This is a genomic window from Paenochrobactrum sp. BZR 201-1, assembly GCF_044987585.2.
Lineage (GTDB): Bacteria > Pseudomonadota > Alphaproteobacteria > Rhizobiales > Rhizobiaceae > Paenochrobactrum > Paenochrobactrum pullorum.
Window position 1 is genome coordinate 1 of the sequence record NZ_JBJDRZ020000015.1, and the last position, 48,999, is coordinate 48,999.

General features: G+C 48.8%; 39 protein-coding genes and 3 pseudogenes. 15 read left to right on the plus strand and 27 right to left on the minus strand.

The annotated features are described in order from the left end of the window. Positions 1 to 1,173 precede the first annotated feature (1,173 nt). Both ACI0FR_RS10185 and ACI0FR_RS10190 read left to right on the plus strand, forming a co-directional pair. Positions 1,174 to 1,391, plus strand: a pseudogene (locus ACI0FR_RS10185) (IS6 family transposase); the annotation flags it as partial. A gap of 169 nt (positions 1,392 to 1,560) precedes the next feature. Continuing rightward, positions 1,561 to 2,616, plus strand: coding sequence for a P1 family peptidase (locus ACI0FR_RS10190; RefSeq protein ID WP_374832171.1), 1,056 nt, complete (start codon positions 1,561 to 1,563; stop codon positions 2,614 to 2,616). 68 nt (positions 2,617 to 2,684) lie between these two features. On the opposite strand, the gene lptE is transcribed toward ACI0FR_RS10190, so the two are convergent. Further along, positions 2,685 to 3,260 carry an LPS assembly lipoprotein LptE gene (lptE, locus tag ACI0FR_RS10195; protein WP_404908123.1) on the minus strand — a complete coding sequence of 192 codons (576 nt, stop codon included), beginning with the start codon at positions 3,258 to 3,260 and terminating at the stop codon, positions 2,685 to 2,687. After that, a complete protein-coding gene (gene leuS / locus ACI0FR_RS10200; RefSeq protein WP_404908126.1) occupies positions 3,247 to 5,874 on the minus strand; it encodes a leucine--tRNA ligase in 2,628 nt (875 codons plus the stop codon). The genes lptE and leuS overlap by 14 nt, the downstream gene beginning before the upstream one ends. Before the next feature lie 152 nt (positions 5,875 to 6,026). Between leuS and ACI0FR_RS10205 the strand changes: the two genes are divergently transcribed. Further along, complete coding sequence (locus ACI0FR_RS10205) at positions 6,027 to 6,719, plus strand: YggS family pyridoxal phosphate-dependent enzyme (RefSeq protein ID WP_404908129.1); 693 nt, start codon at positions 6,027 to 6,029, stop codon at positions 6,717 to 6,719. A gap of 211 nt (positions 6,720 to 6,930) precedes the next feature. After that, complete coding sequence (gene acs, locus ACI0FR_RS10210; protein ID WP_404908132.1) at positions 6,931 to 8,886, plus strand: acetate--CoA ligase; 1,956 nt, start codon at positions 6,931 to 6,933, stop codon at positions 8,884 to 8,886. 29 nt (positions 8,887 to 8,915) lie between these two features. On the opposite strand, the gene ACI0FR_RS10215 is transcribed toward acs, so the two are convergent. After that, entirely contained in the window at positions 8,916 to 9,290 is a 375-nt protein-coding gene (locus ACI0FR_RS10215; protein WP_374832083.1) for an ASCH domain-containing protein, read from the minus strand. A gap of 23 nt (positions 9,291 to 9,313) precedes the next feature. After that, positions 9,314 to 9,535, minus strand: a complete 222-nt coding sequence (locus ACI0FR_RS10220) for a DUF1674 domain-containing protein (RefSeq protein ID WP_404908135.1) — start codon at positions 9,533 to 9,535, stop codon at positions 9,314 to 9,316. A gap of 247 nt (positions 9,536 to 9,782) precedes the next feature. On the opposite strand from ACI0FR_RS10220, the gene htpX reads away from it, so the two are divergent. The 4 genes from htpX (at position 9,783) to purH (ending at position 15,790) form a co-directional block, all read left to right on the plus strand. Further along, complete coding sequence (gene htpX, locus ACI0FR_RS10225) at positions 9,783 to 10,739, plus strand: zinc metalloprotease HtpX (RefSeq protein ID WP_374832087.1); 957 nt, start codon at positions 9,783 to 9,785, stop codon at positions 10,737 to 10,739. Positions 10,740 to 10,795: 56 nt separating this feature from the next. Then, positions 10,796 to 12,130, plus strand: coding sequence for an RsmB/NOP family class I SAM-dependent RNA methyltransferase (locus ACI0FR_RS10230; protein WP_404908179.1), 1,335 nt, complete (start codon positions 10,796 to 10,798; stop codon positions 12,128 to 12,130). Between the two features lie 187 nt (positions 12,131 to 12,317). Continuing rightward, a complete protein-coding gene (locus tag ACI0FR_RS10235; protein ID WP_374832089.1) occupies positions 12,318 to 14,033 on the plus strand; it encodes a heparinase II/III family protein in 1,716 nt (571 codons plus the stop codon). 140 nt (positions 14,034 to 14,173) lie between these two features. Continuing rightward, on the plus strand, positions 14,174 to 15,790 hold the full coding sequence (gene purH / locus ACI0FR_RS10240; RefSeq protein WP_374832091.1) for a bifunctional phosphoribosylaminoimidazolecarboxamide formyltransferase/IMP cyclohydrolase: 1,617 nt from the start codon (positions 14,174 to 14,176) through the stop codon (positions 15,788 to 15,790). Positions 15,791 to 15,856: 66 nt separating this feature from the next. On the opposite strand, the gene ACI0FR_RS10245 is transcribed toward purH, so the two are convergent. The 7 genes from ACI0FR_RS10245 to ffh form a co-directional block, all read right to left on the minus strand. After that, a complete protein-coding gene (locus ACI0FR_RS10245; RefSeq protein ID WP_404908182.1) occupies positions 15,857 to 17,173 on the minus strand; it encodes an MFS transporter in 1,317 nt (438 codons plus the stop codon). Between the two features lie 120 nt (positions 17,174 to 17,293). Further along, positions 17,294 to 17,941 carry a TPM domain-containing protein gene (locus ACI0FR_RS10250; protein ID WP_404908139.1) on the minus strand — a complete coding sequence of 216 codons (648 nt, stop codon included), beginning with the start codon at positions 17,939 to 17,941 and terminating at the stop codon, positions 17,294 to 17,296. Positions 17,942 to 17,954: 13 nt separating this feature from the next. Then, positions 17,955 to 18,827, minus strand: a complete 873-nt coding sequence (locus tag ACI0FR_RS10255; RefSeq protein ID WP_404908142.1) for a TPM domain-containing protein — start codon at positions 18,825 to 18,827, stop codon at positions 17,955 to 17,957. 17 nt (positions 18,828 to 18,844) lie between these two features. Further along, positions 18,845 to 19,465 (minus strand): LemA family protein, encoded by a 621-nt coding sequence (locus ACI0FR_RS10260; protein WP_374832097.1) that lies wholly within the window; start codon positions 19,463 to 19,465, stop codon positions 18,845 to 18,847. A 211-nt stretch (positions 19,466 to 19,676) separates the two neighbouring features. After that, positions 19,677 to 20,081, minus strand: coding sequence for a 30S ribosomal protein S16 (gene rpsP / locus ACI0FR_RS10265; RefSeq protein WP_374832099.1), 405 nt, complete (start codon positions 20,079 to 20,081; stop codon positions 19,677 to 19,679). A gap of 61 nt (positions 20,082 to 20,142) precedes the next feature. Further along, positions 20,143 to 20,469 (minus strand): chorismate mutase, encoded by a 327-nt coding sequence (locus tag ACI0FR_RS10270; protein ID WP_374832101.1) that lies wholly within the window; start codon positions 20,467 to 20,469, stop codon positions 20,143 to 20,145. Positions 20,470 to 20,471: 2 nt separating this feature from the next. Further along, positions 20,472 to 22,031, minus strand: a complete 1,560-nt coding sequence (ffh, locus tag ACI0FR_RS10275; protein WP_404908144.1) for a signal recognition particle protein — start codon at positions 22,029 to 22,031, stop codon at positions 20,472 to 20,474. A 492-nt stretch (positions 22,032 to 22,523) separates the two neighbouring features. Here ffh and ACI0FR_RS10280 point away from each other — a divergent pair, with 492 nt between their 5' ends. Further along, positions 22,524 to 23,351, plus strand: coding sequence for a lytic murein transglycosylase (locus ACI0FR_RS10280; RefSeq protein WP_374832105.1), 828 nt, complete (start codon positions 22,524 to 22,526; stop codon positions 23,349 to 23,351). Positions 23,352 to 23,424: 73 nt separating this feature from the next. Here the strand turns inward: ACI0FR_RS10280 and ACI0FR_RS10285 are convergent, their stop codons facing one another. The 4 genes from ACI0FR_RS10285 to ACI0FR_RS10300 form a co-directional block, all read right to left on the minus strand. Beyond that, positions 23,425 to 24,114, minus strand: coding sequence for a carbonic anhydrase (locus ACI0FR_RS10285; RefSeq protein WP_404908148.1), 690 nt, complete (start codon positions 24,112 to 24,114; stop codon positions 23,425 to 23,427). An 85-nt stretch (positions 24,115 to 24,199) separates the two neighbouring features. Then, positions 24,200 to 25,084, minus strand: a complete 885-nt coding sequence (gene pdxY / locus ACI0FR_RS10290; protein ID WP_404908151.1) for a pyridoxal kinase PdxY — start codon at positions 25,082 to 25,084, stop codon at positions 24,200 to 24,202. A gap of 13 nt (positions 25,085 to 25,097) precedes the next feature. Further along, complete coding sequence (locus ACI0FR_RS10295; RefSeq protein WP_404908154.1) at positions 25,098 to 25,397, minus strand: hypothetical protein; 300 nt, start codon at positions 25,395 to 25,397, stop codon at positions 25,098 to 25,100. A 187-nt stretch (positions 25,398 to 25,584) separates the two neighbouring features. Beyond that, complete coding sequence (locus tag ACI0FR_RS10300) at positions 25,585 to 27,081, minus strand: CoA-acylating methylmalonate-semialdehyde dehydrogenase (protein ID WP_374832113.1); 1,497 nt, start codon at positions 27,079 to 27,081, stop codon at positions 25,585 to 25,587. Positions 27,082 to 27,229: 148 nt separating this feature from the next. On the opposite strand from ACI0FR_RS10300, the gene ACI0FR_RS10305 reads away from it, so the two are divergent. Beyond that, positions 27,230 to 28,111 carry a LysR family transcriptional regulator gene (locus ACI0FR_RS10305; protein WP_374832115.1) on the plus strand — a complete coding sequence of 294 codons (882 nt, stop codon included), beginning with the start codon at positions 27,230 to 27,232 and terminating at the stop codon, positions 28,109 to 28,111. On the opposite strand, the gene ACI0FR_RS10310 is transcribed toward ACI0FR_RS10305, so the two are convergent. Then, the gene (locus ACI0FR_RS10310) at positions 28,108 to 28,761 is read right to left on the minus strand and encodes a YoaK family protein (RefSeq protein ID WP_374832117.1); all 654 of its coding nucleotides are present in this window, start codon (positions 28,759 to 28,761) and stop codon (positions 28,108 to 28,110) included. The two genes, ACI0FR_RS10305 and ACI0FR_RS10310, sit on opposite strands and share 4 nt — an antisense overlap. 236 nt (positions 28,762 to 28,997) lie before the next feature. On the opposite strand from ACI0FR_RS10310, the gene ACI0FR_RS10315 reads away from it, so the two are divergent. Both ACI0FR_RS10315 and pbpC read left to right on the plus strand, forming a co-directional pair. Next, positions 28,998 to 34,472 (plus strand): alpha-2-macroglobulin family protein, encoded by a 5,475-nt coding sequence (locus ACI0FR_RS10315; RefSeq protein WP_404908157.1) that lies wholly within the window; start codon positions 28,998 to 29,000, stop codon positions 34,470 to 34,472. Between the two features lies 1 nt (position 34,473). Next, positions 34,474 to 36,561: a penicillin-binding protein 1C gene (pbpC, locus tag ACI0FR_RS10320; protein ID WP_374832121.1), complete on the plus strand. Its 2,088-nt coding sequence runs from the start codon at positions 34,474 to 34,476 to the stop codon at positions 36,559 to 36,561. Here pbpC and ACI0FR_RS10325 read toward each other — a convergent pair whose 3' ends face one another. The 7 genes and pseudogenes from ACI0FR_RS10325 to ACI0FR_RS10355 form a co-directional block, all read right to left on the minus strand. Continuing rightward, complete coding sequence (locus ACI0FR_RS10325; protein WP_374832123.1) at positions 36,562 to 36,816, minus strand: GlsB/YeaQ/YmgE family stress response membrane protein; 255 nt, start codon at positions 36,814 to 36,816, stop codon at positions 36,562 to 36,564. 99 nt (positions 36,817 to 36,915) lie between these two features. Further along, positions 36,916 to 37,440 carry an RNA pyrophosphohydrolase gene (locus ACI0FR_RS10330; protein ID WP_374832125.1) on the minus strand — a complete coding sequence of 175 codons (525 nt, stop codon included), beginning with the start codon at positions 37,438 to 37,440 and terminating at the stop codon, positions 36,916 to 36,918. Between the two features lie 124 nt (positions 37,441 to 37,564). Then, positions 37,565 to 38,899 (minus strand): S41 family peptidase, encoded by a 1,335-nt coding sequence (locus ACI0FR_RS10335; protein WP_374832127.1) that lies wholly within the window; start codon positions 38,897 to 38,899, stop codon positions 37,565 to 37,567. Next, positions 38,889 to 40,218, minus strand: a pseudogene (locus ACI0FR_RS10340) (murein hydrolase activator EnvC family protein). Before ACI0FR_RS10340 ends, ACI0FR_RS10335 begins: the two are co-directional and overlap by 11 nt. 177 nt (positions 40,219 to 40,395) lie before the next feature. After that, positions 40,396 to 40,878: a 23S rRNA (pseudouridine(1915)-N(3))-methyltransferase RlmH gene (gene rlmH, locus ACI0FR_RS10345; protein ID WP_404908162.1), complete on the minus strand. Its 483-nt coding sequence runs from the start codon at positions 40,876 to 40,878 to the stop codon at positions 40,396 to 40,398. Between the two features lie 53 nt (positions 40,879 to 40,931). After that, positions 40,932 to 41,303, minus strand: coding sequence for a ribosome silencing factor (gene rsfS / locus ACI0FR_RS10350; RefSeq protein ID WP_374832177.1), 372 nt, complete (start codon positions 41,301 to 41,303; stop codon positions 40,932 to 40,934). Positions 41,304 to 41,525: 222 nt separating this feature from the next. Then, a complete protein-coding gene (locus tag ACI0FR_RS10355) occupies positions 41,526 to 42,452 on the minus strand; it encodes a DMT family transporter (protein ID WP_404908165.1) in 927 nt (308 codons plus the stop codon). Between the two features lie 357 nt (positions 42,453 to 42,809). Between ACI0FR_RS10355 and ACI0FR_RS10360 the strand changes: the two genes are divergently transcribed. Together ACI0FR_RS10360 and ACI0FR_RS10365 are read left to right on the plus strand one after the other, a co-directional pair. Then, positions 42,810 to 43,610, plus strand: coding sequence for an ABC transporter permease (locus ACI0FR_RS10360; RefSeq protein ID WP_374832133.1), 801 nt, complete (start codon positions 42,810 to 42,812; stop codon positions 43,608 to 43,610). 10 nt (positions 43,611 to 43,620) lie between these two features. Continuing rightward, the gene (locus tag ACI0FR_RS10365; protein ID WP_374832135.1) at positions 43,621 to 44,364 is read left to right on the plus strand and encodes an ABC transporter ATP-binding protein; all 744 of its coding nucleotides are present in this window, start codon (positions 43,621 to 43,623) and stop codon (positions 44,362 to 44,364) included. A gap of 663 nt (positions 44,365 to 45,027) precedes the next feature. On the opposite strand, the gene ACI0FR_RS10370 is transcribed toward ACI0FR_RS10365, so the two are convergent. From ACI0FR_RS10370 to ACI0FR_RS10380, 3 genes are read right to left on the minus strand one after another with little or no spacing between them, the layout of a single operon-like run. Further along, on the minus strand, positions 45,028 to 45,672 hold the full coding sequence (locus tag ACI0FR_RS10370) for a response regulator transcription factor (protein WP_374832179.1): 645 nt from the start codon (positions 45,670 to 45,672) through the stop codon (positions 45,028 to 45,030). A gap of 1 nt (position 45,673) precedes the next feature. After that, positions 45,674 to 47,056, minus strand: a complete 1,383-nt coding sequence (locus ACI0FR_RS10375; RefSeq protein WP_404908171.1) for a sensor histidine kinase — start codon at positions 47,054 to 47,056, stop codon at positions 45,674 to 45,676. Beyond that, positions 47,053 to 47,586: a putative pterin-binding protein gene (locus ACI0FR_RS10380; RefSeq protein WP_404908173.1), complete on the minus strand. Its 534-nt coding sequence runs from the start codon at positions 47,584 to 47,586 to the stop codon at positions 47,053 to 47,055. The genes ACI0FR_RS10375 and ACI0FR_RS10380 overlap by 4 nt, the downstream gene beginning before the upstream one ends. A 171-nt stretch (positions 47,587 to 47,757) precedes the next feature. On the opposite strand from ACI0FR_RS10380, the pseudogene ACI0FR_RS10385 reads away from it, so the two are divergent. Further along, a pseudogene (locus ACI0FR_RS10385) lies at positions 47,758 to 48,579 on the plus strand (ABC transporter ATP-binding protein); the annotation flags it as partial. Positions 48,580 to 48,661: 82 nt separating this feature from the next. Here ACI0FR_RS10385 and ACI0FR_RS10390 read toward each other — a convergent pair. Further along, a partial coding sequence (locus tag ACI0FR_RS10390) for a DDE-type integrase/transposase/recombinase (protein WP_404908175.1) occupies positions 48,662 to 48,999 on the minus strand: 338 nt, incomplete at its 5' end.

Here is a 48,999-nt window from a genome sequence, read left to right on the forward strand (position 1 = left end):
CGAGTAAATTGAACGCAACAATGTTCAAACAAGTATTGTCGCTTGGATAGTAGGGCGGCAACCACTCCATCTATTCAGACGGGCTATCCTGATGATATTGTTGTTGTTATCATACCACGGCACATAACCACAGAAATTGCAAACGACTCCTTTGCACAAGAACAACGAGAAGAATTTCTATTCACTAAAATTGATGCAGGTACCTCGCTCTGCGGAACTTATCCGACCAATGAACCAACATCGAAGGAATATACTGAATGCCATCGCACACGGTCCTCGCCAGTAGAAGAAGGTTCAAAATGACGCCGGTGCAAAAAGCCGAGAACCTCATTCGTCACTACTTTGCAATGTGCAATGCTGCTGAAATATGCGATCGCAATGGACCATTGAGAAAATTTTGGTCGCTGAAAATGGCCGCGAGGCAGCCATTGAATGAACACATTGGAAAACCACAATAGGCAAAGTCTTACGTGGGGATGAGTGGTATATTTTCAATGATGATATAATAAAAATCTGCTAAATTCGTGCTGATTATGCGTCCCCAGTCAAAAAACGGAAGCAAAAATAAATTGCATGATTTTGATTATGATGGTCGGGGATACGCTCTTGTTTCTCCCTTTCAGCATGATTGAAAAAGAGATGATAATGCAATTTACCATTATAACCCCCGATGATCTCACTGAAGGCACGCTGAAACGCAGGCTTGCCGCGCGGGAAGTACAATGCCGCAAATTCATGCCATGAAAACCGCCGGCACAATTATTGACGAAGGCGCTCTCCTCAATGATGAAATTTAATATCGGCAAACATTTGGAAGGTCATTGAAATCCTACCATTCCGACGAGTGCAATGTAGCACAAGCATGTAAAATAAATGAGGCCCGATGGCATAAATTTGCATTGCTCATTCATCTTTATAAACATGCCTTATAATCGTGCAATGCTAAAATAAACTTTATAATATTAGGTAAAGAGGAATATGACGATTCTGTCACATGGCACGCCCCAGGAAAACCCTACAAATCACTCAAATATATTAGAAAAATAAATTATCAAATACCGATCTCAAACACAGACATAAACCGAGTATAACAGTATAACTTCACTTAAAATAAAAACTTGAAAGATGAATATTGATTAATCAACGAGTGGAGCTATAGTCTTCTGAACTGTCGAAATCATTGAAATTGGACAGTTCAAGTATCTCAATAATATCCTTGAGCAAGACCGCCACTTATCAAACGGACCACCAAAACAATGTTGGGCTGCAGGGCAATCCATTCCGCCTCAACCATCATCATAGGGATCGAAGTAGGCCACATGATCCACAAGAACCAATTCGCCAACAATAGCCCCTCATCATTTCAGATATTTGCAGAAAATGCAGCATAAACGTGACTAAAGATAAAAACATTTCTACACGTTTATAAACTTTGCGACATTAGCTAACATCACATCACACAAATAAGATGATGATGATCAAACCGGAGGAAAATCATTGGATCGGAGAAATTTCACCAAGTCGCTTATCGGCCTTGGCGCTGCAGGTGTGGGCACGGTTATGTCTGCGGGCATGTCACATGCTGCCCAAACGAAGGAAACTGCAATGGAATTGACACCACTTTTGGGCGGCTCGATTATTGACGTACCGGGTATCAAGCTTGGACACCATACATTATCCACCCGTCCGACCGGCTGCAGTGTCCTTCTTTGTGAGGAAGGTGCCACTGCTGGTGTTGATGTACGCGGTTCTGCCCCCGGAACCCGCGAAACCGATCTGCTCGACCCAATCAACATGGTTGATAAGGTTCATGCGGTCATGCTCTCTGGCGGTAGTGCCTATGGCCTTGATGCCGCCAGCGGCGTGATGCGTTATTTGGAAGAAAACAAAATCGGCTTTAAAATCGGCAATGGCGTGGTGCCGATTGTTCCTGCTGCCATTTTGATGGATTTAGGCGTGGGTGACTTCTCAATTCGCCCTGATGCAGAAGCGGGCTATCAGGCATGTCTTGCTGCTACTACGTCTGAGAGTGCTGAAGGTAATATCGGTGCGGGCGCCGGTGCAACGGTTGGTAAGATGTTCGGCCCTGACTTCTCGATGAAAGGCGGCCTTGGAACTGCCAGCTATAAAGTGCCGGGCACTGACGTGGTTGTTGGCGCGATTGTCGCGGTCAATGCGGTGGGTGACGTTTATGATCCGCGCACCAACCAGATCATCGCTGGCGCACGCAATGAAGATGGCAACGGCTTCCGTGACACAGTCGGTGCGATCATGAATGGCCGCAATGTTGTCAAAGCAATTGGTGCCAACACGACCATTGGTGCGATTGCTACCAACGTACCATTCAACAAGGCACAGTTGAAAAAAGTCGCAGAGATGGCACATGACGGTTTTGCCCGCAGCATCAACCCGATCCACACCATGTCGGATGGCGATACAATTTTTGCGCTTTCCACCGGCAAGCTGGAAGGCGTTGAAGGCAATGTCACATCAATCGGCACGATTGCAGCTTTTGTCATGGCACAAGCGGTCGCCCGCGCCATTATGGCTGCCGAAAGCTTAACCGAATATAATCTGCCAGCATGGCGTGATTATACTGCAAATGTTGCCAACTAATCAGCAAATTGCAAAAAGCACCGCCCTGAAATTTCAAGGCGGTGCTTTTTTGTGACAAGCTTACAAATCTACAGTTTGGACAAATCCTGTGCCAATGACAGGAAGACCTGCTCGGCTAATTCGTCAGCTGCACGTTTTTGCGCATCCCGTTCAGCACGCAGATTTGCAAATTCCTGACGTGGACGATCAAAGGACGCCAAGACCGTGCGTTTGCCGCTGGCCACAGGTTTACCTTGATTATCCAGCAACACATAATTGGATGTTGCACGAACCGAACCTGCTGACGGACGACCGGTACGGTCGGTTTTTTCACCCACATCCACAGTTACCGCCGAAACAGTAGCTGTGGTCAAACCCATGCGCAGTTTGTAAACCGGATATTGTGGCTCGCCTGCCCCGCCACCCAGTAAGAAAATCAATCGGTTGCGAACGGTCTGCTGGAAAATGTCATTGGCTGGCTCGATTGACACCGATGCCAGTTTGGAACGCATATTCGGCGTCACACCCGCACCAATCTCACCACTACCGCCACCGGAATAAAGCGGCTGTACAGTACATCCAGCGACAGCCACAGCCATTGCCGCAATGGCAATGAGACTGCGAACCGGTGAAGTGACTTTCTTAATGCAGTCAGGCAACGACATTGACGATCCTTTGTGGCACTACAATGATCTTTTTAGGTGCGTTGCCCTGAAGGGCATGTTTCACGAAATCGAGTTCGAGCACCGCTTGCTGAATAGCAGATTGATCTGCATCGCGTGCGATTGTCAAATCCCCTTTTCGTTTGCCGTTGATTTGAACAGGTAAAACCACATCATTTTCAACAATCAATGCCGGATTGAACTGAGGCCATGCAGCGTCTGAGACCAATGTCGCTTGACCATTGATAGTGCCGCCCAGTGTTTTGGCGCATTCTTCCGCCAAGTGAGGCATCATCGGGGCAATCATCACCAGCAAGAATTCCAAAGCTTCACGTACTGCACCTTTCGATGCATCATCCGCTTCGCCATTTTTCACCTGCTGTAAACCGCCCGACAAAGCATTGACCAGCTCATAAAGACGAGCAACGGCACGGTTAAATGCCAGCTTTTCCAAATCTTCGCCAACAGCCTGCAACACTTTATGCGCTGCCTTGGAAACCTCCGCGGCATCACCTTCCATTGCCGGCTTTGGCGCTACATCTTTCAATGCATCAGCTGCTTCGCTTACCACACGCCAAACGCGCTGTACAAAACGATGCGCCCCTTCGGCACCCGCTTCGGTCCAGATCACGTCACGTTCCGGCGGGCTGTCAGAAAGCATGAACCAGCGCGCGGTATCGGCACCATAAGACGAAATAATATCATCCGGATCGACAACGTTTTTCTTCGACTTCGACATTTTTTCAATCGAGCCGATATCAACTTTTGCGCCTGTATCCAGCATCACGGCAGTGCGCGCACCATCATGATCTTCGATACGAATCTCAGCTGGCGAAACCCACTGACCATCGCATTTATAGGTTTCATGCACGACCATACCCTGCGTAAACAAGCCCTTGAACGGCTCTTCCACATTCAGGTGGCCGGTTGCTTTCATTGCACGGGTAAAGAAGCGCGAATAAAGCAGATGCAAAATCGCATGCTCAATACCGCCAATATACTGATCAACCGGCAGCCAGCCATCAACGGCTTTCAGATTGGTTGGTTCATTTTCAAATGGTGCAGTAAAGCGTGCAAAATACCATGATGAATCAACGAATGTATCCATCGTATCGGTTTCACGGCGGGCATCACCACCACAGCTCGGGCATTTCACATGACGCCAGCTCTCATGACGATCAAGCGGATTGCCCGGACGATCAAATGTCACATCATCAGGCAGTTTCACCGGCAGATCTACACGTTTAACCGGCTGCACACCACATGTTTCGCAATGGATCATCGGGATCGGGCAGCCCCAATAACGCTGACGAGAAATGCCCCAATCGCGCAGACGGAACTGCACCTTACGCTTGCCTTGCGGCTGGCCATCAAGCTGCTTTGTTTCCAGTTTTTCTGCAACTTTCTGGAAAGCTTCCTGCGGTGTCAAACCATCCAGAAACTGCGAATTGAACATGATGCCATCATCAGAATAAGCATCTTTTCCAACGCTGAATGTTGCTGCATCTGCGCCCTTTGGCAGCACTACAGGGCGCACCGGCAAGGAATATTTGTTGGCAAAATCCAAGTCGCGCTGATCATGGGCAGGACAGCCGAAAACAGCGCCTGTTCCATAGTCCATCAACACGAAATTGGCGACATAGACCGGCAAGGTCCAATTGTCATCAAACGGATGCTTAACGCGAAGACCAGTATCAAAGCCCTGCTTTTCAATGGTTTCGAGTGTCGCGACTGATGTGCCGTGATGATGGCATTCGGCAATGAAATCAGTCAGCGCAGCATTAGTGGGAGCCAGTTTTTTCGCCAGCGGATGATCTGCTGCGATCGCGATAAAAGACGCACCAAACAAAGTGTCGGGACGGGTTGTATAAACCTCAATATCGCCTGTTTCACCGCTCTTTGCATCCAGTTCAAAGCGCAGTTGCAGACCTTCGGATTTTCCAATCCAGTTTTTCTGCATCAGGCGAACTTTTTCAGGCCACTGGTCAAGACTGTCGAGTGCGGCCAACAGTTCTTCATTATAATCGGTGATTTTAAAGAACCACTGGGTCAGTTCGCGCTGCTCAACCAGAGCGCCCGAACGCCAGCCACGACCATCCACCACCTGCTCATTGGCAAGCACTGTATTATCGACCGGATCCCAGTTGACCTTTGAGGTTTTACGGGTCACCAGACCTTTTTCAAACATATCCAAAAACAGCATCTGCTGGCGATGGTAATAATCCACATCACAGGTCGCAAATTCGCGTGACCAATCCAGCGACAAGCCCATCGATTTCAGCTGACGCTTCATCGTGGCGATGTTCTGATAAGTCCATTCTTTTGGGTGCACTTTATTCTGCATCGCGGCATTTTCTGCCGGCATCCCAAAAGCATCCCAGCCCATTGGATGCAGCACATTAAAGCCACGCGCGCGTTTGTAACGTGCGACCACGTCACCCATAGCATAGTTGCGCACATGTCCCATATGAATACGACCCGACGGATATGGAAACATTTCCAGCACGTAATATTTTTCGCGCGGATCATCATTATCCGTTTCGAAGGTTTTTGCCTCGTCCCAAACCTTCTGCCAATGGGCTTCAGCGGTGCGGGGATTATAACGTTCGGTTGCCATGGCCGTATTTACTCGTACAAAGGGGATGAATAAAGAGTCTCAAACTTAGTTGCCGGAGCTTCATCACGTATTGAGATATGCGTCAAGTTTTTGGCGCGATTAACACGCATTTCTATTGAAAAAATCCGGTTTTATGACCTGAAAGGTGCAAAATGTCCTCACACGCCTCCCAAATCACGCAAGCACTCAATTCTGTTCGTCATGCGCTTGATTTAGCCACACGCGAAGCAAAACGTGAAGCCAATTCAGTTTCATTGATTGCCGTTTCCAAATTTTTTGATGCCGACAGCATCCGCCCTGCCCTTGAAAACGGCCAGTGTATTTTTGGCGAAAACCGCGTTCAGGAAGCACAAGGCAAATGGCCAAATTTGCGTGAAGAATATCAAGGTATAGAACTGCATTTGATAGGCCCGCTGCAATCAAACAAAGCGGCAGAGGCTGTTGCTCTTTTTGATGTCATCCAGACCATTGATCGCGAAAAAATCGCCTCCGCCATTGCACAAGAGATTAAAAAACAAGGCCGTAGCCCTAAACTCTACGTACAGGTCAACACTGGTTTAGAGCCGCAAAAAGCCGGCATTTCACCTCTGGAAACAGTGGCTTTCATCAAACATTGCCAAAGCGAGCACGATTTGCAGATTGAGGGCTTGATGTGCATTCCGCCGATCGATGAAAATCCGGGTCCGCATTTTGCTTTGTTGCAAAAGTTGGCGCGCGAAGCAGGCGTTGAAAAACTGTCGATGGGCATGTCATCCGACTACGAAACGGCAATCGCCTTTGGCGCAACATCGGTGCGCGTGGGTTCTGCAATTTTTGGTGATCGCCCACAAAACGCCAGCCAATAGGCCAGTTTTAAACGACTACAATAAACCGGTTTTCGTGCAATCTGTGCCTATTGTAAAGTTCTCTGCGGCATTTTGCATGCACTAAAGCCCTTTGTCTAACTTTACGTAAGACCTTTGCCGTTTATAAATAGAAAAAGCAGTGGTGATGTTTTAAAGGAATCGCCATGCATTCCGGCTTAGGGAGATTGGCCGGTCATTCACGGAGGAACTCATGTCAGATAAGCTGTATCCTGTCTTGCCGGGAGCAAAAGCCAATACACAAATGGATGAAGCGACCTATCAAGCGTGGTATCAGGAAAGTATCACTGATCCGGAGGCGTTTTGGGGCAAACACGGTAAGCGCATTGACTGGTTCAAGCCTTACACAAAAGTGAAAAACACCTCCTTTGAAGGTGATATTTCAATCAAATGGTTTGAAGATGGTGTAACCAACATTGCTTACAACTGTATCGACCGTCATTTGGAAAAGCGCGGCGATCAGGTTGCAATCATTTGGGAAGGTGATAATCCTTATATCGACAAGAAAATCACCTATCGCGAATTGCATGATAATGTTTGTCGTTTAGCCAATGTGCTGAAAGACAATGGCGTTCAAAAAGGTGATCGTGTCACCATTTACCTGCCAATGATCCCTGAGGCCGCTTATGCGATGCTCGCCTGTGCCCGTATCGGCGCAGTGCATTCCATCGTATTTGCCGGTTTTTCGCCGGAAGCACTTGCGGGACGTATAGTTGATTGTCAATCAACTTTTGTCATCACCTCGGATGAAGGCTTGCGCGGCGGCAAACCAATTGCCCTGAAAGAAAACACCGATAAAGCCATCGACATTGCAGCAAAGCAATATGTGATGGTCAACAAGGTGCTGGTTGTACGCCGCACCGGCGGTAAAATCAGCTGGGGTCCGGGACGCGATATCTGGTATCATCAGGAAATTGCCAAAGCTTCTCCTGTTTGCGAACCGGAACCAATGAATGCGGAAGACCCGCTTTTCATTCTTTACACCTCCGGCTCAACCGGCAAACCAAAAGGTGTTTTGCATACCACCGGCGGTTATCTTGTCTATGCATCAATAACTCATCAATATGTCTTCGATTATAAGGATGGTGATGTTTACTGGTGTACGGCGGATGTTGGCTGGGTTACCGGTCATTCCTATCTGGTCTATGGCCCGCTGGCCAATGGTGCTACCACATTGATGTTTGAAGGCGTACCGAATTTCCCTGATTATGGACGTTTCTGGGAAGTTGTGGACAAACATCACGTCAATATTTTCTATACCGCTCCAACCGCCATTCGCGCACTGATGGGTGCGGGTGATGAATTTGTAACCCATTCCTCCCGCTCATCATTGCGCCTGCTTGGCTCGGTTGGTGAACCGATCAATCCGGAAGCATGGGAATGGTATTATAATGTGGTTGGTGATCAGCGCTGCCCGATTGTCGATACATGGTGGCAGACTGAAACAGGCGGCATTTTGATTAGCCCGCTGCCGGGTGCAACGGCATTAAAACCGGGCTCGGCCACCCGTCCATTCTTCGGCATCAAACCACAGATTGTCGACAATGAAGGCCAAGTGCTGGAGGGTGTGACCGACGGCAATCTCTGCATCATTGATTCATGGCCATCACAGGCAAGGACGCTTTATGGCGACCATGCCCGCTTTAAAGAGGCGTATTTCTCCACCTATCCGGGCAAATATTTCTCCGGGGACGGTGTGCGCCGCGACGAAGACGACTATTACTGGATCACAGGCCGCGTTGATGACGTTCTGAATATTTCAGGTCACCGTATGGGAACGGCTGAAATTGAATCGGCACTGGTTTCGCATCATGATGTGTCGGAAGCAGCGGTTGTCGGCTATCCGCATGCCATCAAAGGACAGGGCATCTATTGCTATGTCACACTGATGTCAGACGCTGAAGCCAAAGATCAGGACGAATTGCGCAAAGAGCTGATTGCACATGTGCGCTCCGAGATCGGGCCAATTGCAACACCTGATAAAATCCAGTTTGCACCGGGCTTGCCAAAGACACGCTCCGGCAAAATCATGCGCCGTATTTTGCGTAAAATTGCCGAAGATGATTTCGGCACCTTGGGCGACACTTCCACTCTTGCCGATCCGGCGGTGGTGGATGATCTGATTGACCAGCGCCAGAACAAAAAATAATAATCAAAAAGGCCGGATTTATCCGGCCTTCATTTTATTTGCAGGTTTTCTTCGTCCACTTCCAACAAATATATTTTACGTTTAGCTATCGCTCTGAACGGCCGCATCAAAGGACGAATATTATTAATTTCCCAAGCAAGCCAGCCATCCTCATAATAGGATGAACAGGTTGCTTTCATATCATCGTGTCTGAAGTTACGTATTCCAGCAATTTGGATTAAAGCGATAGCATATCCATCTGGATCCGTCTCTTTTGTCGGTGATAAATAATGCTGGTTCTCAACAACCAACAAATCCTCATTCTCACTCAAGTCGGGTCGCCAACGCCTGACTTCAAGTGTTTTCTCGCCGCGCACAATCATACTTCCACTGGGTGCGACAATAGAAATGGCCTTTATTTTCATAAAATCTCACAGGCCATTAGTGATTAAAAATCAATGCTGCGGCCTTTGATTTCCCAATCACCAAAACGTGCAGGGTCTTTGCCGCCGCGCCCGCCAATTTCTCGTGGGGGGGCTGTCTGTTCATCAATTTTCCGGCGCTCTTCTGCTTCTTTTAGCGCACGTTGTGCAGCCGGAGGCAAATCGTTAAAGTCACGCGCCTTCGCAGCCATATCCTGTACCTGATCTGCCACATCATTCTTGGTCATAACCACTATCCCACACTATTATCGACAATAAGTTCGAAAGCTAATTATTGAAGCTTGGCGTTCTGATCCCCATGATATAGGCAAGATCAATTACTGTGCAAAGCATTTTCAGCGCATCCTGAAAAGTGTGAAGCAGTTTTCAGAAAAAGATGCGCGTAAAACAAAGGACAAGAGCATTTTCAGTGATTCAATTTAAACTGAGAATGCTCTAATTTGATAATTTGCACATCGTTTCAGGAGATAGCCAATGAACATGACAAGAACAGCCATGCTGATTGCCTTGATGACAGTCATGTTTATGAGTGTCGGTTATCTGTTGGGCGGCAGCGGCGGCATGCTGATTGCACTGCTGATTGCTATTGCCATGAATGCGATCGGCTATTGGAATTCAGACAAAATGGTGTTGCGTATGTATAATGCGCAAGAAGCCGACGAGCGTACAGCGCCTGAATATTTCCGTATTGTCCGCGGTCTTGCTGCCAATGCCGGTTTGCCGACACCTAAAATCTATATCATCAATGAGGATCAGGCCAATGCTTTTGCCACCGGACGCAATCCGGAAAACGCAGCTGTTGCCGCAACAACCGGCCTGTTACAGCGTTTGACACCGGAAGAAATTGCCGGTGTGATGGCACATGAACTGGCCCATGTACAAAACCGTGATACATTGACAATGACGATCACCGCCACCTTGGCCGGTGCAATTTCAATGCTCGGCAATTTTGCACTTTTCTTCAGCGGCAACCGTGAAAACGGCAATAATATTTTAAGCATTATCGGCACGATCATTGCGATGATTGTCGCCCCTTTTGCAGCCATGATCGTGCAAATGGCAGTAAGCCGAACCCGCGAATATGCTGCCGACCGCAGAGGCGCTGAAATTTGCGGCAATCCGCTTTGGCTTGCCTCGGCTTTGAATAAAATTGCCCGTAGTGCCAAAACGACGGTTAATGAAGAAGCCGAGCATAATCCGGCAACGGCACATATGTTTATTATCAACCCGCTTTCAGGACGCGGTGCAGATAATTTGTTTTCAACCCATCCGGATACTGATAATCGCATTGCAGCTTTGCAGCAAATGGCGGCAGAGATGGGCATGTCTTATTCAACCCCTTCATCATCAGCAGTACGTGGCCCTTGGGGCAGCGCTGCAGAAAATAATGATGATCAGGGCTCAACCGGCTTTAAAGGACCGTGGTCGTGAACCAAACAAAAAATAACAATGCCGGAAAAAAACGGATTTTCAAACAGCATAATGACATGTTCGACCGTCCGGGTCTGGCAGCACGCCTTTGTGCGCAGCGCCTGCTTGGCGCAGTCATTGAAAAAAACAGCTCCCTTGACGGTTTGACCGATAATAATACCGGCAATGCGCAATATCTGGCGCTCGAGCCACGTGACCGCTCTCTTGTGCGCGCGATCCTTGGCACATCTTTGCGCAATCGCGGCACGATTGAACAGACAATCAGCCGTTTGCTTGATCGTCCGCTGCCGGAAAATGCCCATTCTCTGAAACATCTTTTGCATGTGGCAACCGCCCAAATCCTTTATCTTTCGGTGCCGGATCACTCGGCCGTCGATCTGGCTGTCACGGCTGCCGACAGTGATCCGCGCAACCGCAAATATGCCGGTCTTGTGAACGCAATTTTACGTCGTATTGTGCGCTCAAAAGAAAAGGTGCTGGCACATGCTGCCAAAACCGACCAAGCCGCCAACAATGTGCCTGCATGGTTCAATGATATGTTGATTGCCGCTTATGGCGAGGAAAAATCTGCCAGGATTTTGCAAATGCAAACCTATGAGCCGCCCATTGACCTCACTGTCAAAGGCGACCCGAAACATTGGGCGGAGGTGCTAAACGGCACTATTTTGCCAAATGGTTCTGTGCGTTTGGGCTCGTTTGAAGGCTCGCTCACCGATTTGCAAGGTTTTGAAGAAGGCGAATGGTGGGTGCAGGATATGGCTGCAAGCCTGCCCGCCCGCCTGATGGGTGACTTGAAGGGCAAAAAAGTGGCCGATCTTTGCGCGGCTCCAGGTGGGAAAACCGCCCAACTCGCGCTTGCCGGTGCCGATGTGACCGCTCTTGATCTCTCCGCCAATCGCTTGAAACGCCTGCAAGGTAATTTTGACCGTCTGAAACTGCCGGTTAAAACACACCAAACCAACCTTATGGACTATGAACCGGAAGAGCTTTTTGACGCTGTCCTTCTGGATGCGCCTTGCTCATCCACCGGCACTGTGCGCCGCCATCCGGATGTGCCTTGGACAAAAACACCCGACGATCTGGCAAAGCTTGCAACCGTGCAGGCCAATCTGCTGGCGCGTTCAGTCGACTTCGTCAAGCCGGGTGGAATTATTGTTTTTTCCAATTGCTCGCTGGATCCGCTTGAGGGCGAAGACGTGGCAAGGGCAGCGCTCAAAAATCCGACATTGGAAGCCTATCCGATTACTGCACAAGATTGTGAAGGGATCGAAAACCTCATCACCGTTGAAGGTTTTTTACGCTCGACTCCTGCAGATATGCCGCATGAAGATCCGCAACTTGCAGGGATGGACGGATTTTTTGCCGCCCGTTTTCGTAAAAAAATGTCATAGTCCGGTTTTAAATAACTGATACCCCAATGAATTGTGAGTTTTAACCTATACAGTAGATTACTGTTATGGTTAACACTCGATTCACCATTCTTGTAGCATTATACACTTAGAAGAGAAGGCCTGTGATTTGGCCTTTTGCTGACCAATGACATATGATTCCGTAAATTCAGGCAAGGAGACCGGCCGCGTGACTGTCGCCCTCAGCGAAACCCCGCATTTATGGGGACTGGCTGCCGCACAAACATGGCGGCGCTTCAGTCGTCGTTTGCGCATGGGGCCGCTATATCGCTGGCGCTTTACCGGGTTCACTCCAGAACGCATTCTTATTGCGCCGCCTGATTTGCGCGTCGCTGACCCGCAACTTGCACAAGAATTTTACCACGGGCGTTTTGCACTCGCCGGACGCATGGTGGAAACCGGTGGTTTTTCACCTTTCGCCGTTGAACCGCCAACCCATGCTTGGGAAGCAGCATTGCACGGTTTTGGCTGGCTGCGTCATATGCGCAGTGCCGAAACAGACCTTGCCAAAGCCAACACACGTGCACTCGTTGACGACTGGATCAAGCTGCATAGCAAACGCATCAATGGCATGGCATGGGAGCCGGAAGTCACCGCACAGCGCATAATTGCTTGGCTTCAGCATTCCAATTTGATTTTGGAAGGGGCAGAACTGCCGGCATATCGTAAATTTATGCGCTCGCTTGCCATGCAAGTGCGTTATTTGCGCACTGTTGCTGCGGTGATGGATGATGGTGAAGAAAAACTTCGTGCCCGCATTGCGCTTGCATTTGCCTCTCTTGCATTGCCGATGTCGCCATCAACAGTGCGCGCTGCCAAGCGCAATCTGGAATATGAGCTGAACCGCCAGATTTTACCCGATGGCGGCCATATTTCGCGCAATCCCGTCACCGTACTGGAATTACTGGCCGATCTTTTGCCATTGCGACAAACCTATGCCAATGGCACCGAAACACCGCCTAAAGCACTGATTGAAGCAGTCGAGCGCATGCTGCCGGCTTTGCGTTTTTTCCGCCATCAAGACGGAAGTCTGGCACTTTTTAACGGTGTGGGGCCAACGCTGCCAGAGCGCATTATCTCTGTTTTGCGTCATGATGAAACCGCAGGCGCGCCGCTCACCCATGCGCCTTATTCCGGCTATGAACGCTTATCGATGGGGTCGACTACGATTATTGCCGATACTGGCCTGCCGCCGCCGGTGACTGCATCGCGCGATGCCCATGCCGGTTGTCTATCATTTGAAATGTCATCCGGTCGCCAGCGCTATATCGTCAATTCGGGTATCGACCGTTACGGCCCTGCCGAGTTCCGCCCACTCGGGCGTTCAACAGCGGCGCACACAACAGCCACCATCAACGATACATCATCCTGCCGTTTCAGCCTCACTTCAGGCCTGTCCAAAATGCTGGGCACGCCGATCATTGCAGGCCCCATCAAAGTGCATCGTGAGCATATCGAAGATATCGGCACGCAAGGTTTTCTGGCAAGTCATGACGGCTATGCACGTCTTTTCGGCATTCATCATGAGCGCCGTGTTTGTCTTTCCCATAGCGGCAGTATCATTCAAGGCTCAGACCGCTTTTATCGTGAAGACGGCAAGCCGATGGGCGGCAAAACCCGCGATATAATTGCCGTGCGCTTCCACGTTCACCCATCCGTTCATGTGGAATTTAACGAAGACGGTTTGCTGGTGCTTTCTGCCGAGCGCGATGACACATGGGCTTTTTCCTGCTTTGAAATAGCGCCGCAACTGGAAGACTCAATCTTCTTTGCCGGTTTCCGCGGGCCTGTGCGCAGCAAACAAATTGTGCTGCATTTTTCCGGTTCCGAGCTGGAACAGGTCAATTGGCAGCTGACACGCATCGCCCTTGGCAATTATGTTTGAGACAAAAGAACTCAAAAAGTCTTCAAATGAAGGATTTTGACATTAAAAGTTACAAAGACCGGCTTTTAAGATAGGATTCATCCGCCCCTTGTGCTAACCCGCAGCCATCCCCTCACGTTTCATCAACGAAGAGAATTTCCATGGCTGTTAGTTCCAAACATATCCCCGCCCCTGATCTGTGTCAGGTGCGGCGCGCGCTGTTGTCTGTATCGGATAAAACCGGTCTTATCGAATTTGCTCAAGCTCTGCATGATCAGGGTGTTGAACTGCTGTCCACCGGTGGCACGGCAAAAGCAATAGCCGCTGCTGGTATTCCGGTGCGCGATGTGTCCGAAATTACCGGTTTTCCGGAAATCATGGATGGTCGTGTCAAGACATTGCACCCATCGGTGCATGGTGCTCTGCTTGCTGTCCGCAATGATCCGGAACATGTCAGTGCCATGGAAGAACATAATATTCACGGCATTGATCTGGCTGTCATCAATCTCTACCCGTTTGAAGAAGTGCGCTACCAAGGCGGCGACTACGATACAACGGTTGAGAATATCGACATTGGTGGCCCTGCAATGATCCGTGCATCGGCCAAAAACCATGCTTATGTGACAACTGTTGTTGACCCGCAAGATTATGCGCTGGTTGTTGCAGAGCTGAAACAAAACAGTGGTTCATTGCCATACGCCTTCCGCCAACAGATGGCTGCAAAGGCGTTTTCACGCACTGCCGCTTATGATGCAGCCATTTCCGGCTGGTTTGCTGAAAGCCTTAGCCAAGAAGCACCAAAATGGCGCTCGCTTGCAGGCACTTTGCATTCGGTCATGCGTTATGGTGAAAACCCGCATCAGAAAGCTGGCTTTTATCTCACCGGTGAAAACCGCGCCGGTGTTGCAACAGCCACCCAGCTTCAGGGCAAGCAGCTTTCTTACAACAATATCAATGATACTGATGCAGCTTTTGAGCTGGTTGCCGAATTTGACCCTGCCCGAACCAGTGCAGTAGCAATCATCAAGCACGCCAATCCATGCGGCGTGGCTGAAGGTAACAGCATTAAAGATGCTTACCTTAAAGCTTTGGCTTGCGATCCGGTTTCAGCCTTTGGCGGTATTGTAGCTCTCAACAAAACCCTGGATGCAGAGGCTGCCGAAGAAATCGTCAAAATCTTCACCGAAGTGATCATTGCGCCTGATGCAACTGAGGAAGCACAAGCAATCGTTGCAGCCAAGAAAAACTTGCGCCTGCTTACCACTGGTGGTTTGCCCGATCCACGTAGCCAAGGCATTTCAGCCAAAACCGTTGCTGGCGGCTTGCTGATCCAGTCACGCGACAATGGCAATATTGATGACCTCGATCTGAAAGTTGTCACCAAACGCACACCTACTGACGCTGAAATGAACGACCTCAAATTCGCGTTCCGCGTTGCCAAGCACGTTAAATCCAACGCAATCGTCTATGTTAAAGACGGTGCAACTGTCGGTGTTGGTGCAGGCCAGATGAGCCGCGTGGATTCTGCCCGTATTGCAGCGCGAAAAGCAGAAGATGCGGCAGAAACCGCTAATCTGGATGCGCCACTCACAAAGGGTTCAGTTGTTGCATCCGATGCGTTCTTCCCGTTCGCTGACGGTTTGCTGTCTGCTATTGAAGCTGGTGCCACGGCAGTTATCCAGCCGGGCGGCTCCATGCGTGATGATGAAGTGATCGCTGCTGCTGATGAACATGGCATTGCTATGGTGATGACCGGCATGCGCCACTTCCGTCACTAAGCATTACCGATTGTTTAAACAAATACACCGCCGGATGATTTCGGCGGTGTTTTTTGTATTTCAATTTTAGACTTTTGCTGCCGGATAAGGCGTTCTTGCAATCAGCAATAACCCGCCAATAAAAAATGCCAGCAGCACAGCCATACCGAGACGCGGCGAACCAAGCGCCATTGTCACTGTCGCCACTAAAAACGGCGCCACAAAGCTGGTCGCACGACCAGCCAATGCGTAAATGCCAAAATAACGCCCTGCTTCTTCCGGTTTGACGCTACATGCAAACCATGAGCGCGATGAAGCCTGCACCGGGCCAAAAGCAAATCCGATCAGCAAACCATAAACCAGATAGGCTCGCTCAGCACCGGTGGCAAACAGCCCTTCTCCATCAAGGCCAAATGTCAAAAGCCCGAATAAAGTATAGTCGGTTCCGGTTGAAATAATCCCCACCGTTGCAATCAGCAACAAGATGAGAGAGGCAATCACAATCGGCTTGGAGCCAAAAACGGCGTCACAACGGCTGGCAATCAGACAGCCGAAAATCGCCACTATATTGAGAATAATGCCAAAAATCCCGACTTCCGTGATTGTCCAGCCGAACATGGCGGCAGCAAAACCGCCCCCCAGCGCCAGCAAGGCATTAACACCATCCTGATAAATCATCCGTGCGATTAAAAACCGCACGATGCCGGAGCGCTGGCGCACTTCATTTAATGTTGCTTTCAGCTCGCTCAAGCCCGACCGGATGGCAGGCATCAAGCGCGACGCTTTAGGAGAATCGGGCGTGAATAAAAACATCGGCAGAATGAAGATAAAATACCATACGGCACTTAAAGGTCCTGTGATACGCGCATCTTCGCCCATCACCGGATCAAGTCCCCATAAAGGCTTGATACCGATCAGCGTGGTGCCGGTTTCGGGCGATGCCGCCAGACATGTCACCACAAAAATCAGCATAATCATGCCGCCTAAATAACCAAGTCCCCAAGCAATATTGGAAATACGGCCGATATCTTCGCGCGCAACCAAGCGCGGCATCATCGAGTCATTAAAAACAATCGAAAATTCTGCCGCGACTGACGCCAGTGCAAAAAAGATCAACACCACCACAAGCGACGAGCCGGGTGCCGCGAACCATAGCATTGTTAGGCAGATGATTTTAATGGCTGCGAAAAAGCCGATCCAAGGCTTACGTGCCCCTGTTTTATCGGCAACTGCACCCAAAACAGGGGACAGTATAGCAATCACAAATCCGGCGATAGCTACACCATAGCCCCATGCGGCTTGTCCTTGCGCCGGATCTTCCGCCATACGCGCAATAAAATAAGGCCCGAAAATAAAAGTGGTCACAACGGTGAAAAATGGTTGTGCTGCCCAGTCAAACAGCATCCAGCCCCAAATGCCGCGTTTGGGTGTTGCTAAAACGCGTGGCGCACCCCGTTCCAACTCAACCAAAAAATATTCCTAACCTGTTTTCGGCTGAGCCGGTCAATCTTGCCAAATCAAGTCTTATAGTTCGACCAGTTTGTCTTCCAGCTCGTTTATACTGTTTCCATCATCCGGAAAGTGTTTTTTCAATAATTGTCCCGAAAGTGTAATGGCCTCAACAAAACCATCAGTCAGTGCACCTTTTTTAGCATGGTTCATCAACATAGCAACAATAGCATTCCACTCTTCTTGTTCCACTTTCGCATGGATACCAGCATCCGCAACCACTTCAGCGTAATGTTCAGCCAATGAAACAAACAGCAAAATGCCGGTACGTTGCGAAGTCAGATGCACATTACGCGCTAAAAACTGCTGCACCGCATTGAGATGTGCGCGCTTATAAAGAATGCGTCGCGGCACCAACAAAACCCGTAAATTAGGCAAAACCCACAACAACAACATCGCACAGACAAATGCGCCCAAAATTGCCAGACCAAAACGCGGCAAAGCGATATCAAACCAATAATAATGCGCCAGAAAAGCCATCACCACAGCACTTAATAAAATTCCGCAGGTAAACACAAAACCGGCAGCGAAGAAATAATCGTCACTGCGGCGTGCCAGCACGGCATAAATTTCGCCATTCGTGCCTTTTTCCGCTTCGGCAATTGCCGTGCTAATCAGCTTATGGCCAACTTCGTCAACATGCTGATGTGTTTGATTGCTCATGAAAACTGATCCATTACCAACTGCCCGAGGCGCCGCCGCCGCCGGATGACCCGCCACCGCCGGAGAAACCACCACCGCTACTGCCACCGCCGAAACCACCACCAAAACCACCGCCGCGACCTGAACCGCCACCCGATCCGCCTTGTGAGCGCATGTCGAAGGTCATGCCCAACCATACATAACGACCAGGTGCGATTTTTTGCCCAAAAATCGGTACCATAACAGCCATGCCGAAGCCGCCAAAAAAGATACTGATCCAGAAAATCAGGAAGATGACTTCAATCCAGTCGACATCGCTCGAAGCACTATTGGCATTGCGTTTGGCACGTGCTTGCAACTCTGCTCCATCGCCGGAAAGAACGGCTATAATGCCGTCCACACCTTTGGAAATGCCCCCCGAATAATCACCGTCACGAAAAGCCGGCAAGATAATGCTTTGAATAATGACACTTGAAAGTGCATCGGTCATAACACCTTCAAGCCCATAACCCACTTCAAGACGAACTTTGCGGTCATTGGGTGCTACAACCAGCAAGAGGCCGTTATTTTCTTGTTTCTGCCCAAGCGCCCAAGCCCGAAACAACTGATTGGAATAGGTTTCGATATCCGAGCCCTTCAGGCTCGGCACTGTAACCACCACCACCTGATCGGATGATGTTTTTTCAAAATCGGCAAGTTTTGCAACAAGCTGGGCGCGCGTTTGCGGGTCAATCACATTGGCCGCATCAACAACCCGCCCGGTAAGGGTGAGTTCGGCCGCTGGCTTATCCTGTGCAACTCCTGCTCCCGAATAAAGGCAGAAAATTGCAAAGACAAAAACTACCAACACATCCCGTAAATTCTGCAATTTACGGGATTGTTGTTTGAGAATGATACCCTTGCCCATCTTCAAAGCACCAAAGATCAGAAATTGACCTTAGGCGCCTGCTGGCTGGCTGCGTCAATGCTGAAAGTCGGCATTGGCTCGCTATCGCGGAACCAGAACATCTTCCACAGCATGGTGGGCATGGTTTTTAAGCCAGTATTATAAACGCGAACCGCTTCAATATAATCGCGACGTGCAACCGCTATACGGTTTTCAGTACCTTCAAGCTGTGATTGCAGCGCCAAGAAATTCTGGTTGGCTTTCAGATCAGGATATTTTTCCACCACTACCATCAAGCGTGACAATGCACTGCTCAGATTGGCTTGATTATCCTGAAATTGTTTAAACAATTCTGGATTGTTGAGCATTTCAGGCGTTAATTGCACCGAAGTTGCTTTTGAGCGCGCTTCAACAACTGCAGTCAGTGTTTCCTGCTCATGGGCGGCATACCCCTTGACTGTTTCCACCAGATTCGGGATCAGGTCAGTGCGGCGCTGATACTGGTTAAGCACCTCGCTCCACGCAGCTTTGGCCTTCTCTTCATTGGTTGGTATGGTGTTAAATCCGCAGGCGGATAATAAAGGCATCAAGATCGCAAGACCAAGAAATAAAGCCAAACGGGAAAATCGGGAACGGGACGCAGTCATCGCAGTGGACATATATATCTCCTGATATAAAGCGCTTGTCTTATCAACTCATTATAAAATCAATCTGCTCGGTTCACTCAAGCTATATGTCATTGAGTTTAACCTGAAAAGCATAAAAGAAAAGCGGCAGAAAATCCGCCGCTTTCATATTCTTAATATAAACTTGCAAGAAAGATCAGGTTTCAATGCACTCACTGCATAAAAACCAATCTTTTCAGGATGATTATTCGCTTGCAGCTTCTTCAGCTGGTGCAGCGGCAGCAGCAGCGGCTTCAGCAGCCTTTGCAGCAGCTTCTTCTTCTGCCTGCTTAGCCATTGCCAAACGTTCCTGAGCTTTTTTACCTGGCACACCCTTGGTTGGGTTGCTGCGGGTTTCGCGCTTGGAAACACCAGCCTGATCGAGGAAGCGCAATACGCGGTCGGTTGCCTGTGCACCGTGACCGAGCCAATGAGCGGCGCGTTCGCCGTCAACTTTTACGCGTTCTGCGTCTTTGGCAAGCATCGGATTCCATGAACCGATGATTTCCAAGAAACGACCGTCGCGCGGGCTGCGGGCATCCGCAACAACGATGTGGTAGTAAGGACGCTTTTTAGAACCGGCACGTGCCAGACGAATTTTAAGGGCCATAGTTTTTTTCCTTAGAGTAAATTAAGAGATCTGACCGTCAGGGCAGAACAATGTTATGCAGCTAGCTAGCAGCAGTTTCGTTTTCACCGTGTTTAGCGGCGGTATGTTCATGATGCCGAATAACTTCTTTCACGATGAAGTTGAGAAATTTTTCAGCAAAATCCGGATCAAGATTTGAATCTTGTGCAAGCGCACGAAGACGCGCCACCTGACGTTTTTCACGTTCTGGGTCGGCAGCGGCCAAGCCCTGTTCTGCTTTCAAAATACCGACAGCTTTGGTGCAGCGAAAACGCTCTGCCAGCATGTGAATGAGTGCAGCATCAATATTATCAATCGAGCTACGCAGCGCGAGTAACTCAGCAGGCGTTGAATTTGCTTCGCTCATCATACTCACTTCTTCTTTGGCAAGCCCGGAAGGCCGCCACCAAGACCAGGTAATTTAGGGCCGCCGAGACCAGGTAAACCACCGCCTAAGCCCGGCAATCCACCTTTGGTCAGACCTGCAGCCTCAGCTTGTTTTTGCAAGGCTTCGAGTTGCTTCGGATCCATTTTAGACAGATCAGGCATACCGCCCATACCGCCGCCTAAGCCACCCAGCCCCATCTTGCCGGCAAGGCCGCCCATCATCTGTTTCATCATGCCGCCTCTGCCGCCCTTGCCCATGGCTTTCATCATATCAGCCATCTGACGATGCATTTTCAAAAGCTTGTTGATGTCGGCAGCATTGGTGCCCGAACCTTTAGCAATACGTTGTTTGCGGCTATGCTTTAGCAAATCGGGATTTGCACGCTCTGCTTTAGTCATTGAGCTGATGATTGCCAATTGGCGGTCAAAAAGCTTGTCATCCAGACCGGCGGCAGCCATCTGATCTTTTGCTTTGCCCATGCCCGGCATCATACCCATGATACCGCCCATGCCGCCAAGCTTTTTCATCTGGCCAAGCTGATCAGCAAGATCGTTGAGATCAAACTTACCGGACTGCATTTTCTTGGCCATTGCCGATGCTTTTTCAGCATCAATGGTTTCAGCAGCTTTTTCAACAAGGCTGACAATGTCGCCCATGCCAAGGATACGGTCGGCGATACGCTTTGGATGGAACTCTTCCAGAGCATCCATCTTTTCGCCGGTGGCAATCGCTTTGATCGGCTTGCCGGTAATAGCGCGCATCGAGAGAGCCGCACCACCACGGCCGTCACCGTCCATACGGGTGAGAACTATACCGGTAATACCAACGCGCTCATCAAAGTTACGCGCCAGATTAACGGCGTCCTGACCAGTGAGGCTATCGGCAACAAGAAGAATTTCATGCGGGTTGGAAACGGCACGAATCTCGTCCATTTCCACCATCAGCGGCTCGTCAATATGGGTACGACCCGCAGTATCGAGGATCACCACATCATGGCCGCCAAGCTTTGCAGCTTGTACAGCGCGCGCAGCAATATCAACCGGCGACTGACCGGCAATAATCGGCAATGTATCAACGCTGACCTGTTCACCCAGCTGGCGCAGCTGTTCTTGTGCAGCAGGACGGCGGGTGTCAAGCGATGCCATCAGTACTTTTTTGCGCTGACGTTCGCTTAAGCGTTTGGCAAGTTTACCGGTCGTGGTGGTTTTACCCGAGCCTTGCAAACCGACCATCATAATGACAACCGGAGCCGGTGCATTCAGATCAATCGAAACACCTTCGGTGCCGAGCATTTCAACCAGTTCGTCATGAACGATCTTGACGACCATCTGACCCGGTTTGATGCTTTTAAGAATTTCTGCGCCGACAGCTTTTTCGCGAACTTTATCGGTAAAAGAACGAACAACTTCCAGCGACACATCCGCTTCAATCAGCGCGCGTCGCACTTCACGCAGGGCTGCCGCTACGTCGCTTTCAGAAAGAGCGCCACGTCCGGTCAGTCCATTGAGAATAGAGCCTAAGCGCTCCTGAAGTGATTCAAACATTCTTTTTCCTTACAGTTCCGGCAAGCATTATGAAAAACACCCGCAGAATGGTTGTTATGCGCCCGAAAGACAAATGAAAAAACAGCCAAAACGAAACGACACCCGAGGGCGCATCGCGCTGTCGGATGTGTACCTCCGGGATCGTTTTATACCAATGCGGGTCCCGGTCGGCGGCTCAAACAAAATAATCAGGTTTGCAGAACAGCTTTCTTAAATCGTAAAAAAGCCTTTGAGTCAAGAATTCCTTAAAAAGCCGCTCTCAACAATTATGCAACAGTTGTGCCAAATTATAACTTCTGACACCGCATTTACCATTAAGACCGCCCAAAAATGCCATGATCAAGCCATAACTGGTGATTTCTCACACATATTCGCCCCCGACAACCCATGACAAAGAAAGTATTAGCATAAATTGATCTAGTATTGATTATGACATTTGTTCATGTGGTATCAATTTCAAAATTAACTCGAATCATTATTCAGGAGATTCTAATGGCACTGTCTGCCACAGGTAAATTCTCAATAGCTGCGGCTGGCCTGCTGCTTGCCGGCATCATTGGAACCGGTGCCGCCAATGCTGCCCAATGCGGCAATAATGCTGCCGGCTATAATACATGGTTAAAGCAAACCATTGCTGAAGCCCCGGCACGCGGTATCGGCAAGGCCGGCATCAATGCATTGGCCAACACCAAATATGCAACCGCAACCATCAACGCAGACCGCAATCAGAAAAGCTTCAAGCTATCTTTGAAAGAATTCATGCAAAAGCGTGGTTCGGATACGATTATCAAGCGCGGTAAAGCCCATAAGCAGGCTAATGCTGCGCTGTTTGCCAATATTGAAAAGCGTTACGGCGTTCCGGCCGGTCCGCTTCTGGCGATCTGGGGTATGGAAACCGGTTTCGGCAGCTATCTTGGCAAGCAGCACACACTTTCAGCCGTTGCAACACTCGCCTATGATTGCCGCCGTTCGGCTTTCTTCACTGAACAGCTTTATGCAGCGCTTACATTGATCGATCGTCAGGATCTCAATCCAAACGCAATCGGCGCAATGCATGGTGAAATCGGCCAGACCCAGTTCCTGCCTGCCAATGTTTTGAAATACGGCGTGGACGGTGACGGCAGCGGTCATATCGATATGATCAACTCTAAAGCCGATGCTCTGGCTTCCACTGCAAACTTCCTCGTCGGTCACGGCTGGAAACGCGGTGCCGGTTATCAGCAGGGTGAACCAAACTACGCAGCCATTCAGGGCTGGAATGCGGCTACAGTTTACCAGCAGTCTATCGCCATTATGGGCAAAGCAATCGACGGTAAATAATCGTCAAAATACAAACATTAAAAAGCCCGCCGGAAAGATAATCCGGCGGGCTTTTTTATAGATTTATTCGATCTTAAGAGGCTGATTTTTCGGCAGCAGGCGCCGGCATCACAAATGGATCATCGATATCAGGACGTTTGAAATCACCGGTTTCTTTATCCATTACCCACAATTCACCGGTTGAAATATCAAACCATGCGCCATGCAGGCTGATACGCCCCTTCTTCTCCAAAATGTCGACGCACGGGAAAGTACGCAAATTCTGGATCGAATAGCGGATCGAAATACGCTCCAATGCCGTGTGGCGTTCGCTGTCTGTCATCAGCGTATTGGCGATAACACTTTCCGCGGCAGGTGCGAGAATGCTCATCCATTTGCCGATAAAATCACCCGGCGACAATGGTGCGTGATCCGGCGACAATGCCGCTTTGATACCACCGCAGCGGCCATGCCCAAGCACAACAATATGTTTAACCTTGAGGCTTTGAACCGCAAATTCAAGCGCCGCAGAGGCTGCATGATATTCGCCATCCGGTGTATAAGGCGGCATCAGGTTTGCGACATTGCGCAAAACGAAAATTTCACCCGGAGCGGTATCAAAAATAATTTCAGGTGCCGCGCGCGAGTCGCAACACGCAATCACTAATGTCTGAGGTGTCTGACCAATGTCAGCAAGCTCACGATAACGGGCTGTTTCATGAGCAAAATGATTGTTCATGAAATTACGATAGCCACTGAGGAGTGTGTCTGGAAGATCTGCCATGCCTCTCAAATATCCCTATCGATATTTAAGATCAATAAAATAACACAAGCTGCGTTATTTTTTTGAAGGAAGTAAAAACATAATCCTATGCGCGCAAGTTTTTACCCGGATGCATGAGACGGCGCATCTGCACCATTGCCATCGGTGTTGAAAGACTGGCCGCATCGGCTTCCAGCATCAGTTCATCTGCGCCACGTTTTGCAGCGCGCACCATAATTTCAAACACAGAAGCCGTTGTGGATTGCAGCGCTTTCTCATCTGACATGCCGTCGAGAATACGGGCAAGGAAAAGTGCTGCCGTCAAATCCCCCATGCCATTTGTCGGGCCTTCTACATGACGGTGCTCTGCTAAATAAGCATGACCATCCGTCACCAGAAGATTACCTGTCGAGCCATTCAACATACCGAAAGAAGATGTCACCAACATACGCGCAGGGCCTAAATCCAGCGCTGCTTCCATCAGTTTTTCATTGTTTTCCAGCTGCACACCACTCAGCCATGCTAATTCAAACCGGTTTGGCGTTGCGATATCGGCCAAAGGCAGTAATTCATCGCGGATCGCTGCAGCCGTTGCCTCCGGCACATAAAGCCCTTCACGATCACCAATCACCGGATCACATAAATAAAGGGCTTTGGGATTGCGCTTTTTAAGTGCCCTGATCAATTGCGCAGCCGCTTTCGCCTGTTCTGCATTGCCCAGATAACCGGTCAGTACCGCCCCCACTTCGCCAAGCCATGGCGCGCGTTCCATATCTTCCATCAGCTGCTTGAACTGCTGCACTTCCGGCACAATGCGTCCGGCAGGACCGTGACCTGTGTGCCACGGCAAAATGACCGTAGGCACAGCCCAGACCGGATGCGCCAGCGTTTCCAATGCAAAAACCGCGGCACGATTGCCAACTGAGCCACGCACCACATGACTTGAGATTACAATAACGGCGGTATTATCAGCGGCAGTTGTATTTGGCATTTTGCTATCCGGTTTAGACTTGCAATAAATAAAGAACCAGCCACACCATCATGGCTAGCATAATTATCAGACCCAATATCCGCCCGAAGCGCGTTGCCCAGACTTCAACCCGATCTTGCGCATCAAGATCACTTGCTTTCAAGTGCTCCCGACCGCGGTTAAAGCTTCGCGCGATGACACCTGTCGCACCAGAGCCGGTTTCTAATTTTATGCGAGCCAGTATGTCTTCCGATTCAGCCTTGCGTGTATCATCATATCTTTTTGATGAAAAAGCATTTTCTTTTTCATCTGAGTCATCTGCTTTTTGCTGCATAACACCATCCGGTAGATTTTTTTAGCGACCAGATCAGATCAATAGTGCAGCAGTGTTAGCGCTAAGCTCAAATCCTGCAAGTGAAAAAACACGCATAAGAAAAAAACCCCGCCATAACTGACGGGGTTTCTTTATTATGTGCCGCATATCACAACCGTAAAGGTCAAGGACATGCAAAGCAGATAAATTAGTTCATAGTTGGGATAACAAATTCCGCACCATCTTTAACACCTGACGGCCAACGTGACGTCACGGTTTTGGTCTTGGTATAGAAACGGAATGCATCGGTACCGTGTTGGTTCAAATCGCCGAAGCCTGAACCTTTCCAGCCGCCGAAAGTGTAATAAGCGATTGGAACAGGAATTGGTACGTTAACACCAACCATGCCAACCTGAACACGCGAAGCAAAGTCACGTGCCGCATCACCGTCACGGGTGAAGATTGCAACACCATTACCATATTCATGTTCATTCGGCAGAGCGAGCGCTTCTTCATAAGTTTTTGCACGAACAACTGCCAATACAGGACCGAAAATTTCTTCCTTGTAAATAGACATATCCGGCGTGACATGATCGAACAAGCAACCGCCGAGATAGAAGCCGTTTTCATAGCCCTGCATCTTGAAGTTACGGCCATCAACAACGAGCTTGGCACCTTCTTTAACGCCTGCATCCACATAACCGCGGACGCGATCAACAGCTGCTTGTGTTACCAATGGACCATAATCAGCGCCACCATCAGTTGACGGGCCGACACGCAGAGCTTCAACACGCGGGATCAATTTTTCCATCAGGCGTTCTGCAGTGTCTTCACCAACAGGAACAGCAACCGAGATCGCCATGCAACGCTCACCAGCGGAACCGTAACCGGCACCAATCAAAGCATCAACAGTCTGATCCATATCTGCATCAGGCATAATCAGCATGTGGTTTTTCGCGCCGCCGAAGCACTGGACGCGCTTGCCGTTAGCACAACCACGGGAGTAAATGTAATGGGCAATTGGTGTGGAACCAACAAAGCCGATTGCTTTTACATCCGGATCATCGAGCAGCGCATCAACGGATTCTTTGTCGCCATTGACGACATTGAAGATACCAGCCGGAAGACCAGCTTCCATGAACAGTTCTGCCAAACGCATCGGTACGCCCGGATCACGTTCCGAAGGCTTCAGGATAAATGCGTTACCGCAAGCAATAGCAGGGCCGGCTTTCCAGAGCGGAATCATTGCAGGGAAATTGAACGGAGTGATACCTGCAACAACACCCAAAGCCTGACGCATTGAATATGTATCAATACCTGTACCGGCTGAATCAGAGAACTCACCTTTCATCAGATGCGGTGCACCAAGGCAAAATTCGATCACTTCAAGACCGCGCTGGATGTCGCCCTTGGCATCAGGAATGGTTTTGCCGTGTTCACGGGCAAGCAATTCTGCAAGGCTGTCATATTCAGCTTCAACCAGCTCAAGAAACTTGCGCAACACGCGGGCACGGCGCTGCGGGTTGGTAGCTGCCCATGCCGGTTGTGCCGCTTTTGCATTTTCTACAGCTGCACGTACTTCGTCTTTGGTTGCCAGAGCAACTGTGCCGCGCACAGTGCCGTCAAGCGGCTGGAACACCTCAGTGGTGCGTCCGCTTTTACCTTCAACGTTCTTACCGTTGATAAAATGGCCGTATTTCAACATCGAAGACCTCCCTGAAAAATCTCAAGTCCGGCTACCGATCATCATGAATTCGATAAACCGCCTGAAAACATAATTGCTCTGCAAAATAACAATTGCAACTGCTCAAAAAGAGTATCCGTTGTGCAAAAACTATAGTAATAGTCATTTCATGAATTGGGATGATATTCGCATATTTTTAGCTGTCGCCCGCTCCGGCCAGATTTTGGGCGCAGCGCGCAGACTTGGTATTAACCACACAACGGTGGCACGCCGCCTCACCGCTTTGGAATCAGCTTTGTCAACCACATTGCTTTCCAGACGCACCAACGGTTCCAGCCTGACACAGGCAGGCGAAGAGTTTTTGCTCGCGGCGGAACGGATGGAAGCGGAAATGCTGGCCGCACGTGCTCATGTCGGCAATGCCGATATTGCGGTTGCCGGAACAGTGCGCATCGGTGCGCCCGATGGTTTCGGCGTCACTTTTTTGGCGCCACGGCTTGCCAAACTTACCGCACAATATCCTGATCTGACCGTGCAGCTGGTACCAGTCCCACGCTCTTTCTCGCTCTCGCGTCGTGAAGCCGATATTGCCATTACGGTGGAGCGCCCCGATCAAGGACGGCTGGTTGCCAGAAAGCTCGTTGATTATACACTCGGTCTTTATGCCCATAAAGATTATTTGGACGAGCACGGCATTCCGCAAACGGTCGACCAATTATCAAACCATCGCTTGATCGGCTATGTGGAAGATTTAGTGATCAATCCATCCCTTGCCTATGCACCTGAAATCAGCCGCGATTGGCGGCCGGATTTTGAAGTTTCCAGTGCACTTGGCCAGATGGAAGCGGTGAAAGCCGGTGCCGGTATTGGTATTTTACATGCCTTCATCGCGCGTGAGCATCCTTATTTGATTCCGATCTTGCCGGAGCGTTTTATCAAGCGCTCGTATTGGCTGGCCTATCATGAATCAGCAAGGACATTGCGTCGTGTTACCGCCATTTCAGCGCTGATATCGCAGCTGGTAGAGCATGAAAAACGGCTTTTCCTTTAATCTTTGAAGAGTTTCAACAATCGGAAAATCAGCACTGCCGAGATAATCAAAAACGGAATGCTGAGCGCCATCAGTCCCAACCAGAAATCGGCAAAGCCACCGCTGATTGCTCCGAGCATCAGCGCGAGCCAAACATAAAAATGCTCAAGCCAGCGTCCTTTCGGCACTTCTCCGGTGATGGCGCGGGCCAGATCGGCAGCACAACTGAATAAAGTTCCGGTTACATAAGTAGCGCCCAGCTTTGCCGTACCGCGCTGTTGTAATGACGCGTTTTGCATACCCATTGCGGCTGCAAGCAATAAAGTCGGCTGCAAATAAACCATATCGGCCTGTTTCAATGCAATCACCACGCCGATAAGGATCAGCACCCCCATGAGCACAAAAATGTTCCCATTATGGACAAAAACGCTCATCATCAGCGTGCCTAAAAATGCGCCGGTGAAAAACAAAATGATAAGCGCTGCCGGAAACCAGACCATCACCTGACCGGTTGAGTTGGGATGCCCCATCAGGCCAATCCCTAACTGAGTCGTATTACCGCTCATGAAGGAGGCGAAAAAACCACCCAGCTGCAAAAAGGCAATTACATCCACAAAACCAGCCGAAGCTGTCAACAAAAGCCCAGCAATTGTTCTGCTGTTAAAAGACAAGTTTTACACCACCCCTTACACTTTCAGGCTTCTTACATGCCATTTCTCAACATAGGCTGCAAATTCTATCGTTAAAATCAATGGTGTATATTTTTGTGGATCATAATCATAATGCATCTTTTGTTTTATATTGTGCTCATATCTTTCAGGTAATATAAAAATGAGCTTATATAGGCTTGCGCTTTGACCACAGCTTATTGCCATCAAAGCTTGATTATAAATTCAAGGAACCTTGCATGTCGTTCAGCCTCAAGCGCTTATCATTTGCCCTGATCGCATCATTTTTTATGATGCAGCCGGTTTTAGCGGCTGAAACACGGCAAATTCAAACCATTGAGAATGGTGACTATTTCGGCTTTGATCTGCGTACCGAGAAAAACCTCTCGCTGGACCAATGCAAATCCACTTGCCTCGGCGACAATAATTGCCGCGCTTTTACCTATAATCAAAAAGCGCAGTGGTGTTTCCTGAAAAGCGACTATAATCAGCTCAATGCTGCAGCAGGAGCTATTGCCGGTAAAGTTGTTAATCCCGATAGTGCGCCCGATATCGGCGCACCGCCTCATTTAACTTATGTGGGCGACAATATTTTTGAAGAAACCCGCCGCCTGAAAACCTATCTGGAACAAGCAGACCATGGCGACACGGGGCTTTCCGACTGGCTCAAAATTGCCCAAGACGCATTGAAAAACGGTGATCCGCGCAATGCAACCGAAGCGCTTAAGCATGCGGCAGGAATTAGTTCCGATGACAGCCGCGTCTGGAACGCACTCGCACAGGCTATTCTTAATACCGAAACAGACAATAGTGAAGAGCGTGCAAAATATCGCCGTGATGCAAGTTCGTCTGCTCTTAATGCCTATTTGACCTCGCGCAGCACCAACAACCGTGCCGATGCGCTGGCCTCGCTTGCAACCGCCTTGGAGCGTCGCGATTATGACCGTCCGGCATTGCAAGCCTATGATGCCAGCCTGAACCTGGCCAATTCCGCTTCTGTGCGTGCCCTTTATGAAGATTTGCGCGCCCGCAAAGGCTTCCGCATTGTCGATCACAGTGTTGATAATGACAGTGCATCACCGCGTATCTGCGCCCAGTTTTCTGAAGATCTCGTCAAAAACGGCGTCGATTATTCGTCATTCATTAAAGTGGACAATCAAGCGCCGAAGGCCGTCGAAGCGAAAGAACGCCAGATTTGCGTTGAGGGTTTGAGCCACGGCCAGAATTATCAGCTTTCTTTCCGAGCTGGCCTGCCATCTAGTGTGGGCGAAACATTAAGCTCCACTGTTGTTTTGAACGTCTATGTGCAGGATCGCGCCGCATCGGTGCGCTTCACCGGTGACAGTTTTGTCCTGCCATCCACTGCACGCCGCGGCATTCCACTGGTCAGCGTCAATATGAGCACCGCCAAAATCAAGCTTTACCGTGTGGGTGACCGCTCACTGGCGCAGCTTTTATCCGGCTATCAATTCCTGCGCCAATTGGATGGCTATGATGTCGGTTCCGTTGTCGATCAAATGGGCGAGCCTGTCTGGCAAGGCGAAATTGAAGTTGCTGATAATCAGCTGAATAAAGAAGCCACCACCAGCTTCCCAATCGATGAAGCACTGCCGGAGCGTAAACCCGGCGTTTACATCATGACCGCCGAACCGGCTGATAAAAATGGCGATACCTATGACACGGTTGCTACCCAGTGGTTTGTTGTTTCCGATATAGGTTTGGCAACTTATACTGGTCAGGATGGCTTGCATGTTTTTGCCCGCTCCTTGGGTTCCGCCAAGCCTGTGGCCGATGTCAAACTCACTCTGCTTGCCCGTAACAATGAAATTCTCGGTGAAGCTGTTACCGACGCGCAAGGTAAAGCCACCTTCAATCCGGGTTTGAGCCGTGGCACTGACGGCATGGCACCAGCCGTTTTAATGGCGAGCCAATCAGACACTGATTTCGTCTTTTTAGATATGACCCGTCCAGGCTTTGACCTCTCCGATCGTGGTGTTACAGGTCGGCCAACGCCTGAAAGCCTTGACGTGATGAGCTGGACAGAGCGCGGCATTTACCGCGCCGGAGAAACTGTTCATGTGGCAGCGCTTGCGCGTGATGATAAAGCAGATGCGGTTGAAAAACTGCCACTGACTTTTATCTTCCGTCGTCCTGATGGTGCTGAAGATCGCCGTCTTGTTGTCGACAGCAATTCTGCCGGTGGCTATGCGGTTGACCTGACCTTAATGCCGAATGCGATGCTCGGCACATGGACGGTATCGGTCTATACCGATCCGAAACAAAGTGCGGTTTCATCACAAATGTTCTTGGTCGAAGATTTTGTCCCTGATCGGATTGAGTTTGATTTAACCGCCGATAAATCGGAAATCATGGCAGGCGAAACGGCTGAACTTAACGTCGATGGTCGCTTTTTATATGGCGCACCGGCGGCCGGTCTTGCGCTTGAAGGTGACGTAACTGTCGCCACCAGCCGCAAATGGGATCGTTTCAAATCCTATTATTTCGGCCTTGCCGATGAGCAGGAAGGCGAAACCACCCGCACCGCACTTAATGATTTAAGCAATGCCGATGAAAGTGGCAAGTCCACAATTCCGGTAGTGATCAATGATCTGCCATCAACCACCCGCCTTCTGACAGCACATATCAATGTGCGTATGCGCGAAAGTGGTGGCCGTGCGGTTGAGCGTTCCGTTGATCTGACCATCAAGCCGCAAGGCACTATGATTGGTATCCGCCCTGATTTTAGCGGCGATGAAGTGCCACAAGGCGGCACCGCCAAATTCAGCCTGCTGGCCAGCAATGCAAATGGCGAGCGCATTTCGCTTGAAAATGCACAATGGTCGCTCATGAAAATCGAGCGGAATTATCAATGGTATCGCAGCGGTAGCTCATGGAATTATGAGCCTGTAACTTTCACCAAATCCGTTGCTAATGGCGAGATCAATATTGATGAAAACGACGATGCAACCCTTTCCCTGCCGGTTGATTGGGGTCGCTACCGCCTTGAGATTGAAAGTGCTGATGCATCCAATGCTGTGACATCCTATGAGTTTGACGCTGGTTGGTATGTTTCGTCCACTTCGACAGAAACACCTGATGGCTTGGAAATTGCGCTTGATAAAGAGCAATATGCCATTGGCGACACGGCGAAACTCAACGTTTCTCCACGCTTTGCCGGTGAAATGCTGATTACCATCGGCACCGAAAAATTGATCAAAATCATCAATGTCAGCGTGCCGGAAAAAGGACTGGTCGTTGATATTCCGGTTGATGAAAATTTTGGTGCAGGCACTTATGTAACCGCCACACTTTATCGCGCTGGTTCAGCGACCGAGTCCCGAATGCCGGCGCGCGCCATCGGCCTTAAATGGCTGAAAGTCGATCCTGAACAAAGAAGCCTGAGCGTCGAACTGGCAACGCCTGAGAAAACCGAACCACGATCAACTCTTTCCCTGCCGGTTAATGTTGCCAATGCTGGCGGTCAGCAAGCCTATGTCATGGTCGCGGCCGTTGATGTCGGCATTTTGAACCTTACCCGCTATAAAGCCCCTAATCCCGAAGGCTGGTTCTTTGGCCAACGTCAGCTGGGGCTGGAAATGCGCGACATTTATGGACGTCTCATTGATGGTTCACTAGGCGTCACCGGAAAACTGCGTACCGGTGGTGACGGCGGCAATATGGGTGCACAAGGCAGCCCTCCGACCGAAAAGCTGCTTGCACTTTTCTCCGGTATTGTCGAATTGGACAGTGAGGGTAAGGCAATCATTGATTTTGAGCTGCCGCAATTTAACGGCACTGCCAGAATTATGGCTGTGGCATGGACAAAATCCGCGCTCGGCCATGCCGAAAAAGATGTCATCATCCGCGATCCGCTGGTGATTACAGCTGGCACCCCACGCTTCATGGCACCGGGCGATATGTCTACCATCCGTTTCGATATTGCCAATACTGATGCACCGGATGGTGATTATCAGTTGAACTTGGAAACAAGCGACAATCTCAATATCAGCGATGATGCAGCGCATCAAATCGTAACGCTTCAGGGTGGAAAGCGTATCTCGGTGGCCGTTCCGCTGGAAGCGCAAGCAAGCGGCGACGGTCTCGTCACCATCCGCATTGCCAATGATAGCGGCATCATGGCCGAGCAGGTTTTAAACCTCAATGTTCGTCCTGTCGATCTGCCGATCACCAGCCGTTATGTGGTGGATTTATCCGCCGGTCAGGGGCTGAAACTCGATGCAGAACTCTTGTCGCAAAATCTGCTTGATGGCGCGCATGTCAGTGTTGATGTTTCGCGCAATGCAGCTTTTGATGTCACCTCAATGCTGATGGCGCTTGATCGCTATCCTTATGGCTGCACCGAGCAAACCACCAGCCGCGCACTGCCATTGCTTTATTTGCAGGAAATGGCTGCAAACACAAAAGATGCCATCAGCACCGAAGATCAGGATGCGGTCAAAACCCGTGTTCAGGATGCTATTTACCGCGTGCTGAATTTCCAGTCGTCATCCGGTTCATTTGGTCTTTGGGGCCCGGGTTCCAATGATCCATGGCTGGATGCTTATGTTACCGACTTCCTGACCCGTGCGCGTGAAAAAGATTATATCGTGCCGGAAAGAGCCTTGATCTCGGCTTTGAACAATTTGCAAAACACATTGAGCTACAACACTAATATTCAAGAACATGGCAATGAAATTGCCTATGCGCTCTACGTTTTGGCACGTAATAAAAAAGCCTCTGTCGGTGATCTGCGTTATTATGCCGATACGCAATTGGAAGCGTTTGAAAGCCCGATGGCGGTGGCACAATTGGCAGCAGCACTTGCCCTTTATGGCGATCAGCCGCGTTCGGAAAGCACCTTTGAGGCCGCACTTAACTTTAGCAAGCTGACACCAAACCATAATTACAACCGCGTCGATTATGGCTCACGTCTGCGCGATGGTGCAGCGGTTCTGGCCCTTGCTGCGGAAACCACGCCAATGCCTAAAATCGTGCCGGAATTAGTCAAGCTTGTGGGGCAGATGCGCCAGCAAAGCCAGTATTTAAGCACACAGGATCAGGCATGGATGCTGCTTGCTGCGCGCGGTTTGCAGGAAAACAATTCCAGCATCAAACTGGATGTGGACGGCACAATTTATGATGGTCAGTTCTCGCAACGCTATAGCGGTGTTGCTCTGGAACAATCACCGGTCAACATCAACAATCAAAGCTCCGATCCGGTGCAAGCGGTGATTACAGCTGTTGCCCCACCGGCACAATCACTTCCGGCAGGTGGTGACGGCTTCAACATCCAGCGCACATATTACACCTTGGATGGCGAAGAAACCAACATTACCAGTGTTGAACAAAACCAGCGCTTTGTCGCGGTGTTGCAGGTTGATGATCTGCAAAGCTGGGCATCTCGCGTGCTGGTCACCGATCTGTTGCCTGCCGGTTTCGAAATCGACAATCCACGCCTTGTCTCAAGTGCAGATCTGGTCAATTTCTCATGGCTGGATCGCACCGAAGCCGCTCATCTCGAATTCCGTAATGACCGTTTCGTTGCAGCTTTCGACCGCGATTCAGGCGCGAAAAAGCAAATCACCCTTGCCTATGTGGTGCGTGCAGTCACTCCTGGTATCTATACCCATCCTGCCGCAACAGTTGAAGATATGTATCGTCCGCAATTTTCGGCGCGCACATCAACCGGCATGATGGAAGTCGTAACACCTTAAAATGTTGCGGCGCACTAAACTACTCTTTGGCGGTACCCTGCTTGTCTGCGGCATCGCCATTCTTGGCACAATAAGCCTGAACCTGCTGGATCAGGCTTATCCGCCACCGCTGCCGGAACGCCTCACCGTATCAACAGAAGTGGTTGATCGCGATGATCAGTTATTGCGTGCTTTCACAACACCTGATGGTTATTGGCGGCTGAATACCAAAATTGAAGATGTTGATCCGCTGCTCGTTAAAATGCTTATCGCCTATGAAGATAAGCGTTTTTACGATCATGCAGGCATTGATTTCTGGGCGCTTTTGCGTGCAGCCAAGCAGTTAGCCACCAATGGCCGCATTGTGTCGGGTGGCTCCACTTTGTCGATGCAATTGGCGCGCCTGATCGAACCACGCGAAAACCGCAGCCTAAGTTCCAAGTTTTTACAAATTGCCCGCGCCGTTCAGATTGAACGCCGCCTCACGAAGCCACAAATTCTGGAACGCTATCTGACGCTTGCCCCTTATGGCGGTAATCTGGAAGGGGTTCGCGCGGCATCATTAGCTTATTTTGGCAAAGAGCCAAGACGATTAACCACCGCACAGGCGGCGTTGCTTGTTGCTCTGCCACAATTGCCTGAGCGCCGCCGTCCGGACCGCTACCAACAAAACGCACAAAATGCACGTGACCGTGTATTGGCCAGAATGGAAAATGCCGAGATTATTTCGGCACAGGAAGCTAACCGCAGTCAGCGCGAAATGGTGTCTTCTACCCGTTTCGCCCTGCCCGCTTTGGCCGCGCATTTATCTGAGGAGGCAATCAGAAAAGATCCGAGCAATCCGCGTCATCAACTGAACCTCATCAAACAAGCACAGCAAGGACTGGAAGATGTCGCCAAAGCGGCAGCCGCCAAAATCGGCAATAAAACCTCTGTCGCCATTATTTTGGCCGATAGCCGCAATGGTAATATTTTAGCCTCCGTTGGTTCCGCCAATTATTTCGACAGTCGCATTCAAGGCTGGATTGATATGAGCCGCGCTGTGCGCTCCCCCGGTTCAACGCTCAAACCATTCATTTACGGACTGGCATTTGAGCAAGGTTTGGTCGCACAGGAAACCATCATTCAGGATCGGCCAACCGATTTTGCCGGATATAGCCCGCGCAATTTCGATATGAGTTACCAAGGTGATGTCAGCATACGCCAAGCATTGCAGATGTCCTTGAATGTGCCGACTATCAGCCTGTTGGATGCAGTCGGGCCTTTACAACTCACCACCCGTTTTCGCCAAGCGGGCGTCACTTTGCAATTGCCTAAAAATGAAGCCCCCGGCCTTGCCATCGGCTTAGGTGGTGCGGGCATCAATTTGCGTGATTTGGTGCAGCTTTACACCGGCCTTGCCAATGGCGGCAAAACTGCCACGTTGCGCGACGGCACTGAAAAAGCCGAACCGGCAATCACTGGCACAACCATTTTAAGCGAAACCGCCACATGGCAAATTGCCGATATTCTCTACGGCATTCTGCCGCCAGAAGGTGCTGCACGCCGCATTTTGGCTTATAAAACCGGCACCTCTTATGGGTATCGCGATGCTTGGGTCATTGGATATGATGGCCGTTATGTCATGGGTGTCTGGGTCGGGCGCGCTGATGGCGGCCCTATTGCAGGACTAACCGGCTATCTCTCTGCCGCCCCTGTTTTATTTGAAGGATTTGTCAAATCCGGCTTGGCGGCTGTGCCTTTCCCACGCGCGCCTTATGGGGCGCTCCACTTAAAAAGCAATGAACTACCGGTTACATTGGGGCGCTTTTCCAATGTCAATGATGGTCTCATCATGCTGAAAGCAAACGCCGAACCGGCACCACAAATCACCTTTCCACCCAATGGTGTGCATGTGGAACTTAATCCAAATGGTGAGCAAGCCACGCCCTTGGTTTTAAAAATGCAAGGCGGGCGCGCGCCTTTTCGCTGGCTTGCCAATGGCCAACCTTTAGGCGAACCGGAGCGTCGTCGCACCATTACATGGCAGCCCGATGGTGTCGGTTATTCCACACTGACTGTTATTGATGCAGCAGGCCGCGCAGCCAGTGTGAAAATATTTGTCGAGTAATCACGCTCGCTTGATAACCCGCAGCACCACAAGCAGTATAGCGGCACCGATAAAAGCATTAATGACTGAGGCAATAAATCCGCCGCCGACACTGAAACCAAGCCGCGGTAATAACCAACCGGCAAAAAATGCGCCAATGACACCAATCACAATATTGCCGATCATGCCGAAGCCACCGCCGCGCACAATCATACCCGCCAACCAACCAGCAACCAAACCAACAATCAGAAATACAATAAGGCTTTGTCCGTCCATTATGTTTCCTTCATAAGAAAATTACGTGACGAAGTGATTTCAGCTCAAGACGCTTAAATTTACAAGTCACTTCGCGTGATAATTGCGCCGCCCTTTTATTTAGGGTGCCAAATGGCGGAAATTGCGCACAACTTCCTGATATAATTTGCGCTTAAATGGTACAATCAATTGCGGCAGATCATCCATCGGCTTCCATTCCCAAGCATCAAATTCCGCGACTTCATCGCCCGGTGGCGGGTTAATCGCAATTTCGCTTTCATCACCTTCAAAACGGTAAGCAAACCATTTTTGCGTTTGACCGCGATATTTGCCCTTCAAAGCTTTACCGATCAGATGCACCGGCAGGTCGTAATTAATCCATTCCGGCGCTTCTGCCAATAATGACACCGAGCGCATACCGGTTTCTTCATAAAGTTCACGCAATGCGGCGTTTATTGGCTCTTCACCTTTATCAATCCCGCCTTGCGGCATTTGCCAAAGCTGAGTTGCGCCATCCATTTCACCTTCCGGTACAATAATACGGCGACCAGACCAAACCAATCCTTCACGGTTCAAAACCATCAAACCCACGCATGGGCGGTACGGTAAGGTTTCAGAATCAATCAGTTTCTGTTTGTCAGCCATCCGGTGCACTCCGTCTTCATTTAGCGCTATTCTATAGGCTATTTTTATCAACAAAACATAACAAAAAAGCGGATGCATTTTTTACACCCGCTTTTTCCATCATAAGATTGTTTCCTTGCCGAAATTACTCTGCAAGCGCTGCTTTTTTAGGATCCGGCGGGAAAGCCGCATTCTTTTCTTCACCGCGCAAAAGCTTCAAAGCTTCCGCCAGCTGAACGTCGTCTTTTGGTTCTGCCGGTACATAGGCCGGTGAACCTGAACCCTCATCATCCTCTATGGCACCTTTAATATGTCCTTTAAGGCCGGATTCACTGCGTACCACATCCTCACCACGGAATTCCGGCGGCAATGGCTGTTCCACTTTAATGTCTGGCGTAATGCCCTTACCCTGAATGGATTTGCCCGAAGGAGTGTAATAAAGCGCTGTCGTCAGACGCAATGAACCATTTTCACCAAGCGGAATAATGGTCTGTACCGAGCCTTTACCAAAGCTCTGCGTACCAAGAACGGTTGCACGGCGATGGTCCTGCAAGGCACCGGCAACAATTTCCGAAGCAGAGGCTGAACCACCATTGATCATCACAATGACCGGCTTACCATCAACCAGATCACCGCTACGCGCGTCAAAGCGGGTTACGTCCTGAGGATCGCGGCCACGGGTTGAAACGATTTCGCCCTTGTCAAGGAAAGCATCCGAAACAGCCACCGCCTGATCAAGCAAACCACCCGGATTGAGTCGCAAATCAAGGACATAGCCTTTCAGCTTATCTTCAGGAATTTGCGACTGGATGTCTTTGATTGCGTTTTTCAAATCGTCAAAGGTCTTCTCGGTAAAGGAAATGACGCGCAGATAACCGACATCACCTTCAACGCGGTAGCGTACAGCTTTAACCTTCACCACATCGCGGGTAATTTTCAGCTTTATCGGCTTATCAACGCCTTGACGGATAAGTGTCAGTTCAATCGAAGTATTGATCGGGCCACGCATTTTATCAACAGCATCATTGAGGCTGAGACCACGCACTTCCGCACCATCGATCTGGCTGATCAAATCACCCGCCAACACACCGGCTTTAGAAGCAGGCGTATCATCAATCGGCGCGATCACCTTAACCAGATCACCATCCATCGTCACTTCAATACCAAGGCCGCCAAATTCGCCCTTGGTCTGCACACGCATATCTTGTGCAGCTTCCGGATTGAGATAGGAAGAATGCGGATCCAGCGATGTCAGCATGCCGTTAATGGCGCTTTCCACCAGTTTTTGCTCATCGGGCGGTGTCACATATTGTCCGCGCACACGCTCAAAAATATCGCCGAACACGGCAAGCTTTTTATAGGTATCGCTCGACGCGCCGGAGGCTGCATTGGCAATGGAGGCAGGGGTACCCTGAACCATCACTATTGCAGATGCGCCCATTAAGGCCCCGGCAAAAAGCAGCGATAGTTTACGTATCATTTTCATGTCCTTCCCGAAAGCCGCTCGGCCCACCACGGAGCCGGGTCGACGGGTTTTCCATCTTTTCTAAATTCGATGTAAAGTAAAGGGGCGCTGTCATCAACATTCACTGATGCAACGCTTGCCAAAAGCTTTTCTCCCATAGTGCCCACAGGTTCTCCCGCTAGCATGAACTGTCCTTGTGACACATTGATTCGCCCCATACCCGCCATGACGACATGGTATCCGCCACCAGCATCGAGTATCAAGAGTTGTCCGTAAGAACGGAAAGCTCCTGCATATAATACAACGCCATCCGAAGGTGACGTAATCGTGGCAGAAGGAGGAGTTTGTAAAATTTCTCCCAGCATTGTGCCGCCAAGACCATCATTTGCGCCAAATTTTCTAATAATTTTACCGGCAGCAGGAAAATCAAGCTGACCTTGCAGCTTTTCAAAACTACCATCAGCAATCAAATGGCTGGTATCCGGTGCACCTTGCTCGGCACGTTCTTGTCCTGCTGCCAACCGTTCAGCTTCCGCGCGTTTGGCAGCTTCAGCTGCCGTGCGTACCCCGTCCATCTGCTTATCAAGGCCGGCAATCAGTTCCTGCAAGCTGGTAGCTTTAGCAGCCAAGCTTTCAGAATGTTTGCGCATCGCCAGCATTTCATCCGTTGATTTTTCTTGCAGTTTTTTCTTTTCTTCCAGCAGCAATTCCTGCCGCTTGTGTTCTTCTGCCTGCTCTTTGCGTGCACTTACAAGGCGCTGCTGCTCAGCCGTAATGGAAGCGGTCAAGCGCTCCATTTCCTTCAAATCATCCATCAGCTCTTCAGTTTGCTGGCGCATTTCGGGCACCACAGCACCAAGCAAAACGGCACTGCGCACAGATGCCAAAGCATCGTCGGGACGCACCAAAATTGCCGGTGGTGGATTCAAACCCATCCGTTGAAGAGCAGCCAGCACTTCCGCCAATGCACCTCGTCTTGATTGCAATGAAACGCGTATGCCGTCTTCCTGCTCCAGCAATGAAATCAGACGCTCACCGGCATCAGCAATATCTTGTTCAAGTTTTTTATCGGTTTTAGCAGATTGAATGAGAGCGGCACTTAAACTGGCCTGATCCTTTTTGAGGGCTCCTACTTCCGCTTCCATCTGATTCAGTTTTTCCTGTGTGACAAGCACTTCTTCCGTAAGAGCTCGCAGTTCCGCATCAGCTTTTTCCCGTTCAAGCTGCATCGGTGTTTGCGCCAAAACCGGATGGGATGCAAAGCCCGCCATCATTGTCAAAACCACAGCACCAGAAAGGCCGCGCCAGACCTTTGGCTGCGCACCCATCAGCATTGCTCTTTTAAGGTGATGACATAATGACATTTAGTCTGTTCTATCCGGCCTTACCCTAAACTTTAGTGATCACATTTGTTTTTTACGCATGTCTTTATCCCAAAACCGGTTCTCACTTCGAGGAGGCATGCTTTGGATAAGCTTAACCCATATCTTGTTAATGAATTACTATGGAATTTAAGAGCGGTGATAAGGATGTCCGGAAAGAATGGTAGCAGCCCGATAAAGCTGTTCGGCAACCAAAATGCGTGCAATCTGATGCGGCCATGTTAATGAGCCAAGCGCCAAAACCAAATCTGCTCTTTGGCGCAAACGCGGATCATGCCCATCAGGCCCGCCAATCGCCACAATCAATTGCCGCTTGCCTTCATCGCGCAAACGACCCATCCGACCGGCAAATTCTTCCGAGCTTAATGCTTTGCCGCGTTCATCCAACAAAATAAGTCCTGCACCGGCGTCCAGCGCTTCAAAAAGACGGGCGGCTTCTTCGTTTTTGCGTAAATCCACCGTCTGCGCGCGGCTTTCAATGATTTCGCTGACCCCTTGAAAATCAAATCCCAACGCATTGCCTGCTTTGGAAAACCTGTCGAAATAACGGTCAGCCAACTCACGCTCCGGTCCGGCTTTCATTCGTCCGACGGCAAAAACTGTAATACGCATGGATTTATTCGCAAAATGATTTGCCCCTCCGTCATCGGAAGGGCAAAATTCAATTAATGGACGGTTTCTGTTTTGCGCAGATCTTGTCTGTCTGCATCAACCCAGATTTTTTCCAGATTATAAAATTCACGGATTTCAGGGCGGAAAATATGGATAATAATATCACCCGTATCAATCAGCACCCAATCACCACCTTCAAGACCTTCAACCTTGATATCACGATAGCCCGCTTCACGAAGCGCACGCAGCAAATGATCTGCCGCTGCCGCTACATGACGATGCGAACGCCCTGAAGCAATAATCATATAATCGCCCAGTGCAGATTTTCCACGCATATCAATTGGGATGATGGCCTCAGCCTTTGAATCTTCCAGCGTAGAGAGCGCCAGTTCGAAAGCCTCTAAGACGTGCTTGGCATCGTCCATTCCGGCTGTTGAAAGTGAGGTTTTCACTTTCTTGTCAATAGCTGTTCTCAGTGTTTTGCCTTTCCTTTAAGAACAACGCAAATATGGCTTAAACGCACCATACTGCTAAAATGTGGCAGAATCTCATATCAGTTTCGTGACATATAACATATTTTCCAAGCCAGCGCACGGAAAATAGGTTGAGTTTCAATGGCCGTTTTCTGCATAGTATATGACTTGAAGTCAGCCGTTTGAACTTTCTGCCAAATCCGTATTCAGTGCCGGCGCACCTTCGGCCGGCACCACAGCCGGTGGTTCGGAAACACCGCGCTGGCGTTCGCGAACGAATGTGAAAAAGCCGGAAATGATAATCAGAACTGTACCCAATACCATCGGCATATCCACACGATCATGGAACACAAAGTAGCCAAATAACAGTGCCCAGATCATCTGGCTATATTGCGGCGATGCGATAGCACTGGCAGGCGCACGGAAAGCCGCCAACATCAGCAATACATTGCCAAGAGCCGCCAACAAACCATAACCGGCAAGATAGACCCATTCTATTGAATCAGGCGTTTGATAATTCGGCACAGCCAAAAAGCCTGCAATGACAATCGGCCCGATCAGGCCACTGGTATAAAGTGATATACGCTTCTCGCGCGCACCCATCACACGATAGATAATAATTCCAATCGCACCGCCCATACCGGCCACCAGCGCACCCAGATGTCCAACAGACAACTCACGAAAGCCAGGTCGCAGAATAATCAACACACCAACGAAGCCGATAATCACTGCCGACCAGCGCCGCCAGCCCACTTTTTCACCCAAAAAGATCACTGAAAGAACAGTCACAAAAGCGGGCAACAAGAATATCAGCGCAAAAGCTTCAGCCATGGAAAGATGGGTAAAAGCTACCACACTACCAATCGTCCCCATTGCGGAACTGACAATGCGCAATAACCAGATCGGACGGCTGGATGTGCGGAACATGTCCAGCCATTGATCATTGGCATTCTTCATGAAAGGCACACCGCACAGACCAAAAACCGCGCCCAAAGAAGCGATCTGATAAGGCGATAATGAGCCGTCAATAAATTTAACACACGCATCACTGATAGCGTAAGCTGCGTAAGATGCAAACGCGAGAATAATTCCGTAAACCATAATAATATGCCTAAAAACCAAATGCCTGTCATGTTGGCATTGAATTTATTTATGCTAAAAAAGCGGATATGGCAAAGCCAATAAAAAGGAATAGATTTCTCTGCATATCCGGTGTTAATATCACTCAGAAATTTATACTGATAATTTTATTATGTTCAAATTTTATTACTATTTTTCAAGTAAGTAAGAGGTGATTTTTTATAATTTATCATTTTAATATTTTAATGACCCCAACTGAAAACTCACTGACACAATCGCCTTCTATAATAGCGTCGAACATATTGATGTGACGCCGGTTTGTGCATCTTTCTCAAGATGTTACTACTTGGTGATTTATTTTTTTGCATGGAGGTTTTCGTGGCAGGTAACGCCCGTAAAATTGCACTGAATGATATTACGCATGCATTGAAAAAAATTGATTTGGCTGCACTTCTCGGCTGGCATGATGTAAAACAAAGATATATGCGCTCAGCGCTTGGCCCTTTCTGGCTCACACTCAGCATGGCGATTATGATTGGCGCAATCGGCATTGTTTTCAGCCAGCTTTTTCAAACGCCGTTAAAAGAATTTCTACCGTTTCTCACTATCGGGATCATTTTATGGAGCTTTATGCTGACCAGCCTTTCTGAAGCTTGCACAAGTTTTATTATGGCCGACGGCATCGTCAAGCAACTGCCCATACCACTTTTTACGCATATTATCCGCTCACTTTGGCGCAATATGATCATTTTTGCGCATAATATTATCATCGCGCCTTTCGTATTTCTGATTGTCGGCGCTTCCTGGCATTGGAATGCACTATTGGCAATTCCAGGCTTTATTTTGGTTTGTATCAATCTGGCTTGGGTGATGTTGATATTGGCAGTGGTCTGCACCCGTTACCGAGACCTGATCCAGATTGTCGCCAGCATCTTACAGGTCTTGTTTTATATCTCACCGGTCATGTGGATGCCGCAGCGTTTGCCAGACCATATCGCTAAATATCTATTAACGCCTAACCCTGTCTATCACCTTCTGGAAATCGTTCGCGCACCATTGCTGGGGCAATTGCCAAATTCTTTAAACTGGATAACCGCCATAGTCATGGCAATGGCCGGTTGGTCTGTAGCGATCGTTTTTTATGGCAAATTCCGCTACCGCATCGCTTATTGGTTATAAGGGCAATTTCATGGCTCATATTTCAGTCAAAGACGTATCGATTGATATTCCGATTTTTAATGCGGGCAGCCGTTCATTGAAAAATCGTCTGATACAAGCAGCGACCGGCGGGAAAATTTCACAGGATGTGCAAGGCCGCGTCAGTGTTCGTGTGCTGGACAATATCAGCTTCGAGCTGAAAGACGGAGATCGAGTGGCGCTCCTTGGGCATAATGGTGCAGGCAAAAGCACGATGCTGCGTCTTCTTAGCGGTGTTTATTATCCGACGGCAGGATCTGCTGTTTTGCAAGGACAGACCGGTTCTTTGATCGATATTTCCCTTGGCATTGATCCGGAGGCAACGGGACGGCAAAATATCTATATTCGCGGTGCTTTGCTTGGAATAGACAAACAAAAGATGAACCGCCAAATAGATGAAATCATTACCTTTACCGAACTTGGTGACTTTATCGACATGCCGCTTCGCACCTATTCCACCGGTATGCATTTGCGACTGGCTTTTGCGGTTTCAACCATTATGCGGCCGGAAATTTTGCTGATGGATGAGTGGTTGTCTGTTGGTGATGAAGCTTTTCAAAAAAAAGCAGAACACAGACTGAATGAATTGGTGCAGGCTACCAATATTTTAGTGCTGGCAACCCATTCACGTAAATTGGTCGAGCGCAGTTGCAACCGTGTATTCTGGCTTGAACACGGCCGATTGAAAATGGATGGCGGGCCGGAAGACATTCTGCCGCTTTATTTTGGCAGCTAAATAAATATCAGGTCGTGCATAATGACCAACGACATCCAGATCATATCCACGCACTGATAGATACATCTGCGACTTCAAACAAACCATAATGCAGATTTAATTGCACGTTGCGCCAAATGCCCGCCGGTCAACAAACGGCATTGCCTGTAAAACCTGCTGATGCATTATTTCAGCAGTCTTGGAAGCAAGATTCGCTAGAGCATGTCTCCCAAAAGTGGGCACCGGTTTTGGGATAAAGACATGCGTAAAAACAAAACGTTAGAGCGAGCACAGTGGATACGATTAAGTGCGACACGCTCTAATGCATAATTGTGCTGCACCATAATAAAAGTGCAGTTCAATAAAAGATTTCTATGAAAGCTTTCAAATGAAAGTTTCCTTGAAAAATTAATTGTTCGGCAAAGCAATTGCTCCGATAGAAGCTTTGGTATCGGTGAAATAAGCTTGCTGTTCGCCAGCTGTTGTGCCTTGACCGTCAATCAGATCATGCGAGCCGCATGATCGGCACAATCACTTAAAATTGCAGATGTTCATTGAAATTTCCCAGGGTAACAATTCACGTAAACAAGGAAATCATCAAAATAACGCAAATATAAAACCTGCCAAACAATCAATACGCTTAAGAAATTAACAGGCCTCTATCCATTTTAAAACATAGACTTTTTATAGATTTACTATGTTATTTTTCATTGCTTCTTTCACAGCCTCAGCCCTTGAATGAACCTTTAGTTTTTTAAAAATATTCTTGATATAATCATTTATCGTATGCTCTGAAAGCTGCAAAGCTATCGCAATATCGGCATTTTTCTTGCCATCTATTAATTGCACAAGAACATCCAGTTCACGTGGCGATAATTTTTTAGAATTCATACCCAAGGAGGCTGATTGACGTTTATTTTCAATACGTTTTATCAAGCGCAGCTTAGCTTCAACCTGTGAAATAAAAACACGCAAATCAATCGGTTTGACCAGATATTCGTCAACGCCTGCACGATATGCTTCCAAAATACGGTCGCGATCTGAGAGGGCCGAGAGAAACAAAAACGGAATAGCACTCAATGGCTCCGAAGATGTACGAACTTTCTTCAGCAACTCCAATCCGTCCATATGCGGCATAAGAATATCAGAAACAATAAGATCAGGGACGTTAAGGGGATGCTTCTTTAGTAACTCTAATGCTGCCACCCCATTATCAGCTTCAATAACATCATGTCCGGAACGCATGAGTTCTCGCACCAATTCCTCACGAATATATTTTTCATCTTCTACGCAGAGCACCAAAGCGCGAGTGGATTCGTCAGTTATCATATTAATCACATTCTACTCCGGAGACAGGCAATCTTAGTTCAAACTCTGTAATCCCGCTGCCTGTCGCCACCAATTTTAAGTCACCGCCGTGCATTTGAGCGATTTGACGTGAAAAACTTAAGCCCAACCCACTGCCTGAAAGGTGAGCGACATTCGTAGCGCGATAAAAACGATCGAAAATCATCTCCGCTTCATGAGCAGGAATACCGACACCATAATCCTTAACTCTGCATATAAATACATTATCCGAGAGCAAGGCTGTAACATCTATAGCGGTGTTATCCGGAGAATACATGTCAGCATTAGCAAGCAAGTTCACTACAATCTGCTCCAGTAGAGTTTTATCACCATAATAAGGTACTTCGGTAATGTGGTGATCAAAATGAACCGAACGCAAAGGATAAATATCTTGATGATAAGCAATCGATTGGCCTATTATTTCCAATAAATCAAACTGTTCTGCTTTTAATTTCACCCCTTTACCATTAATGACATCACCGCTGATTGTGCTTTCAATAATGCGTGTCAAACGGCTTACAGCTTCACGAATTCTGCCAACGGCTTCTGTTACTGCTTCACTGGTAATATCTTCCGGGTGCCTTATAAAACGTTGTGCAATCAAATCGATAATGGCAACCGGCGTTTTAAATTGGTGCGAAACAGTAGTTAAAAACCCTTTATAAATTTCATTGGCTTTTTTTTCATTCTTCAGCGCCACTTTTAATGCTTGAGTACGCTGATCAACGATTGCTTCCAACTCTTCCTGATAATGTCTTAATTCAGTATTCGCACGATTGGCTGATTTTATATTCATAATGAGCAAATAGGATAAAACAGCACCGGCGGTCATCAGACCAAGTACTGCCACCATGGTCAGATAAATGATGTTCAGCTGGTGATCACGCGCATCCCCTCCGGCATCGCGTTCATGAATCATGGAAAGATTGGCGATACGACCAAAATCATTGAACACCGGCAGTATTTCCCGGTAAATTGATAAAATTTCTGCCTGCTCGAGATGTTCTTCAATCTCATAGCGCTCTTCAATCTGCTTCATTGTTGCGATGATATTTTCAAGCTGCTTTGCCGCACCAATATTTTGAAAATATTCAAGTTGGGGGCCGATGCTTAAAAGATTGATGCGGCTTTTCAATATTTCGAAACGCAGCTCAATCAGCTCTTCATTATCGCCGTCCAACAAAAGTGCATCACTAAAACGCCGACTCTCGCGGTCTGCTTGATTAACGGCCCAGAGCATATTTTCGCCGACAAAACTTTCAAGCGAACGTTCAACCTTCAATAGCTGATAAAAAGCGTAAGCCAGCATGAGGCAAAACCCCAGCATGGCGATACCTGCCACAAAATAAACACGGGTAATTTTCATTCAACCAGCAATTCAGAGAGTTGCCATGCCCATCGATGATCAAACCGAGAATCCTGCAGTTCAGGTTTCTCATCACGCGGATACACGATCCAGAATGGACCAAATTGCGTAACAGGCATGGCTTCGCCATTCATTTTATCTGCCACAAGGACATTAAAATCATAAGCATCCTGACCGGGGATTTCGACTTCATAATCATTTAGTGCCCGTGCTTTAATCACTATTTGGCCGGCTTTTTCTTCCTTAATACCTATAGTTTGAAGCAATGATTTCAAAGGTACCCCTGAAAACTCCTGTAAACCTTCTGTCCATGCTGTGTGGGTTTTAATCGTCTCACGAGACAGTTTCGTTTGCCCTGCAACCAATTGATATTCAGAACCGGACGCCGTTTTAACAATCAGCGTTGATAGGTTGGCTGCCCGAGCAGATACTGTGAAATTCGTCACCAAGATCTGGCTGATATTCAAACCACCACCGAGAATGCTCAAGCTTAAAAAAGCAGAACATATAAAACGGCAGTTCTTTCTCATGGTCCAGTCTCCCCTTAAAAATTAAGTAAAAGCCGTATCAACATAGAGATTTTATTCATAGAGAAAAGCCAAAAACAAGTGCGGAATGCCGAACTTATCTGTGTATGCTTTGCTTTCCATCGTTATTGCTGCCGTCAATATTAAAGCAAACGTCGTTGATAAAATTGCCTTGGCTTACGGGTGCGTGGCGGAAAACGCGCTGTCATTGACAAGGCGGTAGCGGAAGCTGCCCATATTTTAGGCTTAAGCGAATATCTGGCTCGTAAACCAGCCGATTTATCGGGCGGCCAGCGCCAACGTATGGCCATGGGACGAGCGATTGTGCGCCGCCCCAAAATCTTCCTGTTTGATAAACCACTTTCCAATCTGGATGCCAAATTACGCACCCACATGCGGACAGAAATAAAACATCTGCATCAACGTATCCAGTCCACCAGCATATATGTGACCCATGATCAGGTCGAAGCGATGACGCTTGCTGATCGCATTGTTATTATGAATGAAGGGCGTATCGAACAGGTCGACGCACCGATGGATGTATTTTTGGAGCCTGCAAATACCTTTGTTGCCAGTTTTATTGGTTCGCCACCCATGAACCTTCCTGACAGCATCATTGAAAACCGGAATGGGCAAACCAAAGTCCGCATTACCGGATTAACAGATTTATGCATTAGCATTCCGGATGTTTTTACAATCAATGCCCATGAAGGCCAGCCGGTTAAACTGGGTTTGCGTCCGGAAATTATGTGTGTCGAGCCGGGCGCTAAGCGCGAAATACTTGACTGTCAAATAGACCTCGTCGAACCATTAGGGGCCGAGGCTTTATTACATGGGAAAATAAACGACCAAGCGTTCATTGCCAAAGCAGATACGCTTTATGGCGATCCCGATTTAAAAGGCATTACACAAATTGCAGTCGATGTGCCCCGCATTCATGTTTTCGATGCCGCGACCGGACACACTCTAAAAAACAGAAGCAGGCTGCCATCATGAAACCGGATTTTCAAGAACGTCTGAAAGATATTGATCACGATATCCGCCGCGACTGGCAGCTTTATTTATTGCTTTGACACAGTTATCCTGCGAGTTCCGCAAACTGCTCGAATGGCGATTTTGCTCCCATTCCAAACTGTCCCTTATGGATCATATGCGCTGTTTCAATTCCATCCATTGTTGCTGATGCCGTGGCAAAGGATTGAAAGTCCCGCATCGGATTGATGATTTTTTTGATGAAACGATGATCCTGCTCAATGATGTTATTGAGATATTTGACCTGCAGGATATCAATGAAAGGGTAAAACCCGACAAGCCAAAACAGAATATTCATATTCCGCAATCCGGCGTAATTAGCGCCGCTCTTATCAATCACAACCTTGTCCGGAATACCGTTGGTTTCAATGGTTCTTTTAAAGA

Excerpts from the sequence above, each read along its gene's own strand:
- ACI0FR_RS10355 (WP_404908165.1), bottom strand. The coding sequence starts at position 42,452 with ATGGTTTACGGAATTATTCTCGCGTTTGCATCTTACGCAGCTTACGCT.
- ACI0FR_RS10205 (WP_404908129.1), top strand. The coding sequence starts at position 6,027 with ATGTCCTCACACGCCTCCCAAATCACGCAAGCACTCAATTCTGTTCGT.
- ACI0FR_RS10315 (WP_404908157.1), top strand. The coding sequence starts at position 28,998 with ATGTCGTTCAGCCTCAAGCGCTTATCATTTGCCCTGATCGCATCATTT.
- ACI0FR_RS10375 (WP_404908171.1), bottom strand. The coding sequence starts at position 47,056 with ATGAAAATTACCCGTGTTTATTTTGTGGCAGGTATCGCCATGCTGGGG.
- ACI0FR_RS10280 (WP_374832105.1), top strand. The coding sequence starts at position 22,524 with ATGGCACTGTCTGCCACAGGTAAATTCTCAATAGCTGCGGCTGGCCTG.
- htpX (WP_374832087.1), top strand. The coding sequence starts at position 9,783 with ATGAACATGACAAGAACAGCCATGCTGATTGCCTTGATGACAGTCATG.
- ACI0FR_RS10365 (WP_374832135.1), top strand. The coding sequence starts at position 43,621 with ATGGCTCATATTTCAGTCAAAGACGTATCGATTGATATTCCGATTTTT.
- ACI0FR_RS10250 (WP_404908139.1), bottom strand. The coding sequence starts at position 17,941 with ATGAGCAATCAAACACATCAGCATGTTGACGAAGTTGGCCATAAGCTG.
- leuS (WP_404908126.1), bottom strand. The coding sequence starts at position 5,874 with ATGGCAACCGAACGTTATAATCCCCGCACCGCTGAAGCCCATTGGCAG.
- ACI0FR_RS10300 (WP_374832113.1), bottom strand. The coding sequence starts at position 27,081 with ATGTTGAAATACGGCCATTTTATCAACGGTAAGAACGTTGAAGGTAAA.
- rlmH (WP_404908162.1), bottom strand. The coding sequence starts at position 40,878 with ATGCGTATTACAGTTTTTGCCGTCGGACGAATGAAAGCCGGACCGGAG.
- purH (WP_374832091.1), top strand. The coding sequence starts at position 14,174 with ATGGCTGTTAGTTCCAAACATATCCCCGCCCCTGATCTGTGTCAGGTG.
- ffh (WP_404908144.1), bottom strand. The coding sequence starts at position 22,031 with ATGTTTGAATCACTTCAGGAGCGCTTAGGCTCTATTCTCAATGGACTG.
- ACI0FR_RS10325 (WP_374832123.1), bottom strand. The coding sequence starts at position 36,816 with ATGGACGGACAAAGCCTTATTGTATTTCTGATTGTTGGTTTGGTTGCT.
- ACI0FR_RS10255 (WP_404908142.1), bottom strand. The coding sequence starts at position 18,827 with ATGGGCAAGGGTATCATTCTCAAACAACAATCCCGTAAATTGCAGAAT.
- pbpC (WP_374832121.1), top strand. The coding sequence starts at position 34,474 with ATGTTGCGGCGCACTAAACTACTCTTTGGCGGTACCCTGCTTGTCTGC.
- ACI0FR_RS10285 (WP_404908148.1), bottom strand. The coding sequence starts at position 24,114 with ATGGCAGATCTTCCAGACACACTCCTCAGTGGCTATCGTAATTTCATG.
- ACI0FR_RS10270 (WP_374832101.1), bottom strand. The coding sequence starts at position 20,469 with ATGATGAGCGAAGCAAATTCAACGCCTGCTGAGTTACTCGCGCTGCGT.
- ACI0FR_RS10230 (WP_404908179.1), top strand. The coding sequence starts at position 10,796 with ATGTTCGACCGTCCGGGTCTGGCAGCACGCCTTTGTGCGCAGCGCCTG.
- pdxY (WP_404908151.1), bottom strand. The coding sequence starts at position 25,084 with ATGCCAAATACAACTGCCGCTGATAATACCGCCGTTATTGTAATCTCA.
- ACI0FR_RS10330 (WP_374832125.1), bottom strand. The coding sequence starts at position 37,440 with ATGGCTGACAAACAGAAACTGATTGATTCTGAAACCTTACCGTACCGC.
- ACI0FR_RS10245 (WP_404908182.1), bottom strand. The coding sequence starts at position 17,173 with ATGCTGTTTGACTGGGCAGCACAACCATTTTTCACCGTTGTGACCACT.
- lptE (WP_404908123.1), bottom strand. The coding sequence starts at position 3,260 with ATGTCGTTGCCTGACTGCATTAAGAAAGTCACTTCACCGGTTCGCAGT.
- ACI0FR_RS10335 (WP_374832127.1), bottom strand. The coding sequence starts at position 38,899 with ATGATACGTAAACTATCGCTGCTTTTTGCCGGGGCCTTAATGGGCGCA.
- ACI0FR_RS10370 (WP_374832179.1), bottom strand. The coding sequence starts at position 45,672 with ATGATAACTGACGAATCCACTCGCGCTTTGGTGCTCTGCGTAGAAGAT.
- ACI0FR_RS10305 (WP_374832115.1), top strand. The coding sequence starts at position 27,230 with ATGAATTGGGATGATATTCGCATATTTTTAGCTGTCGCCCGCTCCGGC.
- rpsP (WP_374832099.1), bottom strand. The coding sequence starts at position 20,081 with ATGGCCCTTAAAATTCGTCTGGCACGTGCCGGTTCTAAAAAGCGTCCT.
- ACI0FR_RS10380 (WP_404908173.1), bottom strand. The coding sequence starts at position 47,586 with ATGAGAAAGAACTGCCGTTTTATATGTTCTGCTTTTTTAAGCTTGAGC.
- ACI0FR_RS10295 (WP_404908154.1), bottom strand. The coding sequence starts at position 25,397 with ATGCAGCAAAAAGCAGATGACTCAGATGAAAAAGAAAATGCTTTTTCA.
- ACI0FR_RS10260 (WP_374832097.1), bottom strand. The coding sequence starts at position 19,465 with ATGTCCACTGCGATGACTGCGTCCCGTTCCCGATTTTCCCGTTTGGCT.
- ACI0FR_RS10190 (WP_374832171.1), top strand. The coding sequence starts at position 1,561 with ATGTCTGCGGGCATGTCACATGCTGCCCAAACGAAGGAAACTGCAATG.
- ACI0FR_RS10220 (WP_404908135.1), bottom strand. The coding sequence starts at position 9,535 with ATGACCAAGAATGATGTGGCAGATCAGGTACAGGATATGGCTGCGAAG.
- rsfS (WP_374832177.1), bottom strand. The coding sequence starts at position 41,303 with ATGGACGATGCCAAGCACGTCTTAGAGGCTTTCGAACTGGCGCTCTCT.
- acs (WP_404908132.1), top strand. The coding sequence starts at position 6,931 with ATGTCAGATAAGCTGTATCCTGTCTTGCCGGGAGCAAAAGCCAATACA.
- ACI0FR_RS10215 (WP_374832083.1), bottom strand. The coding sequence starts at position 9,290 with ATGAAAATAAAGGCCATTTCTATTGTCGCACCCAGTGGAAGTATGATT.